This window comes from Runella zeae DSM 19591 (genome assembly GCF_000423565.1).
Classification (GTDB): domain Bacteria; phylum Bacteroidota; class Bacteroidia; order Cytophagales; family Spirosomataceae; genus Runella; species Runella zeae.
In genome coordinates this window covers 1-57,671 of sequence record NZ_AUIF01000031.1, presented here as the reverse complement: position 1 = coordinate 57,671, position 57,671 = coordinate 1, and the positions used below count along the sequence as shown (strand labels likewise).

At 42.4% G+C, this 57,671-nt stretch carries 54 protein-coding genes; 37 read left to right on the top strand and 17 right to left on the bottom strand.

Features of this window, described 5'->3' with window-relative positions; translation table 11 throughout:
• Nucleotides 1-189 precede the first annotated feature (189 nt).
• From G563_RS0107885 to G563_RS38620, 5 genes are all read left to right on the top strand, one after another.
• A complete protein-coding gene (locus G563_RS0107885; RefSeq protein WP_037326144.1) occupies nucleotides 190-519 on the top strand; it encodes a type II toxin-antitoxin system RelE/ParE family toxin in 330 nt (109 codons plus the stop codon).
• Nucleotides 509-811: a helix-turn-helix domain-containing protein gene (locus tag G563_RS0107880; RefSeq protein ID WP_028664844.1), complete on the top strand. Its 303-nt coding sequence runs from the start codon at nucleotides 509-511 to the stop codon at nucleotides 809-811. The genes G563_RS0107885 and G563_RS0107880 overlap by 11 nt, the downstream gene beginning before the upstream one ends.
• 319 nt (nucleotides 812-1,130) lie before the next feature.
• Complete coding sequence (locus tag G563_RS37945) at nucleotides 1,131-1,298, top strand: hypothetical protein (protein ID WP_157585152.1); 168 nt, start codon at nucleotides 1,131-1,133, stop codon at nucleotides 1,296-1,298.
• Complete coding sequence (locus tag G563_RS38625) at nucleotides 1,285-1,494, top strand: PIN domain-containing protein (RefSeq protein ID WP_211235261.1); 210 nt, start codon at nucleotides 1,285-1,287, stop codon at nucleotides 1,492-1,494. The genes G563_RS37945 and G563_RS38625 overlap by 14 nt, the downstream gene beginning before the upstream one ends.
• Nucleotides 1,481-1,666, top strand: a complete 186-nt coding sequence (locus G563_RS38620) for a PIN domain-containing protein (protein ID WP_211235260.1) — start codon at nucleotides 1,481-1,483, stop codon at nucleotides 1,664-1,666. The genes G563_RS38625 and G563_RS38620 overlap by 14 nt, the downstream gene beginning before the upstream one ends.
• 106 nt (nucleotides 1,667-1,772) lie before the next feature.
• Here G563_RS38620 and G563_RS33975 read toward each other — a convergent pair whose 3' ends face one another.
• Together G563_RS33975 and G563_RS0107850 are read right to left on the bottom strand one after the other, a co-directional pair.
• Nucleotides 1,773-2,684, bottom strand: a complete 912-nt coding sequence (locus G563_RS33975; protein ID WP_084650798.1) for a cysteine desulfurase family protein — start codon at nucleotides 2,682-2,684, stop codon at nucleotides 1,773-1,775.
• A 123-nt stretch (nucleotides 2,685-2,807) separates the two neighbouring features.
• Nucleotides 2,808-3,485, bottom strand: a complete 678-nt coding sequence (locus G563_RS0107850; protein ID WP_028664843.1) for a hypothetical protein — start codon at nucleotides 3,483-3,485, stop codon at nucleotides 2,808-2,810.
• A gap of 113 nt (nucleotides 3,486-3,598) precedes the next feature.
• Between G563_RS0107850 and G563_RS0107845 the strand changes: the two genes are divergently transcribed.
• From G563_RS0107845 to G563_RS0107805, 9 genes are all read left to right on the top strand, one after another.
• The gene (locus G563_RS0107845; protein WP_229598457.1) at nucleotides 3,599-4,045 is read left to right on the top strand and encodes a ribosomal maturation YjgA family protein; all 447 of its coding nucleotides are present in this window, start codon (nucleotides 3,599-3,601) and stop codon (nucleotides 4,043-4,045) included.
• Complete coding sequence (locus G563_RS0107840; protein ID WP_028664841.1) at nucleotides 4,030-4,788, top strand: oxygenase MpaB family protein; 759 nt, start codon at nucleotides 4,030-4,032, stop codon at nucleotides 4,786-4,788. Before G563_RS0107845 ends, G563_RS0107840 begins: the two co-directional genes overlap by 16 nt.
• A gap of 144 nt (nucleotides 4,789-4,932) precedes the next feature.
• A complete protein-coding gene (locus G563_RS0107835; protein ID WP_028664840.1) occupies nucleotides 4,933-5,628 on the top strand; it encodes a 3-keto-disaccharide hydrolase in 696 nt (231 codons plus the stop codon).
• Between the two features lie 14 nt (nucleotides 5,629-5,642).
• A complete protein-coding gene (locus G563_RS0107830) occupies nucleotides 5,643-7,046 on the top strand; it encodes a Gfo/Idh/MocA family oxidoreductase (RefSeq protein WP_028664839.1) in 1,404 nt (467 codons plus the stop codon).
• Between the two features lie 218 nt (nucleotides 7,047-7,264).
• Nucleotides 7,265-7,699, top strand: coding sequence for a hypothetical protein (locus tag G563_RS0107825; RefSeq protein ID WP_028664838.1), 435 nt, complete (start codon nucleotides 7,265-7,267; stop codon nucleotides 7,697-7,699).
• 85 nt (nucleotides 7,700-7,784) lie between these two features.
• On the top strand, nucleotides 7,785-8,975 hold the full coding sequence (locus tag G563_RS0107820; protein ID WP_028664837.1) for a TolC family protein: 1,191 nt from the start codon (nucleotides 7,785-7,787) through the stop codon (nucleotides 8,973-8,975).
• Nucleotides 8,972-10,726 carry an efflux RND transporter periplasmic adaptor subunit gene (locus G563_RS0107815; protein WP_028664836.1) on the top strand — a complete coding sequence of 585 codons (1,755 nt, stop codon included), beginning with the start codon at nucleotides 8,972-8,974 and terminating at the stop codon, nucleotides 10,724-10,726. The genes G563_RS0107820 and G563_RS0107815 overlap by 4 nt, the downstream gene beginning before the upstream one ends.
• A 46-nt stretch (nucleotides 10,727-10,772) precedes the next feature.
• Nucleotides 10,773-13,928, top strand: coding sequence for an efflux RND transporter permease subunit (locus tag G563_RS33970; protein WP_037326139.1), 3,156 nt, complete (start codon nucleotides 10,773-10,775; stop codon nucleotides 13,926-13,928).
• Between the two features lie 182 nt (nucleotides 13,929-14,110).
• Complete coding sequence (locus tag G563_RS0107805; protein WP_028664835.1) at nucleotides 14,111-16,159, top strand: heavy metal translocating P-type ATPase; 2,049 nt, start codon at nucleotides 14,111-14,113, stop codon at nucleotides 16,157-16,159.
• Between the two features lie 19 nt (nucleotides 16,160-16,178).
• Here G563_RS0107805 and G563_RS0107800 read toward each other — a convergent pair whose 3' ends face one another.
• The 4 genes from G563_RS0107800 to G563_RS0107785 all read right to left on the bottom strand — a co-directional run bounded on the left by G563_RS0107800 (nucleotide 16,179) and on the right by G563_RS0107785 (nucleotide 22,598).
• Nucleotides 16,179-16,772 (bottom strand): hypothetical protein, encoded by a 594-nt coding sequence (locus G563_RS0107800; RefSeq protein WP_028664834.1) that lies wholly within the window; start codon nucleotides 16,770-16,772, stop codon nucleotides 16,179-16,181.
• A 14-nt stretch (nucleotides 16,773-16,786) separates the two neighbouring features.
• Entirely contained in the window at nucleotides 16,787-17,896 is a 1,110-nt protein-coding gene (locus G563_RS33965) for an efflux RND transporter periplasmic adaptor subunit (protein ID WP_051210819.1), read from the bottom strand.
• 116 nt (nucleotides 17,897-18,012) lie between these two features.
• Complete coding sequence (locus G563_RS0107790) at nucleotides 18,013-21,186, bottom strand: efflux RND transporter permease subunit (protein WP_028664833.1); 3,174 nt, start codon at nucleotides 21,184-21,186, stop codon at nucleotides 18,013-18,015.
• Between the two features lie 38 nt (nucleotides 21,187-21,224).
• Nucleotides 21,225-22,598, bottom strand: a complete 1,374-nt coding sequence (locus tag G563_RS0107785; RefSeq protein WP_028664832.1) for a TolC family protein — start codon at nucleotides 22,596-22,598, stop codon at nucleotides 21,225-21,227.
• A gap of 174 nt (nucleotides 22,599-22,772) precedes the next feature.
• Here G563_RS0107785 and G563_RS0107780 point away from each other — a divergent pair, with 174 nt between their 5' ends.
• The 7 genes from G563_RS0107780 (at nucleotide 22,773) to G563_RS0107745 (ending at nucleotide 28,870) form a co-directional block, all read left to right on the top strand.
• Nucleotides 22,773-23,450 carry a response regulator transcription factor gene (locus tag G563_RS0107780; protein ID WP_028664831.1) on the top strand — a complete coding sequence of 226 codons (678 nt, stop codon included), beginning with the start codon at nucleotides 22,773-22,775 and terminating at the stop codon, nucleotides 23,448-23,450.
• The gene (locus G563_RS0107775; RefSeq protein WP_028664830.1) at nucleotides 23,447-24,823 is read left to right on the top strand and encodes a sensor histidine kinase; all 1,377 of its coding nucleotides are present in this window, start codon (nucleotides 23,447-23,449) and stop codon (nucleotides 24,821-24,823) included. Before G563_RS0107780 ends, G563_RS0107775 begins: the two co-directional genes overlap by 4 nt.
• A gap of 662 nt (nucleotides 24,824-25,485) precedes the next feature.
• Nucleotides 25,486-25,869, top strand: coding sequence for a T9SS type A sorting domain-containing protein (locus G563_RS0107770; RefSeq protein ID WP_028664829.1), 384 nt, complete (start codon nucleotides 25,486-25,488; stop codon nucleotides 25,867-25,869).
• 19 nt (nucleotides 25,870-25,888) lie between these two features.
• Nucleotides 25,889-26,296: a T9SS type A sorting domain-containing protein gene (locus G563_RS0107765; RefSeq protein WP_157585148.1), complete on the top strand. Its 408-nt coding sequence runs from the start codon at nucleotides 25,889-25,891 to the stop codon at nucleotides 26,294-26,296.
• 98 nt (nucleotides 26,297-26,394) lie between these two features.
• Complete coding sequence (locus G563_RS33960) at nucleotides 26,395-26,787, top strand: T9SS type A sorting domain-containing protein (RefSeq protein WP_051210818.1); 393 nt, start codon at nucleotides 26,395-26,397, stop codon at nucleotides 26,785-26,787.
• Nucleotides 26,788-27,110: 323 nt separating this feature from the next.
• A complete protein-coding gene (locus tag G563_RS36800; RefSeq protein WP_051210817.1) occupies nucleotides 27,111-28,106 on the top strand; it encodes a sensor histidine kinase in 996 nt (331 codons plus the stop codon).
• Nucleotides 28,107-28,114: 8 nt separating this feature from the next.
• A complete protein-coding gene (locus tag G563_RS0107745; RefSeq protein WP_028664826.1) occupies nucleotides 28,115-28,870 on the top strand; it encodes a LytR/AlgR family response regulator transcription factor in 756 nt (251 codons plus the stop codon).
• Between the two features lie 106 nt (nucleotides 28,871-28,976).
• Here the strand turns inward: G563_RS0107745 and G563_RS36795 are convergent, their stop codons facing one another.
• From G563_RS36795 to G563_RS0107715, 6 genes are all read right to left on the bottom strand, one after another.
• Nucleotides 28,977-30,059 carry a hypothetical protein gene (locus tag G563_RS36795; RefSeq protein WP_051210816.1) on the bottom strand — a complete coding sequence of 361 codons (1,083 nt, stop codon included), beginning with the start codon at nucleotides 30,057-30,059 and terminating at the stop codon, nucleotides 28,977-28,979.
• 91 nt (nucleotides 30,060-30,150) lie between these two features.
• Nucleotides 30,151-31,230 (bottom strand): class II fructose-bisphosphate aldolase, encoded by a 1,080-nt coding sequence (gene fbaA / locus G563_RS0107735; RefSeq protein ID WP_028664825.1) that lies wholly within the window; start codon nucleotides 31,228-31,230, stop codon nucleotides 30,151-30,153.
• Nucleotides 31,231-31,357: 127 nt separating this feature from the next.
• The gene (locus tag G563_RS0107730) at nucleotides 31,358-32,731 is read right to left on the bottom strand and encodes a dipeptidase (protein ID WP_028664824.1); all 1,374 of its coding nucleotides are present in this window, start codon (nucleotides 32,729-32,731) and stop codon (nucleotides 31,358-31,360) included.
• Between the two features lie 171 nt (nucleotides 32,732-32,902).
• Entirely contained in the window at nucleotides 32,903-33,613 is a 711-nt protein-coding gene (locus G563_RS0107725) for a hypothetical protein (RefSeq protein WP_157585146.1), read from the bottom strand.
• 84 nt (nucleotides 33,614-33,697) lie between these two features.
• On the bottom strand, nucleotides 33,698-34,393 hold the full coding sequence (locus G563_RS0107720; RefSeq protein ID WP_037326135.1) for a TIGR04283 family arsenosugar biosynthesis glycosyltransferase: 696 nt from the start codon (nucleotides 34,391-34,393) through the stop codon (nucleotides 33,698-33,700).
• A gap of 11 nt (nucleotides 34,394-34,404) precedes the next feature.
• Nucleotides 34,405-35,472, bottom strand: a complete 1,068-nt coding sequence (locus tag G563_RS0107715; RefSeq protein WP_028664821.1) for a BamA/TamA family outer membrane protein — start codon at nucleotides 35,470-35,472, stop codon at nucleotides 34,405-34,407.
• 96 nt (nucleotides 35,473-35,568) lie between these two features.
• Between G563_RS0107715 and G563_RS0107710 the strand changes: the two genes are divergently transcribed.
• Nucleotides 35,569-36,576 carry an aminodeoxychorismate synthase component I gene (locus G563_RS0107710; RefSeq protein WP_028664820.1) on the top strand — a complete coding sequence of 336 codons (1,008 nt, stop codon included), beginning with the start codon at nucleotides 35,569-35,571 and terminating at the stop codon, nucleotides 36,574-36,576.
• Nucleotides 36,554-37,159, top strand: a complete 606-nt coding sequence (locus G563_RS0107705; RefSeq protein ID WP_028664819.1) for an aminotransferase class IV — start codon at nucleotides 36,554-36,556, stop codon at nucleotides 37,157-37,159. The genes G563_RS0107710 and G563_RS0107705 overlap by 23 nt, the downstream gene beginning before the upstream one ends.
• Nucleotides 37,160-37,163: 4 nt before the next feature.
• On the opposite strand, the gene G563_RS33945 is transcribed toward G563_RS0107705, so the two are convergent.
• Both G563_RS33945 and G563_RS0107695 read right to left on the bottom strand, forming a co-directional pair.
• Nucleotides 37,164-40,199, bottom strand: coding sequence for an SdrD B-like domain-containing protein (locus G563_RS33945; protein WP_051210815.1), 3,036 nt, complete (start codon nucleotides 40,197-40,199; stop codon nucleotides 37,164-37,166).
• Nucleotides 40,200-40,611: 412 nt separating this feature from the next.
• Nucleotides 40,612-41,064, bottom strand: a complete 453-nt coding sequence (locus G563_RS0107695) for a helix-turn-helix domain-containing protein (protein ID WP_028664818.1) — start codon at nucleotides 41,062-41,064, stop codon at nucleotides 40,612-40,614.
• A 130-nt stretch (nucleotides 41,065-41,194) separates the two neighbouring features.
• On the opposite strand from G563_RS0107695, the gene priA reads away from it, so the two are divergent.
• Together priA and pyk are read left to right on the top strand one after the other, a co-directional pair.
• Nucleotides 41,195-43,711, top strand: coding sequence for a replication restart helicase PriA (gene priA / locus G563_RS0107690; protein ID WP_157585144.1), 2,517 nt, complete (start codon nucleotides 41,195-41,197; stop codon nucleotides 43,709-43,711).
• A gap of 26 nt (nucleotides 43,712-43,737) precedes the next feature.
• On the top strand, nucleotides 43,738-45,198 hold the full coding sequence (gene pyk, locus G563_RS0107685) for a pyruvate kinase (RefSeq protein ID WP_084650803.1): 1,461 nt from the start codon (nucleotides 43,738-43,740) through the stop codon (nucleotides 45,196-45,198).
• Nucleotides 45,199-45,272: 74 nt separating this feature from the next.
• Here the strand turns inward: pyk and G563_RS0107680 are convergent, their stop codons facing one another.
• Nucleotides 45,273-45,539: an SWEET family sugar transporter gene (locus G563_RS0107680; protein ID WP_028664815.1), complete on the bottom strand. Its 267-nt coding sequence runs from the start codon at nucleotides 45,537-45,539 to the stop codon at nucleotides 45,273-45,275.
• A 444-nt stretch (nucleotides 45,540-45,983) separates the two neighbouring features.
• Here G563_RS0107680 and ilvD point away from each other — a divergent pair, with 444 nt between their 5' ends.
• The 12 genes from ilvD (at nucleotide 45,984) to G563_RS0107615 (ending at nucleotide 56,937) form a co-directional block, all read left to right on the top strand.
• Nucleotides 45,984-47,669, top strand: a complete 1,686-nt coding sequence (ilvD, locus tag G563_RS0107675; protein WP_028664814.1) for a dihydroxy-acid dehydratase — start codon at nucleotides 45,984-45,986, stop codon at nucleotides 47,667-47,669.
• A 34-nt stretch (nucleotides 47,670-47,703) separates the two neighbouring features.
• Entirely contained in the window at nucleotides 47,704-49,503 is a 1,800-nt protein-coding gene (gene ilvB, locus G563_RS0107670) for a biosynthetic-type acetolactate synthase large subunit (RefSeq protein WP_028664813.1), read from the top strand.
• 31 nt (nucleotides 49,504-49,534) lie between these two features.
• Complete coding sequence (ilvN, locus tag G563_RS0107665) at nucleotides 49,535-50,071, top strand: acetolactate synthase small subunit (RefSeq protein ID WP_028664812.1); 537 nt, start codon at nucleotides 49,535-49,537, stop codon at nucleotides 50,069-50,071.
• 150 nt (nucleotides 50,072-50,221) lie between these two features.
• A complete protein-coding gene (locus G563_RS0107660; RefSeq protein WP_028664811.1) occupies nucleotides 50,222-51,361 on the top strand; it encodes a hypothetical protein in 1,140 nt (379 codons plus the stop codon).
• 3 nt (nucleotides 51,362-51,364) lie between these two features.
• Nucleotides 51,365-52,123 (top strand): class I SAM-dependent methyltransferase, encoded by a 759-nt coding sequence (locus G563_RS0107655; protein WP_028664810.1) that lies wholly within the window; start codon nucleotides 51,365-51,367, stop codon nucleotides 52,121-52,123.
• A 38-nt stretch (nucleotides 52,124-52,161) separates the two neighbouring features.
• Nucleotides 52,162-53,205 (top strand): ketol-acid reductoisomerase, encoded by a 1,044-nt coding sequence (gene ilvC, locus G563_RS0107650; RefSeq protein ID WP_028664809.1) that lies wholly within the window; start codon nucleotides 52,162-52,164, stop codon nucleotides 53,203-53,205.
• 128 nt (nucleotides 53,206-53,333) lie between these two features.
• The gene (locus G563_RS0107645; protein WP_229598455.1) at nucleotides 53,334-53,621 is read left to right on the top strand and encodes a type II toxin-antitoxin system HigB family toxin; all 288 of its coding nucleotides are present in this window, start codon (nucleotides 53,334-53,336) and stop codon (nucleotides 53,619-53,621) included.
• Entirely contained in the window at nucleotides 53,605-53,964 is a 360-nt protein-coding gene (locus tag G563_RS0107640) for a helix-turn-helix domain-containing protein (RefSeq protein ID WP_028664807.1), read from the top strand. The genes G563_RS0107645 and G563_RS0107640 overlap by 17 nt, the downstream gene beginning before the upstream one ends.
• A 12-nt stretch (nucleotides 53,965-53,976) precedes the next feature.
• Nucleotides 53,977-55,260: a threonine ammonia-lyase gene (gene ilvA, locus G563_RS0107635; RefSeq protein ID WP_028664806.1), complete on the top strand. Its 1,284-nt coding sequence runs from the start codon at nucleotides 53,977-53,979 to the stop codon at nucleotides 55,258-55,260.
• A 13-nt stretch (nucleotides 55,261-55,273) separates the two neighbouring features.
• Nucleotides 55,274-55,486, top strand: coding sequence for a hypothetical protein (locus tag G563_RS0107630; protein WP_028664805.1), 213 nt, complete (start codon nucleotides 55,274-55,276; stop codon nucleotides 55,484-55,486).
• A gap of 116 nt (nucleotides 55,487-55,602) precedes the next feature.
• Complete coding sequence (locus G563_RS0107620; protein ID WP_028664804.1) at nucleotides 55,603-55,821, top strand: hypothetical protein; 219 nt, start codon at nucleotides 55,603-55,605, stop codon at nucleotides 55,819-55,821.
• Between the two features lie 273 nt (nucleotides 55,822-56,094).
• Nucleotides 56,095-56,937, top strand: a complete 843-nt coding sequence (locus G563_RS0107615; protein ID WP_028664803.1) for a helix-turn-helix domain-containing protein — start codon at nucleotides 56,095-56,097, stop codon at nucleotides 56,935-56,937.
• Here the strand turns inward: G563_RS0107615 and G563_RS33940 are convergent, their stop codons facing one another.
• Together G563_RS33940 and G563_RS0107605 are read right to left on the bottom strand one after the other, a co-directional pair.
• Nucleotides 56,938-57,267 carry a Uma2 family endonuclease gene (locus G563_RS33940; protein ID WP_229598454.1) on the bottom strand — a complete coding sequence of 110 codons (330 nt, stop codon included), beginning with the start codon at nucleotides 57,265-57,267 and terminating at the stop codon, nucleotides 56,938-56,940.
• Nucleotides 57,268-57,342: 75 nt separating this feature from the next.
• Nucleotides 57,343-57,671 (bottom strand): transposase (locus G563_RS0107605; RefSeq protein ID WP_028664802.1); only part of this gene is annotated, 329 nt, incomplete at its 5' end.

The following is a 57,671-nucleotide window of genomic DNA, read 5'->3' as shown; positions in this document are numbered from 1 at the left end:
TTTTGTCACTAACCTGTGAAAGATGCGTTTTTAACGTATAATGCTTTCCCAAAATGATTTCAGACGCTTACAGCGTGACAAATAAATCGTGGGTAACGAATACCTACAAAACCCTTCTGTGAATTAAAGACCGATAATATTGGAAAAAGTTGTCTAATTAAGCAACTTTGTGGCGTAAATGAGAGTTGTATGAGAAAAGTTGTCGCCTACAAGAATTACTTTTTAGAGTTTTATCAAGTTCAAACTGCCAAAGTACAGGAAAAAATTGAGTGGACTTTGGCATTGATTCGGGATTTACCTGTTATTCCTGAGAAGTATTTAAAGCACCTTGAAGGCAGCGATGGGCTTTTTGAGATACGAGTACAGGTAAGTAGCAATATTTATCGTATCTTTTGTTTTTTTGATGAAGGGCAGCTTGTAGTGCTGGGGAATGCTTTTCAGAAAAAAACACAACAAACCCCCAAACAGGAATTAGAAAAAGCAGCAAAAATTAAAAAAATGTATTTCGATGAAAAATAATCCTAACATCACTTCTTTAGAAGACATTTTAGACCTAAAATACGGTCCTCTTGGTACAGAAGCTCGAGAAAACTGGGAACAACGCTATGAAGCTTTCAAGATTGGGGTATTAATAGAAGAAGCCCGTAAGAGTAAAAATATGACTCAAGCTGAGTTAGCCGCCAAAATAGGGACTAACAAATCTTACATTTCACGTATTGAGAATGATGCTTCTGATATACGTCTTTCTACGCTTTTCCGTATCATACATGAGGGACTTGGAGGCCATTTAAAACTAAAAGTGGAGTTTTGATATTTATTAACTTTGCGTTTGTAATGTATAATGCTTTCCCAAAAACAATTTCAGACGCTTACAGCGTGACAAATTTGGAGCCTCATGGGTGGGGAATTACCTTTTTTCTCTACCAATATTACGACCCTCTGGGGCTGTTTGAGCTGGTTTTTGTTTAGTCTACAAGCCTTTGTCACTAACCCGTGGAAGATGCGTTTGTAACGTCTGGTGCTTTCTCAAAAACGATTTCAGACGCTTACAGCGTGACAAAAGAAAAAATGCTATGGCTTAGTGGAGTAATGATCTTTTTTGTAACTTCAATCTGCAAACAAAAAAAACGATGACAATCATACTAAAAAAAGGGATTTCACGCGAAGAGATTGATGCTCAGCTCAAAGCGGTTCAAAGTGCAAAGCCTAAGCATGATTTTAAAAAATATGTAGGTGCATTAAAATTGAAGGAAAACCCTTTGAAAATCCAAAAACGGATGCGTGATGAATGGGATTAACCTGTTGCTCGATACCAACGTTGTTCTTTATTTACTAAACGGAGATACCGTTTTAGAGTCTTATCTTCAAGATAAAAACTTTTATTTATCGTTTATTAGTGAACTGGAATTGCTTAGTTACAAGGAAATTACTCCAGAAGAAGAAATGGCGGTTCATTATTTTTTGAATGAATCGGCATTGATTGACATTAATTGACATTAATACGGGAATAAAAGAGATTACCAAGCAAATTCGCCGCAATTATCGGTTAAAACTCCCTGATGCTATTGTTGCTGCTACCGCAATTTTCTTAGGTATTGCCCTCATATCTGCCGACAATCACTTCAAACAAGTTAAAGAATTGACGTTTATTTTATACCAACCTTAATCCAAGCGGGTTCAAAAACCTTCGGGCTGCATCTCTAATGTATGCGTTTGTAATGTATAATGCTTTCCCAAAATGATTTCGGACGCTTGCAGCGTGACAAAAGAGTTTACATACCACTCATCGCCCGTAATTCGCCCACGACCTTCTTTACCATTTCTACCACTTGCGGGATTTCGGCATCAGTATTAAGTTGTTTTTCGAGTGTATCCCGTAGCTTGCCTATGCGTTCAGCATCGGTTTTAAGGTATCTTTGTGCAAGTTCGGCAGCCTTGCCCATGCCTACGATTCCTGCTACATTGAGTGTTCCCGAACGTTTGCCTCCTTCGTGGCCGCCACCGTGCAAGAGTGCTTCGAGTTTGACGCGATTGGGGCGTCGCTGCCGCACAAAAAGAGCCCCCACGCCTTTAGGACCATGAAACTTATGTGCCGACATTGGCATGAGGTCAATGCCCAATTCATCTACATTGAGTGGCAGTTTACCTACGGCTTGCGTAGCATCGGTCATAAAAAGAGCCCCCGCTTGATGGGTTATTTCACTAATCATTTTTAAAGGCTGAATCACCCCAATTTCATTGTTCACGGCCATAATAGACACCAAAATTGTATCTTTTCGTAAAGCAGAGCGAAGTTGATCGACGCTAATAAGCCCGTCAGACTGTACGGGTAGATAGGTGATTTCAAAACCCTTGGTTTCCAAATATTGACATACATCCAACACCGCCGAGTGTTCGGTTTGTACCGTGATGATGTGTTTCCCTTTGGAACTATACTGTTCAGCTACTCCTTTGATTGCCAAGTTGATAGCTTCAGTAGCGCCAGAAGTAAAAACAATTTCGTGAGGCTGCGCTTCTATCAAATCTGCCAACTGTTGACGAGCTGTTTTTACGGCATCGCTAGCACTCAGTCCAAAAGGATGCGTGCTAGCGGCATTGGCAAAATTATCAGTCAAAAACGGCATCATACTTTCCAAAACCTGCGGGTCGAGGCGAGTGGTAGCGTTGTTGTCGAGGTAAATCATTTGAATCAACACATATTAAGCTACAAAGATGGCAGTTTCTTTTGGTTTAATGTTTTTTGCTCATTACACATATTTCTGCCCTAATTGTTTAGCAAAAAACCTTTGCCTTTATCCTTGAGCCTACTACCGATAATGGTTGATGTAGATTTTGCTTACTTTTCCTTCTTTAAAATGCAGTTGTATTTCGTCCATTTGCTTAGGCCCCGTGGGATATGTAAAATACCATTGGGGAGAGCGAGTCATGCCAAGGTCATAGGGGGTGGCTAGGTTTTTGGTAAGGAGCGAAATACGTTCAAATTTATTAGAATAGGAGCTTAATTGTCTGATGTTTGCCAGTTTTTGGTAAAGTGAATTGACGTGGTCGCCTATCCGTACCGATGAATTTTCTTTCAATTTGGCCGGCCATTGGTTGAGTTTTGTACCACTATTGAGATAGATGGCTTTGACGGTTTGGCCTTCTATCGTTATCTGTACGCCCGAATCGGTTCCTTGTTTTTGGTCTAGCAAAATGTATTCATACAAAGGAAGGCGCTCTTGAAGCTGCCCCAAATCTGAATAGGTATTACTAACGATGTTTAAGAACGCCACTCCTTTGAGCGACTGAAGGGCTTGGATTTTGCTATAGGCATCAGCGGCATTTTCGTTAATATTGATTCCTAAATAGCTCCCTGTTTCGACACTATCACGGGTGACTTGATAAGGAATAGGGTCAATGATAATTTCGGGCTGTACCGTCGAGTCCAACTTACAGCTAGCCATCACTACGCTTATCGCCACGATTCCGATAAGATTGTTTTTCATAAAAATAGAAAGGTTGATTTTGATAGACAGACGCAATTGAGGGCACAAGAGGTTGGAAGACTTATATAAAAAAATAAAGGGCAGAAAGAGCCCTAAAAAATATATAAAGCCCTATGAAGCTAATTGTTTTTTATTTTACTTTGTATTTAAAAGTACTTTTTAATTTTTATATGAAATTCAATAAACCTTATCTTATCGTCGCGCTTATCTTGTTGATAACCGAAATAGCGATTGCCCTCTTTGTGGATGATAGCTTCGTTCGGCCCATTGGAGGTGATTTTCTGGTCGTTATTTTACTGTACGCTACCGTTCGGGGAGTGAGTGGGTTTGGCTCTTTCTCTGTATTGATAGGAGTTTTATTGTTTTCGTATTTAATAGAATTCTTGCAGTATCTCGATTTCGTAACAAGACTTGGGCTAGAAGACGTGCAAATCGCGCGAGTGGTGCTAGGAACCTACTTTTCTTGGATTGACGTGATTGCTTATACGGCAGGTGCTTTGTTTGTGTTGATTGTAGAAACGAAATTGAAACCTATTGTATCAAAATGGAATACTTTGTAGCTCCTGATTCTGTTGTAAGAAAAATCTGGGGAAAATCCGATACCATTCTGTTTATTTTTGCGGGTGCTTCTGCCGAATTTGCCCTCAATAAAGCCGTCGATTGGTTGTATTTTACGGGTAAGCTACCTTCCGACCCTCTAGGACGTTTGTTTTCGACGGTGGCTTATGCCCGTCAAATTGTTTTTTCAGAATATCACCAGGCCCTTGCTGCCATTGACAAAATCGCCTCTATCCATCAGGCCGTCGAGCAAAGTCGCGCTGCTCAAATTCCCGATTGGGCTTATCGTGATGTTCTTTTTATGCTGATAGATTATTCCATCAGGTCGTATGAATTGCTAGAACAAAAACTAACTGCTCAAGAAAAAGAAGAAGTCTTTGAGGTATTTTATAGGGTAGGGGCTAGAATGGGAATCAGAGGATTGCCCACCCACTTTGAAAGTTGGGAGCAAATGCGCGCGCAGCATCTTCAAGAAAATTTATTAGCAAGTCATTTTACTACCGACCTTTATCAACAATACAAAAAGCATCTAGGATTGCTTCGGTTTTTGATACTTAAGCAGGCCCAGATTTTGGTAGTGCCTCCCAAGGTGAATGCACTTCTAGGGCTGGGTAAGGTACCTTTGTTTGCGCCCGTTGTGAGGGGCTATCAATTTTTACGTTTGCTAAAAGCCGAAAATTATCTCAAAGACGTGATTTTGCCGGAAGCGTATAAGTCGCAAATTATGGCTTTGGATAAGGTATAACAACAGATTAATTAAGATTTCTCACGGTATATTTGGGTAAGAAATGCACCTATTAGACTTCTTATGAAGTAGTCTCAAAGGCGCATTGCCTTAGTAAGACCCCTCAAGCAGCAAACCAAATTCAATGCTAATTCGATATACTTTATGAAAATTAACTTTTTATTAGTGTCTTTATCGTTTTTGGTGTCAGTGGCTCAGGCTCAGACCGAAGGTGATAACACTTTGTCTAAAAAAGAAAAAGCCGAAGGATGGAAACTCCTCTGGGACGGCAAAACCAGCAACGGCTGGAAAAGCACCAAAGGTGATAATTTTCCCGCTACAGGTTGGAGTGTGGATGGAGGCGTGCTGAAAGTCCTGAAAAGTGCGCGTGGTGGAGATATCATTACGACCACTAAATACAAAAACTTCGTTTTGAAAGTAGATTTCAAACTGACTGAAGGCGCAAATAGCGGTATTAAGTACTTTGTAAGTCCATCAGGTATTGGGTGTGAGTTTCAGGTACTTGACGACGAAAAACACCCCGATGCCAAAGCTGGAGTAGAAGGCAATCGCACTTTGGGCTCCCTCTATGATTTGATTGCGGCGGCTCCCAATAAGCCTTATAAAAATGGTGAGTTCAATACCGCAATGGTTGTAGTCAACAACAATCACGTGGAGCATTGGCTCAATGGCGTCAAAATTGTGGAATATGAGCGTAATACTCAGATGTGGCGCGCTTTGGTCAATTACAGCAAATACAAAAAATACGCTGACTTTGGCAATGCGACCGAAGCCCCTATTTTATTGCAAGACCACGGAGACGAAGTTTGGTTTAAAAACCTCAAAATATTAGCAAAATAACAAATACCTATACTATGGCAACCAGAAGGGATTTTATAAAAAAAACCGGTATAGCGGGCACAGGGCTCGCGTTTTCGCAACTTAGTCCGGGGATTATTACCAACAAAAAAGCCGAAAAAGTAAAATTGGCTTGTATCGGTATTGGATTTCGGGGAGGGGAGATTATCAAGGAGTTGGACAAAACCGGCTTGGCCGAAATTGTCGCTTTGTGCGATATTGATATGGGCGCAAAGCATACGCAGGAGATCGCGGCCAAATTTCCCAATGCAAAACAATTCCAAGATTTTCGGAAGATGTTTGACAGCATGGGCAACCAAATTGAGGCGGTATCCATCGGGATTCCTGATTTTGCGCACTTCGTAGTGGCTATGCACGCGATGGCATTAGGCAAACACGTCTATGTCGAAAAACCAATGGCGCGTACTTTTCATGAGTCAGAATTGATGATGAAAGCGGCCAAAAAATACCCGAAAGTGGTGACCCAAATGGGAAATCAAGGTCACTCTGAGGCCAACTATTTCCAGTTTAAAGCGTGGAAAGAAGCGGGTATCATCAAAGATGTGACCAAAATCACCGCTCACATGAACTCGGCGCGTAGATGGCACGGCTGGGATACCAACATCAGCAGATACCCCGAAGCGCAGCCCATTCCTGCTACCTTAGATTGGAATACTTGGCACATGAATACCATGTATCATGATTTCAACGAAAAATACCACTACGGCAACTGGCGCTGCTGGTATGATTTTGGAATGGGGGCGCTCGGTGACTGGGGTGCGCATATTTTGGATACCGCGCATCAATTCCTCGATTTAGGCTTGCCTACCGAAGTCAACGCGCTCAAATTGGAAGGACATAATGATTATTTTTTCCCGATGTCTTCTACTTTGTTGTTCCGTTTTCCTGAGCGAAAAGGAATGCCGGCGGTGGATGTTACTTGGTATGATGGCGTTAACAATCAGCCTCCATTGCCAGACGGCTATGGTTTGTCGGAGTTAGATCCTAATATTCCGGTGGCAGCGGGTCAAAAAGTAAAAGAGGCCAAATTGAATCCGGGTAAGATTATTTATTCAAAAGATCTTATTTTTAAAGGCGGTTCTCACGGAAGTACTTTGAGTATTATCCCCAAAGAAAAAGCGTTGGAAATGCAATCTAAACTTCCTGTAGTGCCTCAAAGCCCTTCGAATCACTTCAAAAACTTCTTGTTGGCATGTCAAGGTGAAGAAAAAACACGCTCGCCGTTCGAAATTGCGGGGCCATTGTGTCAGGTGTTTTCGCTAGGCGTTCTTGCCCAACGGATGAATACCAAACTGCTCTTTGACCGTAATACCAAGACCATCACCAACAATGCTTTTGCCAATGCATTGCTGACGGGATTGCCTCCGCGTAAAGGATGGGAAGATTATTATAAAGTATAAGCTCTATAGCTGATTTAAGCTTTATCAAAACGAGTAAAGCTTAAATCCATAGCTAAGATTATTTTTGGTTTATCCCTAAAAAACCTTCCGAATTTAGCCTTGTAAGAGGCTAAACGGGAGGTTTTCTTTTTATGAAATTTAGGGTAAGACACAAAAAACTTTCCTGAAACCCTGTTGCACAGGTTTTTATCATATCTTTGGGCATTCTGATAAAAGTGATGCTCAAAAAGTATTTTCAACGGTCTCTTACACTCTTGCTCGCTACTTTTCTATTGGTGATTGGTAGGGGGTATGGCTCGTTGACGCATACATGTGAGCAGCACGGGCGGCATTTGCATCTTTTAGTAAATACCCAAAGTCAGGCTTGTGAGCATGAAGATGAAGAGCATGAACATCAAACGGAAGAAGGCTATGCTCACAATGAACACGAAACGGCTGATGTGCAGTTTGTTTCTATTCATGCAGAAACTATCGCCAAAAACCAACCCGAGTTTTCGGCTCCTTGGATTGGTTTTTTGACGTCTCAATACACTTTTTTAAAACTAGCTTTAAGAGCTACTCTCACTACAGTAGTATCTCCTCTTGAACCTCCTTCCTCTCCACGACCGTCGGGGCGGCAGCTTCTAGCTTGGGTACAGGTATTTTTGATTTAGACCATTGAAATCACGGCAATTGATACAGACCGCAGAAGCTTGCTGTCTGCTATGACTTATCATTTCCTTTCATTTCAATGTTGCTATGAAAAAAATCCTTTTCATGGGCGTGCTATTGAGCTGCTTATCGGCTCATGCACAGCAGCTTCTTACCGAAACTGAAGCTGTAGAAACTGCCCTCAAAAATAGTCCCGCCCTCAAAGCAGGGGCTTTGAATGTTCATCAAAATGAACAATTGGTTCGCTCGGCGCGCAATATTCCCAATCCTGATGTGACTTTCGACAGCCCTACGGGCGATTTCTATACTTTGGGTTTACAACAAACGCTAAGGTTTCCAACAGTTTATAAACATCAAGCACAGCTTCAAAGTCAACAAATCGGCTTAGCTCAAAAAGAACAGGCTATTACCCAAAACGACCTCAAATGGCGGGTAAAGTCGATTTATTTGATGATTCAGGCGGCGCAAGCGAATCGAGCGCAAATCGCCGCCCAAGATAGTGTTTACGACCAGATAAGGCTGGCCGCCAAGCGTCAATTTGAGGCAGGAACTATCGACAAACTAGCTTTGACTTTTGCCGAAATGCAAGCCGCTGAAGTACGCAATGCGCTGACCGAAGCTACTCAACAACTAACGACCGCCAAAGCTCAGTTGGCAGTTTTGATGCACGGAAATACTAAGGCAGAAGGTGGGGCGACAGAATTTAGGGTTTCGCCATTGGCTAGCATTCCAATGACTGCCTCTTTGTCTAGTGATTTTACCCAAAATCCAATTATCAAAGCGGCTGAACAAGTGGAAGTAATCAATCAAAAAACCATTGAGGTGGAGCGAGCCAATGCACTGCCGGGTTTTATGGTGGGGTATTATAACCAAGGTACGAGAGAGAGCAACTTGGGGTTGCGCTGGCGTGCAGGCGTGAGTATTCCGCTGTGGGCGGGGCAGTACAAAAGCCGCATCTCGGCTGCCCAAACAGGCTACGAAATAGCCAAACAGCGTACCGAAGCCCAAAAAGTATCACTTGCTACCGATTTACAAGCCGCCGAAGGCGAATTGATTCGCTATCGAAATACACTCAATTATTTTCAGGCCGTGGCGATTGGGCAGGCAGAAGAATTGATTTCGACGGCTCGTCGCTTATTTGAGAGTGGGCAGACGGATTACATAGGTTTTCTAAGAACTACCAATGATGCCTATAACATAAAACTGCGCTACTTGGATACGCTGCGCTCTTATCACCAAACTCTACTGACGGTCAATTATTTAACAGGAAATCTATGAAAAACATACAAATAAGCCCCCAACCCCAAAAGGGCTTTTTGAAAAAGTTGTTGTTGCTATGCTCCCTTTGGGGAATAGGGGGCTTTGCTTTTGCGCAGCACGTACACGCCGATGGTACTGTGCACGATGACCACGACCACGGGGCACACGAACCCGCTGCTGAACAAATCAAAATGAAGAAGTCGGAGGCCGTTTCTGAGCGTTACGAGCTGGTCTTAAAATATGAACATCTACATGCCAATGAAGACGGGAAACTGACGCTTTATGTGGCTGACCCGCTCACTAATCGGGCCATTAGTAATGCCAAAATTGCTATTACGGCTTCGTTGGATTCGAAGGCTACTTTTGAGGTAAAGCCCAAAGAAGCAGGGATATACGAAATTACGTCGAGGTTTAGCAGAGAGCGGAAATTTGTGCTAACGGTCAAAATAGAGGCAATCAATGGCCCTGATGTGATACTGTTAAAAGAGGTATTGGTAGGGCATGATGAATCCGAGCACGTGCATGGAGAAGCGGATGTAGTAAAAGCTTGGTATCAAAATCCCTATGTATTGGCAATAGGTGGGTTGATTGTAGGAATGGTATTGATGTTTTTTTTGATGCGGATTCGCCACAAAAAACTCTTGATGATTTTATGGGTAAGTGGGTTGCTATTGCCTACGGCGCGTTATCAGCCTAGCCAAGCCCAAGACGATGGCCACGACCACGGAGGAGAAGGCAATAAAACCAGTGCTGTAATGACCGATGAGTTTGAAGTTCCTAAAGAAACACAGTTTTTGTTTGAGGTTTTGACGGCTAAGGTAGAAACGGGCGATTTCCGCGAGACAACGCAGCTCTACGGAACGGTGATTCCGGCCTCGACAGGTATGGCTGTGGTGCAAACACCGCAGGTGGGGCGGATTGTGTCGCTCAATGCGCGTGTAGGGCAGCGCGTCAGTAAGGGGCAGACTTTGGCGGTTTTAGAACAAAATATCGATGCTAGTACGCAAGTAAGCTTGCAAGCCGAGCGCAACAACCTTGAAGCGGAACTTTCGGTAGCTCAAAAAGAGTACGATCGCTTGAAAAAAATCGAGGACATCGCGGCCAAAAGAGAAGTGGCAGAAGCCGAAGCAAGGCTAAAAAAAGCCCAAGAAAACCTCAAGGTTTTCAACAACATCGCTCAAAGTGGAAAAGGCAACAGCCGCTTAATTGCCCTTACTGCTCCCATTACGGGCGTGTTGGCTCCTTTCGTGGTGGCTATCGGCTCTACCGTAGGCTTGGGCGAAACGCTCTTTACCGTTACCAATCTCAGTAAAGTATACGTAGAAGCGCAGGTGTTTGAACAAGACGCCGAAAAGATTCGCGCTAGTGCCGGCTTTGAAGTGGTATGCCAACGAGATTTTGATAAACACCAGACTAGCAGAGTGCGTTTGCTTTCGTCGGCGCAAATGGTCAATGCCAACCAATCACAGAAGGTGTTGTTTGAGGTAGAAAACCCCGACGGTGATTTCAAAATTGGAGAATACGTCACGGTGAGAGTACAGGCCAAGCAAGACTCAAAAACCTTGGCCTTGCCCAATGCAGCACTCAATCAAATCAATGGAAAACCCTGTGTTTTTATCAAAGAAGCACCCGAACGTTTTCGGGTGGCGTATGTGGCTACAGGGCACAACAACGGAACCGCTACGACCATTTTACATGGACTAGATTCAGGAGAAAAAGTGGTAGTATCGTCTGCGTATCAGTTGAAAATGATTTTCTTAAATCAATGAGAAAAGGCCCGTTTATTTCAAAAGTTTCTTATCAGAAAATATAAAAATGCTTGATAAAATCATTCGATTTTCGCTGCACAATCGGCCGATTGTGTTGGCGGCAGCGGCCATTTTACTGGTTGCTGGTACTTACATGGCACTGCGTATTCCGATCGACGTCCTGCCCGACTTGAATCGTACCCGAGTCACCATTTTTTTGGAATCAAACGGCCTTGCACCCGAAGAAATCGAGACCCAAGTAGTACTACCTGTAGAGACAGCCCTCAATGGCGCGCCTGGCGTGGAAGCTGTGCGGAGTAGTTCGGCGATTGGACTGGGCATGGTGTATGTAGAATTTGACTGGAATACCGACATCTATCGTGCTAGGCAATTGGTGGCCGAAAAACTCCAAACCGTTTCGCTGCCGACGGGTATCATGCCTATCATGGGGCCGATTACGTCGGTAATGGGGCAGTTTATGTACATTGGCCTTAGTGCCGATAAAACCACCACTCCGGCTGAATTGCGTACCTTGGCTGATTTTACAATACGCCGTAGATTGCTCACTATCAAGGGTGTATCTCAAGTGATACCCATAGGAGGCGACCGTTTGCAGTACCAAGTACAGGTATCAAGTGCCAAGCTCAAACAATTTGGGGTAGGACTCGACGAAGTCGAAAAAGCCCTCGGGCAAGCCACTCGCAATACCACGGGGAATTTTTATTATGAATACGGCACCGAAGTCTTGATTCGAAATGTAGGAAGAGCCGAGTCGCTAGACGACTTGGGGAATACTGTCATAACAAGCCGCAACGGGCAGCCTATCCTACTTAAACAAGTAGCAGAAGTGAAGTTTGGCGCGGCTTTCAAACGAGGAGATGGCAGTATCAATGGAAAACCTGCTGTAATCATGGCGATAGAAAAGCAGCCGGGTGCCAATACCGTGGCACTTACCAACGAAATAGAAAAAGCCTGTGTCGAATTGCAGCAAGCTTTACCCAAAGATGTAAGACTGAATCCCAAGATTTTTCAGCAAAAAAACTTCATCGAAAACTCCATTAACAATGTTGTCGAGGCGTTACGAGATGGCTTTATATTGGTAGTGGTTATTTTGTTTTTGTTTTTGATGAATCTACGCACCACCGTTATTACCCTTACGGCTATTCCGTTGTCGTTGGTGATTACGGCTATTATTTTTCAATTGCTTCATGTTTCTATCAACACCCTTACACTCGGAGGATTGGCAATTGCGATTGGAGAATTGGTAGATGACGCCATTGTAGATGTCGAAAATGTCTTTCGTCGATTGCGCGAAAACAAAGCTTTAGGCAATCCTAAGTCTACATTACGAGTGGTGTACGAAGCAAGTTCGGAAGTTCGGAATTCGATTGTGTATGCCACTGTTATCGTAGTATTGGTTTTTGTGCCTTTGTTTTTCATGGAAGGTATCGAAGGCCGCATTTTCGCACCTTTGGGCATTGCTTATATTACGTCTATTACGGCGTCGTTGTTTGTGTCGCTCACGGTTACGCCCGTACTGTGTAGCTATTTGTTAAGCAGTAAAAATCAATCAACTCAGCACAAGGGTTTTTGGGGCAATTTTTTGGGTGCCGAAGGGCATCAAGAAGACACAAAAATCGTATGTTGGCTCAAGAAACAAGATACTAGACTTCTAGATTGGGCTTTACAACGCCCCAAGTCTATCATAGGAGCGGCAATTTTGATGATTGTGATTTCAATGGGAGCGATTCCTTTTTTTGGTACAGAATTTTTGCCTCCTTTCAACGAAGGTTCTTTTACGATAAATCTCATTGCTCCACCCGGTACTTCTTTGGAAGAGTCGAATCGGATGGGGACATTGGCCGAAAAACTCATGTTGCAAGTGCCAGAGGTCGAATATGCAAGCCGTCGAACAGGACGAGCCGAGCTAGACGAGCACGTGGAGCCGGTGAGCCGTTCGGAGATCGAAGTAGCCCTCAAAAGTGAAGTCGAGCGGAGTCGGGAGGAAATCATTGCCGATATTAGAAAAAAACTGTTGGTGATCAAGGGTGTAAATATCAGCGTAGGCCAACCGATTTCGCACAGAATTGAGCATTTGCTATCGGGTGTACAGGCACAAATAGCCCTAAAGCTTTACGGCAACGACCTCACCGAACTGAGAAGTAAAGCGGGTGAAATCAAGAATGTGATGCAAGGAGTAGCGGGTGTCACTGACCTCAACATTGAGCGACAAGTGATGGTGCCTCAGCTTTTGATTCGAATCAAGCGTGATGCCCTCCAACGCTATGGGCTACAAGCGGGCAAAGTGGCGGAAGAGTTGGAGGTTTTTTATAACGGTAAAGTAACGGGACAAATCTATGACGGACAAAAATCTTTTGATATTCTGGTTCGGGCCAACGAACAAGAACGTTCTAATCTCGAAGCGATTCGCAATACCCAAATCAGTACTCCCGACGGGAGGCTTGTGCCTCTGGAGCAGATTGCGGACATTGAGCAAACCGTGACTGTCAATCAGGTAATGCACGAAAATACCCAACGCCGTATGGTGATTTCGGCTAATGTCCAAGGGCGAGATTTGGGAAGTGCGGTTGACGAAATCAAGAAAAAAGTGGGTCAGTTGCAGCTGCCCGCTGGTTATTATGTGGTATATTCTGGTTTGATAGAAAGTCAGTCGTCGGCTACTCAGTTGATTGCGCTTTTAAGCATTTTTTCCATTTTGGGAATCTATTTGGTGCTTTTTTCCCACTTCAAATCAAGCCGTATGGTGTTGCAAATCATGCTAAATGTACCTTTAGCGCTTGTGGGTAGCGTGGTAGCGGTAAGTCTTACGGGGGGAGTGTTTTCGGTGGCTACGTTGGTGGGTTTTATTACACTGACGGGGATTGCGAGTCGCAACGGTATCATGATGATTTCGCATTATATCCATCTCGTAGAGCATGAAGGAGAGACTTTTGGAAAGCATATGATTGTGCGTGGATCGTTGGAGCGGCTTGTGCCAGTGTTGATGACGGCCTTGGTGGCGGCATTGGCTTTGATTCCGCTGATGCTAGACCCCCAAGCGGCGGGCAAAGAGATTCTCTATCCTGTGGCTACGGTGATTTTAGGAGGATTGATTTCCAGCACATTGCTAGATATGATTGTGACACCTGTGGTATTTTATGCCTTTGGAAAAAGGGCCTTAGAAACCTACTTTAGCGAAAAACGTAAGGTGAAGGAGTTTTAGCTATGCTCTAAAATAAAGGCGGGATTTTTGTACAAAGCCATTGTTTCCCCAGCCTAAAGGCTGGAGTTAGAATATCAAAATTCTGCGTAACTACTTACTATTTTTCAAAATTTATTTTTGATTTAAGTATGAAAGTAGAATTGGTTTTTTTGTTGTAATGATTTGTAAATCAATGTAGTGTTATGGAGCATCAGCATATTTATGACGCACAAGGCAAGCAGCTTTGTGGTGTTCAGGAAGAACAAATATATACTAAAGCAGGAGCAAAAGAGCTACTCAAAGATGATACTTGCTGCACTACACATCAGCATGATGAACACCATGATGATGATGATGGTCATGACCATGAGCATTCGGCAGGAAACCAAACGACTTTCCAGCTATTTTTACCTTCTGTCATTTCGTTGGTATTGTTGCTAATCGCCATTGCTTTAGATCAATGGATTCCTCAAAACTGGTTTGGAGGATGGATACGTATCGTCTGGTATTTAGTAGCGTATGCGCCGGTTGGACTTCCAGTCATAAAAGAGGCTTTTGAAAGCATAACAAAAGGTGAGATTTTCTCGGAATTTTTCTTGATGACCATCGCTACAGTCGGGGCCTTTGCGATTCAAGAGTATCCAGAAGGGGTGGCAGTAATGCTTTTTTATGCGGTTGGAGAGGTATTCCAAACTTTAGCAGTAAAAAGAGCCAAGGGCAATATCAAAGCCTTGCTAGACCAGCGCCCCGATGAAGTTACGTTGGTGATGGACAATCGTCAAACTCACATTGTAAAGGCCGAATTCGTAGAAATTGGCGCTATTGTTCAGCTCAAAGCTGGCGAAAAACTGGCTTTGGATGGCGTGCTCCTTTCTGACAGTGCATCTTTCAATACGGCTGCTTTGACGGGTGAAAGCAAACCTGATACTAAAACCAAAGGAGAAGGCGTGCTGGCTGGAATGATAAATCTCAACGGAGTAGCTCAAGTAAAAGTCACTACTGCCTACAAGGATAGCAAATTGAGTCGTATCCTTGAGTTGGTACAAAACGCCGCTGCTCAAAAGGCTCCCACTGAGCTTTTTATTCGCAAGTTTGCTAAAATATATACTCCTATGGTGGTGGGGTTGGCGTTAGGTATTTGTTTGTTGCCTTACTTTTTTGTGGATACCTATGACTTCAAAACATGGTTGTATCGTTCCTTGATTTTCTTGGTTATTTCCTGCCCTTGTGCCTTGGTGATTTCTATTCCGTTGGGGTATTTTGGAGGAATAGGCGCTGCATCGCGCAATGGCATTTTGTTTAAAGGGAGTAACTTTTTAGACATAATGGCCAATATTCAGCATGTAGTCATGGACAAAACAGGAACCCTGACCAAAGGGGTCTTTAAAGTGCAGGAAGTTGTTTTTAAAGAAGAATTTGATAAAATCAAAATGCTTCAAATGGTCAATACTTTAGAAAGCAAAAGCACCCATCCAGTAGCTACGGCGATTCATCAATATGTGGGGGCAGCGGATGTCTCTATCCCACTTCAGGAGGTGGAAGAAATAGCGGGACATGGCCTAAAAGCCATCATTGAAGGCAATGAACTGTTGGTTGGTAATTTTAAATTGATGGATAAGTTTGGGATTCAGTATGATGTAAATCCTCAAAGTATTGTTGATACGCTCATTGCAGTGGCTTTCAATAAAGCATTTGTGGGTTATCTGACGATTGCCGACGAAATCAAAGAAGATGCTTCCCAAACGGTGAATGCGCTAAAAAAATGGGGAATAAAAGTAACGATGTTGAGCGGTGATAAAAGTACGGTGGTACAGGCCGTAGCCCAGAAACTCGCTATCCTAAATGCTTTTGGAGATTTGTTGCCCGAAGATAAAGTAAACAAAGTAAAGGTTCTTAAAGCCAAAAACGAGACTGTCGCTTTTGTGGGAGATGGCGTAAACGATGCTCCAGCGATAGCCCTGAGTGATGTGGGCATCGCAATGGGAGGTTTGGGAAGTGATGCTACCATCGAAACCGCCGACATTGTTATTCAGGATGATGCACCCTCCAAAATTCCGATGGCTATTCATATCGGAAAACAAACCAAACGCATTGTGTGGCAAAATATCAGTTTGGCATTTGGAGTGAAAGCGATTGTGTTGATATTAGGGGCAGGTGGCCTCGCTACGATGTGGGAGGCTGTTTTTGCAGATGTAGGAGTAGCCTTATTGGCTATCTTGAATGCTTATCGGATACAAGGACTAAAAGTATAAGAAATGAGCGGAGAGGATGTTAGTAACTGTCAGGCAAAGGCTTTTGATGAGCCGTGGCGTATATGTCTATCAGCAAGGGCTTATGAGTAGTGGTGGAGGTATCCAAAATCCTTTTCCATCGTACTTTTTGTAATAAATTGAGAAAATCAAAATCGTTTTTATAAGCTTCTTTTATTTTCTTTTGGCTCAGCCACACAAGTGTATCTAAATGATTTTTGCTAAAAAAATAGGTGAAATTGGTACTTCCTTCTCCCCAATCATGACGACGATAAAGCCATAATCCATCAGTGGAAGAAGGGGATAGGGCGTAATAGGAAACGATTTCTACGAGCTGATGCTCACGATAACACCAATCGTATCCTTCTTCACGATAGCCAAATATTTCGGTCAGTTTGTAAGTATAAGTAGAGTCAGGAGTGACGAGTTTTAAGCGATTCATTTTGGGTAAGCGTACATGAAACCCTTTGGTTTTATTCATAAACGGATGCGTCAGCCGATGATGTAAATAATCGTCTAAAGTAAGATAAACACCGTTGGTTGGGAGAGAAGTGGGAAGCTGGGCATAGAGAGGCACTACCCACCAAATCACTCCTATGGCGAACCAAATTTTCATGAATGAGCTATTGATTATTGGACTAAGGTTCCTTCTTTGAGGTCATCTCGCGGATTGAGCAGAATCTTATCGTCGGCATTGAGATTTCCAAAAACTTCGGTGAGCTCGCCTGATTGTTGGCCTTTTCTTACATCTACAAACTGGGCACGTCCGTCTGTTACTCGGACAATATACTGTCGTTCGGTAGAGGCAATGACAGCCGATGAAGGTACGGTCAGTGCGTTGGGAGTTCCTTCAGCAGAGAGAATTACTTCTGCAAACATACCAGGCTTGAATTTGCCAGCGTTGTTTGGGACGTCAATTTCGACAGTTTCGGACCTAAACTTTTCATTCATGTTACTAGCTCTTCGGCTGATTTTTTCACGGAAAGTTTGATTGGGCAGAGTATTTACCGAAAACGAAACAGCATCTCCTTTTTTTAGGCTCATGGCGTAAGTTTCGGGTACATCTATGACCAGACGAAGAGGGTTTTGCTGTTGTAACACCATCATAGGGCCTTCCATTTTTGCTCCTAATCCTACCAATGCCCCCGGATGCACATTCCGCTCTGTAATGATACCATCAAAAGGAGCCGTGACAGTGAGATAAGATTTGATTTTGGTCAAGGCACGTAAATTGGCTTCTTCTCCAAGTAGAGAGGCGCTATCGGCCATCATGCGGGCGTGAGCCGTTTCCAAATCTAAGGCCGAAACCGAGCCGGGTACCTTACTGCTAGATTTGAGGCGGCGATAGTGCTCTTTGCTTGCTACGAGCAGGGCATTGGCTTTGAGGGTATTTGAGCGAGCCGCTACGAGTCTTTCTTCGGATTCGGGAGAGTCCAGAATCATCAGCACTTGGCCTTTGCGTACGATGGAGCCCCTATCGACCAGTACTTGCTCCACAAACCCATCGGCTTTTGGATAAATATTCACCTCTTGGAAAGCCTTAAATTCGGCGGGGAGCTGCACCATTTGCCCCACTTTTTGGCGAGAGGGTGTCCCAATTTCGAAATTAATTTTGGGCTTATCTTTTTTCGTAGACTTTTTACGGGCTACCTCGTCCGACTCAGAAGACGTACAATGAATAAGAGTAGGTATCAGCAACATTGCTGTTACTACACTATAAATGCTTTCAGAGATTCTCATGTGATTTAAGTAATTGAGAAAAGTTTTTAGGTATTTTAAGTCGCTAAACATTCTGATTTTGAGTAAATAATCTCAAGAAGTGAAGCGCCATTAACTGTTAAGATATGTTTTAGAGCTTAATGAGCTAATTGATGATTTTGGATGATTTCGTCTTTGGAGTCTTGCGTAGAATCGGGCAACAATGAAGGGTCTTGGAAAGTAGTTTTTCCTTGCAACCATACATATACTTGAGGTACGATATACAACGCAGCTAAGGTAGAAGCTATAAGCCCCCCGATCACCGCCCTACCTAAGGGCGCAACTTGCTCGCCTGCTTCGCCCGTACCTAAGGCCATCGGAATCATGCCAGCAATCATGGCGAAGCTAGTCATCAATACTGGTCGTAGCCGAATCCCTGCGCTATCGATAGCCGCCCGATGAGCATCGCGGTATTCCCAGCGAAGTTGTTCGGCATTGGTAACTATCAAAATGGCATTGGCCACGGAGATACCTACCGACATGATAATGCCCATGTAAGACTGCAAGTTGAGGGTGCTGCCTGTTAATAAAAGAAGTCCAAGCGCCCCCACAATCACCGCCGGAATCGTAGAAAGCACCACCAACGAAAGTTTGAAAGATTGGTAATTGGCCGCTAGTAGCAGGAAAATCACCAAAATAGCGATCCCCAAGCCTGTTTGTAAACTATCGAGGGTTTCGGTCAATAACGAAGACATTCCTTTGATTTGGGTAACTACGCCGGCTGGCAGTTCACCAGCGTTTGCTACTACTTTTTCTACCGCAGTGGTAGCACTACCAAGGTCTTTGTGGTGGACATTGGCGGAGACGGTCAAAAAACGCCGTGGGCCTGTACGAGAATATTCTCCCGGCGACATTTCTAAAGCAAAAGTGGCCACATCCGACAATACGGGTCTGACTTGCCCCGCTACAAGGGGAATTTCTTGTAGCTGAGATAAGCTGCTCATGGCGTGCTCGGGGATTTGGACTTGTACCTGATACGTATAAGAGGAGTTACGGTCGAGCCATTGGTTTTTTTCGGTAAATCGGCTGGAAGAAGTAGAAGCGGTGATAGAGCGAGCTACTTGCTGTAAAGTGAGTCCCATCATGGCCAATTTATAACGATCCAAATTGATTTTAATCACTGGGAAATTGAGGGGTTGTACAATCCTCACATCCCGCAAAAAAGGTACTTCGGATAGTCCCTCCACGAGGTTTTGGGCATAGCCTTCAATTTGTTTCATATTGCGCCCTGCTACTTGAACCTCAATAGGGGTATTAGCGCCTTGGCTCATTAGTTTTTCGGTAAGGTCGGCTGGTTCAAAAGAAAGAGTCAGGTCGGGCATTTTTTCATGGACTGCCGTGCGCAGGCGTTCCTTGAAATCTTGCATATTGGTGTGATATTCTTTGTCAAGGGCTACTTTGATGACCGCGTCGTTGGTACCTGTGGTACTTACATAGAGATTGGTAGTAGCATAGTTGGTCGGAACTACCCCTACATAGGCTGATGATACGGCTAGGTTGCCACCTGATATTTCATCTACGAGCGACAACAATTCTCCTACTTTTTCTTCGGTTCGCTCCAGACGTGTACCGTCGGGAGTTTTCATTCTGATAACAAGCTGTCCAGAGTTGATTTGCGGTAAAATATCTTTCCCAATATACCAAAAGCCTACTCCTGCTAAGCTTACAACAATCACCAAGTAAGCGCTGACAATGAGCTTGTTGGATTTTAGGAGTGTTTTGTTTTGAATAATAAATTTGTGACGCATTTTGTCAAAAAAAGTAGGCTTATCCGTAACTTCTTTTGGCGTATGTTTGTGGTTTGACATAAACCAATTGGCCATGATAGGGACCAAACTTTGGGCCAAAAAGTAGGAGACCGTCATCGCAAATCCGATGGATAAGGATAAAGGCAAAAACATCGCTTTAGGCACTCCCGACATCATAAAAGAAGGGGCGAAAACTGCCAAAATACAAAACAAAATCAGAAGTAAAGGAAGAGCCACTTCTCGACAAGCATCATAAACGGCTTGATTTTTGGGCTTGCCCATTTCGATATGTTGGTGGATATTTTCGATAGTCACCGTAGCTTGATCTACCAAGATTCCAATCGCTAACGATAGCCCCGATAGGGTCATGATATTGATGGTCTGACCTGCTAAATTGAGCAAAAACACGCCAGTGATGATAGAGACCGGAATCGTGATAATCACAATGAGGGAGCTTCGCCAATCGCCCAAAAACAAAAATACCATCAAGCCAGTGAGGATAGCTCCCAATGCTCCCTCAAAAATCAGACTCTTGACGGCATTGATGACAAAGATAGATTGGTCAAACTCATACGAAACCTCAATATCATCGGGTAGTAAACTGCGCATTTCGGGGAGTTTGGCTTTCAAACGGCTCACCACATCCCAAGTAGAGGCATCGGCGGTTTTGACAACGGGGATATAAGAAGAGCGGCTGCCATTTACGAGGGCGTAACCTGTAGTGACATCGGAGCCATCCGACACGGTCGCCACGTCTTTTAAAAAGATATTACGATTGCCTTTTGTACTAATCGAAATACGATTGAAATCTTCTACTTTTTCTTCTAGCGAATTGAGCGTCGTAATATACGTTTTGTTTTCGACCCTGATGTTTCCTGAGGGCGTCATCACGTTGTTGGCAGCAAGGGCTTCCACTACTTCATCAGGCGATACATTTAGACTACGGATTTTGTAAGGGTCGAGATTGATAACTACCGTGCGGGAGTTAGTACCGATAGGCGGCGGGGCAGTAAGGCCCGATATGGTCGAAAACAAGGGTCTAATCCGTGTAACGGCCAACTCATGGATTTCTTTCAAGGGGCGGGTTTTGCTACTAAATACCAAATCGCCAATTGGTACCGATGAGGCATCGTACCGCACTACTTGAGGTGGCAGAGCACCCGGCGGGAAAAATTTCATGGCACGATTGACCTGAATTGCTACTTCGGCGGCAGCTTGTGCCATATCTGAGCCTTCATAAAAAGCCAGTTTGACAATAGTCAGCCCCTGAACGCTTTTGCTTTGAATCTCTTTAATACCCGATATATATAAAAATTGGTCTTGCATTCGGGTAGCAAAAAAACCTTCCATTTGGGCGGGCGACATCCCCCCATACGGCTCAATCACATAAATAACGGGCGAGTTGAGTCTCGGGAAAATATCTATCGGAATGCGAGTCGCCGACAAAATGGAGAAAATAACCACGCCCCCAATCAACACTAAAGATGAAATAGGGCGCTTTAAAGATGTGGACAAAAGCGACATGTTAGCCTTGGATTAAAATTGCGACGGAATACATTCGTTTAGTGCCTAAACAGCGTAAAAAAAGATTCGAAATCATTGGTAGCGTATGCTCTTTGCAAGTGGATTCTGATAGCTCTACTTTGAGTGACGATATAGTCTTTTTCGACACTGCGCAATACTTGTACGGCGTCAGTTAGCCCCAAAATATTTTCTAGCCCATTATTATATCGTGATAAACGCTGATTGTAGGCAGCATTAGCAGCTTGCAAAGCGCGTGGCAACTCTTGCAGTTCGAGTTTCAAAACTGATAAAACAGAATCGGCTGCCATTTGAGCATTTTGGAGGTTTAGGCGTTCGTTGGCCAGTAGGTTTTTGGTTTCTTTGACGCGATATTCTTGTAGCTGTATTCGATGATTAGCACGTCGGAAATCAGTCAAATTGACCGTAAAAGCTGCTCCCACTAGCACATTGGCCTTGCTATATAGGAGGCCTGGCATGAGGGGGCCATAGTTGTTTTCGACGTCGATGCTTGAACCTCGGGTCCAAGCCGCTGTCAGTAGCGATAATCGCGGCAAGGCTGATTTATGTAAAAGAGAGATTTCGGCAGATTGTTTTCGAGCCACAGCTTCATGATAGCGAAGCAGTGGATGCTCTGAAAGTAGCGCAACAGCGGGAGAAGCTGCGAAGTTGGTTAAGCGAAATGTGGTATCTATTTTGATTTTATCAGCAGAATGACCTGTCAATGTTGAAAGTTGAATTAAAGCCTGCTGATAATTTTCATATACTTGCCAATACGACATTTTGGCCTTTGAAACTTGAACCCTCACCAATGAAGAATCTAAGCCTGGCTTGATACCATTGCGTACCAAGTTGGTAATAATACGATTGATAGTATCAATCCGAGCAATATTCATTTGCTCAATCTTGAGATGTTTTTGAAGCCATAGCAGGTCTAAATAAGTATTGATTACGGCCTGACGAAGTCCAAATTTTGCGCGCTCAAGGTCAGACTCGCCTACAGCAATGTCGGTCTGGGCGAGTTGTTGTTCGGCTTCGAATCTCCCAAAATTATAAACCTCCCAATCCATCGAGGCAAGGGCGATATTGCCAGAGGCTAGGTCGGCACGGTTTTCGGAGCGTCTTCCGCCTGACGTAGGTACAATCAACCCCAACGAAAAATAAGAGCCAGAGATGCCATTGGCTGTACCAATGTTGATTTGGTCGTGAAGGCGCACATTGGGCAATCGGTTGTCTCTTACTACGGTTATATTTGCCTTATTGGCTTCTAAAGCCATTTGTTTGGCTTGAAGGGTGGGGTAGTGAGAAAACGAAGCCTCTATTGCATCTTGGATGGTTAATACTTGGGCGATGCTTTTTAATGAATGACAAAAAAGAAAAATAAATAAAAACAAACAACGCGTGTTCAGACCCATAATATATCTAAAAGGTTGGAGCTAATGTGTGGGGAAAATTCGTTGTTCAAAATAACCACGCACCTCATTAAAGGCTTATTAGTAAGTTATTAGAATTTGATTAGAAATCATTGGGAGTACATAAAATGGATTACTTTAGTACGCCATTTAGAAAAAGGAATCATTTAAGTTGCTATGAATGTGTTACTTGTAGAAGATGACGTCGAATTAGCCCAGTTTATCCAAAAAGGTTTGCAATCGGAGGGTATCTCCTTAACAATCGCTTTTGATGGAGTGATTGGGCGGAGCTTGGTCAATGAGCATCGCTTTGATGTGGTTATTTTAGATGTCAATATTCCGGGGTTCAACGGTTATGATTTATGTCGTTTTGTAAAACATAATTGGCCCTCTATTCCAGTTATTTTATTGACAGCCCTTGGAAGTCTTGACAGTAAAGTGCTTGGTTTTGAATCGGGAGCAGATGACTATCTGACCAAACCCTTTGCTTTTAAGGAATTGGTATTTAGGCTTAAAGCTTTGGCACGGCGCTATTCATCCCGACCCTTACTTCCTCAGCGCCTCAAGCTATTAGATTTGGAGCTAGATACACAGTCGCATCAAGTATGGAGAGCGGGGCAGCGTATCAATCTTACCGCTCGTGAGTATGCGTTGTTAGAATATTTACTAGTTAATCAGGGACGAGTAGTAAGCCGAGTAAATATCCAAGAAAATGTGTGGGATGTGCATTTCAATACTAATACAAATGTAGTGGACGTTTATATCAATTATTTACGCAGAAAAATTGATACAGTAGAGCCAAAACTCGTCCATACGATTTTTGGCGTGGGGTATATGCTGGGGGCCGAGCCATGAACATTAAGAAAAAAATTACCATTGGTTTTGGGCTGCTCGTAGCTACTATTTTGCTGCTATTTTCTCTCTTTATCTTTGAAGGTTACGAGTCTTATCGCCGTTCATTGATGCGTATGCGCTTACAAAAACGCGCATTGGCGGCCCAAGCTTATTTTCATAATCGCAATGAGTTTCAGCAGTCCAGTTATCTTTTTTTGCCCGAACAAGAAGAACTCATTTATGATGCTGACTTTAAACTATTATACTCTTCTTTGACCAAGGGCGGCTACCTTCCTTCTAATGAATTACTTAAAGAAGCTTTGCACGAAGAAGTGTATTTTACTTATCCGAGTGGTACATGGGAATACCCCAAAGAGGGCGTAGCGCGGTCGTTTAGTTACCGTCAACAAAAATACGTGGCTGTCGTCATGGCGTATGACATCACAGGACGTCAAACGAGCCGCAATTTGTTCGCGATTTTGATAGGCGGCAACCTCCTGGCTTTGGCGGTGATTGTGGCAGTGGGGTTTTTCTTTTCTCATCGTGCGATGGCTCCTTTTGACCAGCTCATTGCTCAAATCAATACTGCTACGGTCAATGATTTTTCGTTTCGATTGGTTTATAAATCATCCTCTTCTGATGAAGCTACCTATCTTGCCGATTCTTTTAATCAACTCTTGGCTCGTCTCCAAAAACTTGCGCGTAGTCACGAACATTTTATGGGCTATGCTTCGCACGAAATCCGCACTCCTCTTACGGTAGTAAAAGGAATGCTGGAAACAAGCCTTGCTTATGACTCTACTTTAGAAACTACCCGCGAAAGTATCGAAAAAGCCTTGTATCGATTAGAAGGTGCGATTGAGTTGGCCAATTCGTTGTTGCAACTAACCGAAGTCGAAGGCTTGAATTCAAATCAACTCTTGGAAGATATCAATTTAGTAGATACCGTTTTTGATACAGTGGGCTATTTTCAAGAAAAGTATCCCCTCCAAAAAATCAATTTACAATTTACCGATACTTTTACGGAGAGTAGCTCGGCAGTCAAGGTCATCGGAAATACGATATTGTTGCGCACTGCACTTATCAATATCATCGACAATGCTTGCAAATATTCCGACTTTCGGCCTGTACAAGTGGAAGTGAGGTATGAGCCAAAGTGGGTGGTGATTGAGGTCATTGATGATGGGATAGGTATTCCTTCTGAGCAACTATCTCAGGTGTTTTTGCCGATGATGAGAGCCGGCAATGTAGGGACTGTCAAAGGGGCAGGTTTAGGTCTTACTTTGTCCGAAAAAATTGTGGGGATTCATCAAGGGTATCTTCAAATCCATTCAATTGCGGAAAAAGGAACAACCGTTTCTATCGGCTTACCTGCATTATTGTTGGACAGCTAATGGGGCCTGAGAAAAAACATTTAGGGTAATTCTTACAGGAACTAGCTCCATTTCATGACGGCTTGAAAGATATTTACTGCGTTTCATCCCTTAAAAAAGATGATTTAACACTTTTTTGTTTTCTGATGCAACTTCTCAAACTACTTTTGCATCATTAGATTGAATAACAAGCCAAAGTAGTTCTTTCAAATAGATTTGATTCAAGGCCATTGTCCGATATCATTGATCAAAATGTTCGATTTCGGACATTTTTAAAGAAAATAAATTTTCGTAAAATGTTTATTTTCAGTGAGTTAAAGTTTTGTGTGGTACTGGCACAGCATTTGAATTAAATATATTGAAAACGATTTGTAACCTTTTTTGAAAGCAGCAGTATTCACTAACAGCCATCTAAAAACATTTTTCTTACAGCCATGAAAACAATACTTTCTCATACCAATTTCCTTCATCACCCAAGTAGTTAATAGCCCAAACCGTTCATCCCATTTAAGTACCACTCATGTACTTTGTATTGCATAGTACCGTTTAAAACAAGCATCTTTGTAACGTCAATTAAGACACACAGCCATAAACAAATATTTAAAGAAGTACCGATTACCAACAGCCACGAAACAATTTTTAATCAATAATTACAGCCAAACAATTTAAACAGCAAAAAAAACATGAAAACTTTCATCACCACCCTCGCCTGCGCTTTAGCTCTTACTTCATCAGTAGCATTTGCTTCAGATCCTACAGAAGACAAAAAAGCGAAACCCCTTCAAGTAGGAGTATTTGCGACCAAAGAAGCCAAAATCCAGATGGCCGTTCGTAAAGGAACTTCAGAGAAAGCGATTATCACGATTCGCGATGCCAAAAACAATCTATTGCATGAAGAAGTAATCAGCAAAAAAGCCGAAAAATTTGACGGTCGCTTTGATGTAAGTGCTTTAGGTGAAGGAGATTACACGCTCGAAATTACGTCTGGTAACGAAAAAATCCAGAAAAAAGTGAGCATCAAAACACCACAAGAGGAAGCCACTTATCGTACCGTTAAATTAAACTAAAAAAGCAGCTATTACTGTCATGAAAGTGTCAATGAAAATGTTTGTAGGGATGCTGGCACTCGTTTCAAGTAGCGCTTTTGCCAACCCATCCGAAGGGAAAAAGCCTCACGCATCGCCCGTAGAAAATCGCCCAGCTGTTACGTTTGAGACAAGCGCCTATGTTACCAAAGATGCTTCTATCAAATTAGCAGTTAAGAAAAATGCCCCTGAAAGGGTATTTATCACCCTCCGCAACGCCAACAATACGATTATTTATCGTGAAACAATCAACAAAAACGATATGTCGTATGCGGCAAAAATCAACGTAGATGAACTAAGAGATGGAGCTTATAAATTGGAGATTGCCACGAAAAATGATCGTGTAATCAAAAAACTCAATTTATCTTCTCCCAAACCAGAATCAGAAAGAGTAATCACTGTATTGTAAAATACACTCACTAAGCTTTACAACTTATAAAGCCTTAGTCCCATTAATTTCTTTTTTATAACAGCCAATTTAAAACACCGCTACTGCGGACCAAAATCATGAAAACCATCATCAAATCAATCGCTTGCGCTTTAGCGCTTACTACTTCTGTGGCTTTTGCCAGCAATGTTGAAGAAAAAACGACCGACAATCGTCCCGTTCCTACTTTTGAGAGCAGCACTTTTGTCACTGCTGATGCCAATATCAGAGTAGCTATCAAGAAAAATGCCGCCGAAAAAGTATATATTTTGTTGAAAAGCACCGACGGACAAGTGATTTTTAGCGAGACTATTGCTAAAAAATCAATGGCCTACGCCGCAAAAATCAATGTAAATGATTTGGCAGATGGTGTCTATCAACTAGAAATCTCGGCAGGAAAAGAGCGCGTGGTGAAGCAATTGAATCTTGCCTCTAAAAAAATAGAAGTAGAGCGTAAAGTAACGGTTCAATAATCATATAAAAGCTAATTGTCAAAAATTCAGGCTTTTGGGCCTATTTCGTAAGATGATTTCTCCTTGGAAGAGAGCAGCGTCGCTGCTCTCTTTTTTTGCTATTCACTCCTTGGTTTGGAGGTTTCGTCGGTTTCTTATAGTTCGCAAGTCAGTAAAGCACTATTTTTGAATTCAGAAAACAATTTGTCTTTTTTTAACCCCATGCCTTTAGGCTGGGGCATAAACAAAATAGTAACATTTTGGGGCTTTAGCCCTGATTTTTTTCCTGAAACACCGATATATTTCTAAATCATTATTTCTCTTTACGTAGGCTCTTTTGATTGATGAAAATTCAACTAAATCGCACTGACATATGGACGTGGCTTGCTACGTCATTATTGATATTATTGCTCAATACCAACTTCAAAACGGGAGTTATTCGGTGGGATTGGGTGATTAGTATTACACTTTCAGCCTTTGTGATTGGGCAAGTGCAGAGTTTTTTGATTCCTCGCCTCATGCAAAAAGCTATCAATTGGACTGTTCAGAAGACCATTGGGGGTTATGTTGTGATTACGGCCATTGTGTCAATCATAACGAGCGTGGTAGTGATGTTAATAATGCAATGGAGAGAGGAAAAAACATACGGAATAGGTTCTTATATTTCGACTTCGATGATTTATATGCTCATGACTTTTGCGTTTACGTCAGTATACGTAATAGAGCAAATCATCAATCGGTGGCAAACATCCCTTTTGAAGGAGCAGCAGCTCAGTCAGGCGCTTTTAAAAGCGGAGTATGATACCTTGAAAAATCAAGTAAATCCTCATTTTTTGTTTAATTCGTTGAATATCTTGAGTGCACTCATTCCTGAAGACCCCCAAAATGCCGTCAATTTGGTAGAAAGGCTCTCGAAGGTATTTCGCTACAATCTTCAAAACAACGAAAAAGTAACAGTCGAACTAAGCACCGAAATCAAAATCGTAGAGGCTTATTTGTTTATTCATAAAATGAGATTTGGAGACAATCTTTCTTACGAACTGGAGGAACAAGCCAAAGCCACCTCGCGGCATATTGTGACTCAAGGATTACTTACTTTGGTGGAAAATGCGCTCAAACACAACGAATGTTCGAGCGAAAAACCACTGCATATTGTCATAAAACTCACAGAGGAGGGAGTGGCGGTTAGGAATAGTTTTCAGCCCAAAAACAAACAATTTTTGGAATCAACCGGTTTGGGATTAAGCAACCTCAAAAAACGATATGAGCTACTCACCCCTTTAAAACTAAACATAAGTAAAAACGCTGATTTTTTTGAAGTAACAATTCCGTTGATATAAAAATTTATATGAAAATCTTAATTCTTGAAGATGAACCTTTGGCCGCCAAACGTCTCGAATCTTTGGTAAAATCAGTGGAGCCGTCGGGGGAGATTTTGGCAAAAATTGAAAGTGTAAGAGGTGCTGTAAAATGGCTAAGCGAAAATCCTCAGCCTGACTTGATATTGATGGATATTCAATTGGCCGATGGCCTTTCCTTTGAAATATTTACGCAAGTAAATGTAAAAGCTCCCATTATTTTTACGACTGCCTACGACGAATATGCCATTCGAGCTTTTAAGGTCAATAGCGTGGATTATCTATTAAAGCCCATTGATGTAGACGAACTAGAAACGGCTATTGTCAAACTAAAGTCTCAGCAGAGTACGGATTTGCCAACCAACATCGAAAAAGCACTTGAAGCATTCATCAGCCCACGTACAGACTGGAAAACTCGGTTTTTACTCAAATCAGGTACTCGTTTTGAAGTAGTAGAGGTGGCGGATGTAGTTTATCTTTTTGCGGAAGACAAAATAGTATTTTTAGTTAACTCCGAGCAAAAAAAATACTTTGTGGACGAGACACTCGATGACTTAGAGGAAAAACTCAATCCTAAGGATTTTTTTAGAATCAATCGTAAGTACTTAGCAAGTATCAAAGCAATAGAGCGAATTGAACCTCATTTTAACGGTCGCCTTAAAATCAAGCTACGACAACGCGACGACGATGAAATCTACGTAAGTCGAGAAAAGGCAGAGTCTTTTAAGAAATGGCTAGATACTTGATGTACGCTATGATTGATAAAGGGTTTGAAAAGAAGTTTTCTCAAAAGTGTCGTTTATTATCAGGAAATTAGCCTCCTTTTTTGAGATTTGTAAACTACCAGATTATTTAATTAGTAACGTGATTTTTGCTCCACCAATTAAACTCATAGGGCATAGAAATCGTTTTTTTTAGATAGTTTACCATATCAGCAGGATTCGGGGTTTGATATAGTTTCTCCACTACCCGCATAACATCAGTATGGTGCATAGAGGCATCAAAATCAGGGGCAAGTGTCATCTGAATGTCTCTAAAAGGAACATATATTTCCACTTTGTTACAGATATACACCTCATTTTCGGGATCATATGCTACTACTCTACCGTCTGGTAGCATCAGTAGAAGAGGGCAATGAAATAGCTGCTCATAGAGAGAATTGAAATAATGCCATCCAAAAAACAAATAAATCTTACGTTGAAAAACAATGCCTGCTGATTGTAAGTGTGTTTCGAGGATTGCCGTTTGAACTTTGATGTGGTCAGCACAATTAGGCTGGGTATGAGGGTCTATATTGCGAAGCCATCGTTTGGTGTCCCAATCATACACTTCTGACTTTCCCAATCTTAGTTTGTAGTCGTAGATAGAAGGCCGCTCATGCACGTATCCTGGATAGTACCACATACGGTCGGTAGATTTGGCATATTCTATTTCCAAAAGCATAGTGTACATTCCTAGGCTATAAGAAGCATAGCCGGGGTCAAACAACCCCAATAGACTCATAAGGCTGCTTTCACCTTGATCAAAATAACTCACCGCAATCAGACGGTCTTCGTCATAAACGTTGATTTCGTAAGTATCAAAACGGGGGGTAAGTACCAAAAATTCTTCCAGCGAATTGCTCAAAAAACTTCTAAAGCGGCGTTGATGTAAATGGAACAATTCTTCTTTTTCGCGCGTGATTGTCGCCTTGCGAATTTCGTGCCGAAAAATTTTTTTGTTGCGATTGTCTAGTTTTCTTAACCTCTTAGAAAGGGTATGTTCAGATAGTTTTAGGCGGATGTTGATAGGGGAGCAAATGTCATTATCAAAACAAGTCACTTTCGCTCTAAATAGCATATTTACAGTCCGAAACCAACCTGAAGCTAAGTACCTATCAAGTCGTTTAGGGGAAAGATGATGCGGTAAATAATACTGTAGTATAGGGTCGTTCATGCACTAAAAATAAATGAAATTTGGGGAAAGTAAAAAAGCGGTGAAAAATAAATTTCAACCGCTTTTTTAATACAAAAATCACGCCATAAAACTATACCAATCTGTTAAGGCAGTTTAAGTCTTCAAAGGCAACAGTAAGACGTTGTACCATGCTTTCTTCACCTTTTCTGAGCCATACGCGCGGATCATAATATTTTTTGTTGGGAGAATCGTCACCTTCAGGGTTGCCCAATTGGGATTGCAAATATCCCTCTTTGTCCTTGTAGTATTTCAACACCCCTTCCCAAGTAGACCACTGCATATCGGTGTCGATGTTCATCTTGATAGCGCCATATTGGATAGCTTCGCGGATTTCTTCACGGCTACTACCCGAGCCTCCATGAAACACGAAGTTGACGGGAAGAGGACCTGTTCCGAATTTTTCTTGGATATAATCCTGAGAATTTTTCAAGATGATAGGTTGTAGCTTCACGTTGCCAGGCTTATACACACCATGCACGTTTCCAAACGCGGCGGCTATCGTAAAGCGGTCAGAGATTTTGCTAAGCTCTTCATAAGCATAGGCTACCTCGGCGGGTTGGGTATATAATTTTGAGCTATCTACGTCGGAGTTGTCTACGCCATCTTCTTCGCCACCGGTCACGCCTAGTTCGATTTCGAGGGTCATGCCGATTTTGGCCATACGCTCAAAATATTTGGCACAAATTTCGATATTTTCTTCGATAGGTTCTTCCGAAAGATCAAGCATATGTGAGCTGAAGAGAGGCTTGCCATGTTGGTCATAAAATTTTTCGCCTGCCTCAAGCAATCCGTCGATCCAAGGAAGTAATTTTTTGGCGCAGTGGTCGGTATGCAAAATCACCGGAACTCCGTACAAGGCGGCCATTTGATGAACGTGCATTGCACCCGAAATAGAACCGGCAATGGCGGCTTGTTGATTGGCATTAGAGAGGCTTTTGCCAGCATAAAAGATACCACCTCCGTTGGAGAACTGAATGATAACAGGAGAATTAACCTTCTTGGCAGTTTCTAATACTGCATTGACAGAGTTGGTTCCGACGACGTTGACTGCTGGAAGGGCATAGTCATTTTGATTGGCATGACGAAAGATTTCGCTTACGCCTTCTCCAGTTACTACTCCAGCTTTAAATAGAGTGTTGGTCTCGCTCATGATTTAAATAGTCTTTTTTAAAGAAATGTTTGACTTTTACGGTGGGTTTCCGTTTGTCTTTTAATTGACAATGCAAAGTAGAGAAATTTTAGGGAAAATTGTTGATTTTCACCTCAATCAATCTTCACTAAGCACCATGACTTTTTAGATGAGCATAATGCTTGAAAAACAAAGGAATTGTTTCAATGCCTTTATAAAAATTGAACAATCCGTAGCTTTCGTTGGGTGAGTGAAGGGCGTCTATATCAAGCCCAAAGCCCATCAAGATAGATTTGAGACCAAGTTCTTGCTCAAACAACGCCACAATCGGGATACTTCCTCCGCCACGAGTAGGCACAGGCTGCTTGCCATCCCATGCTTCTTTCATTGCCAACTCCGCAGCGCGGTATTCGACCGAATCCACGGGGGTTACGTAGGGAAGCCCTCCGTGGTGGGGTTTTACTACCACTTTGACTGAAGCAGGAGCGATAGACAAAAAGTGTTGGGTGAAAAGTTCCAGAATTTCGTCGTTGTTTTGGTCGGGCACGAGGCGCATACTGATTTTGGCATAGGCTTTTGACGGTAATACTGTTTTGGCACCTTCACCTATGTAGCCGCCCCATATTCCGTTGACATCGAGGGTCGGACGAATACCCGTGCGCTCAATCGTGGTATATCCTGCTTCGCCTTCGATTTCGTTGATGGCCAAGTCGCGTTTGTATTCTTCCAAATCAAAAGGTGCTTCGTTAATAGAGGCGCGTTCTTCGGCGCTCAGTTGTTGTACTTTATCATAAAACCCCGGAATGGTAATATGATTGTTTTCGTCTTTTAGCGATGCAATCATCTCGCAGAGCACATTGATAGGATTGGCGACTGCTCCGCCATATACACCCGAGTGCAAGTCGCGGTTAGCACCTGTCACTTCTACTTCGAGATAAGTGAGTCCGCGTAAACCTACCTCAATGGATGGGGTATCGTTGGCGATGATGCTGGTATCCGAGATCAAAATCACGTCGGCTTTTAGCTTCTCTTTGTTGGCACGAACAAACTCCCCTAAATGGTCGGACCCTACTTCTTCTTCTCCCTCAATCATGACCTTGACATTGCACGGCAACGACCCGGTCGCTACCATCGTTTCGAGGGCTTTGATGTGCATATAAAACTGCCCTTTGTCATCGCAAGAGCCACGAGCATAAATCCGTTCGTTGCGAATGGTAGGCTCAAAAGGCGGTGTTTCCCAAAGTTCATAAGGGTCGGCAGGTTGCACATCATAATGGCCATATACCAATACAGTAGGTAAGGCAGGGTCGATGATTTTTTCGCCATAAACCACAGGATGACCAGGTGTTTCGTGAATTTCGGCCAGGTCAGCGCCTGCTTTTAGAATCGAATCTTTGACAGCTTCAGCGCAGCGGCGTACATCGTCTTTGAATTTGGGGTCGGCACTGACGGAAGGAATGCGCAGTAAATCAAATAGTTCGCTTAAGAATCTATCCTTGTTTTGCTCAATGTATGTTTTCATCTGGTTGGAACAATTAAATACGAAAGATTTGTGTTTTGTTGAATCCGGAGGCCCCAAAGTTAAGGGTGTTCGGGGATTTTAATGCTTTATTTTGAGCAAAAATGTAAGGATTGAAAATTAGAATTAAAACCCCCAATAACGAAGTAGGCCGCAATTTTGCGGCCTACTTCGTTATTGACATTCAAATGTAAATTCATATACATGCTGGGAAAACTCAGCCCAGCGGAGCTTTTCGCCTATTTTTTTGACAAGGCTTGGACAACTCGAATACATCACCTTGATTTCATCTTCATATTCCTTTTTCTTAAGTTTTTTGGCGGGAAAATCGCCTACTTGCACATAGTAAGACTTATCGTCGCCGCCCGCCATTGTAAAGCCTCCTACGCCTACGCGCATGGTCTCGGCAGCAAAAGGGTCATGAAATACCTTGATTTTGCTGTTGAAGCCGGGGTTTAGCAATTGCATCAGGAGCATCTCTTGGTCTTTTTTAATGACGACTTTGGCTTTTTCAAAATAAGCGTAGCCCTTTTTGATGATTTCGCTATCGATGTATTGAGCATCCCATTTTTTGACTTTGGTGCCTACATCCATGTTGGTTGATAATTTTGAAAAGCCACTTGGCATCAAATACATTGATTTGATTTGCTCGGGCTTGAGCTTGATTTTTTTGCCGTTAGCATCTTTGATTGTGATCTCTTGAATGAGCCCTTTACGGCGGTCTAAGTCTTCTAATGTACCTTCTATTTTGGAACCATCTTCCAAATGAATATAGGAAGGTTCTTTACCCGAAAAGCGGTCATAAGCAGGGATAAAGTCTTGGGATATAGCTTTTTGTGCTATCAAAATACCCAACAAAAGTAGGAGTTTAAAAGAGTGATGCATGTTTTTTTTATAGTTTCTGGGGGCAAAAGTAAAATAAAGAAACATGACTAAAATAAATTGCCAGAATTATTGATTTAGCGGGATTTAGTGCAGCAGTTTTTTATAAATGTGTGCTATTTTTAAGGGGGAGGTACCTAGTCGGAAGAGGGTCATGGCTATCAAATTCGCAATTTGGACTCTCAGCCAGCTATTGTTGTCGTATTTGCGGGCTGATATAAGAACATTTTTAGAAATAACTTTGAAGGAAGACCGATTTTGACGCCACAGGCGGCGGAGCAAATCATACTCTTCCATGATTACGTAACGCTCATCAAACCCGTTGAGCTTGTCAAACCATTCACGAGTGATAAACAAAGTTTGGTCTCCACCTCTTACCGCGAGCAGTTTGAAGCGGGTGAAATAATTATTGATTTTGAGTAAAGTCTTAGGAGAATCAAATCTAAATCGATAGCAGCCTGAGTGGTAGCCTTCTTGAGTAGCCAACAAAATATCTTGAGCAAACCCCAAGGGAGGCCGGGCATCGGCGTGTACAAAATACAAGATGCTTCCCTGAGCCATATGTGCACCAAAATTCATCTGGGCGGCGCGACCTTTTTGCGGAGACATCGCTGCCACAGCACCCGCTTTTTGGGCTACAGCAATCGTGTCGTCAACACTTCCCCCATCTACTACTATGATTTCTAAAATACTTGCATCCCCTTCCTTTTGTAGGTGTTGTATTAAGTTTCCAATATTTTTTTCTTCATTCAGGGTTGGAATGATGACGGAAATAGTGTGCATATATTGAGGGATTAAAAAGCTTCTCCAATAGTAAAATAAAAATTGCCGCCATCCTTGCCTAGTGCATAGTCAAGGCGGATGTTGAGGTGGTCGCGGCGATTGGCGGTAAATCTGACACCTGTGCCGTAGGTAAATTTGGGGTCATTCAACCTCAAAATATCTTTTTGATTGCCTAAGACTGCCGATGAGGCAAATACCGCGCCTCCCCACCTTCTGAAAATATTGAAACGAAGCTCGGTTTGGGCTAAAAGTAGATTATCGTCCCGAAAACGCCCTTGATAGTAGCCGCGCATCCGTTTGCCTCCTCCTACTTCCGAAAGCATGTTGAAGGGAGGATGGCCTCGGGTAAAACTGCCAAAAAGGTTACCAACCAAAATCATTTTTCCTGCGGTTTTTCGATAAGCAGCGAGGTCGGCTGTCAACCGCTCAAAGCGGACGCTACTGCCCCAAATAGGAGCATTATGAAAAAAGGCAATGTCGAACAGGGTACCTTTGGAAGGAAAAAAAATAACATCACGAGTATCATACAACAAGCCAAGCCCGACGCCCGAAGTAATGCTGCGGGGAGTCCCGGTTACTTTTCCATTGGCAAAATCGCCGTTGGGTTCTGTTTGGGTGATTTGATAGTCTTCGTACTGATAGCGAAGTCCTGCATAAAGGTGGGAAGATATTTTTTTGAGGGCGTTGATTCTGATACGTGGAAAATCTACGCCGTATGTTTCGCGAGGAATAGCAGATTGCCCGATACCGTAGTAGTAATAGTTGTATTTGTAGAAGCCTAGTTCACCGTAAAAATAATATTGGGCATTTTTGAGAAAGATTTGGAACGGTAAATAGTAAAGAGATTGTTTCAGTTGCGTAAACACCACTCCTACAGTAGCTTGCGAGGGGCGGGCGTTGGCAGAGTCTTTGGGGAAACGAAAAGTAGCAGTCAGTGCGGCTCCGTAAGCCCATTGGGTTTCGGGGGTATAATACACCGCTGGAAAAGGCAAAATACTCAGTTTCTTTTTTTGACTGTACAGGTTTTGAAAACCTAATCCACAGACAAATACAACTGCTATGAGGATAAGCCGAGGCATAGGTAGGTAGGAGAAATGAAAAGCCATGACACAGACTCTCACAACATTTTTGATAATTTTTGACAAGCTAGCGAAAGTTACGATTTTTGCGTTCAAATGATACACACTCTCTCGACGGCGGAGGCCATCCAACGAATGAATGACTACGGACATCGCCGTATTCCTTTCTTGTTTATTATCGACTTTTTGACTCAAAAACCGATTGTTTTAGCTTTACAAGATATTGACCACGCGGATTTGCTGTATGATTTTAATGGAAAAACCAACGCTCCGGCGACAAACGTAAATCTAGAAAAGTCGGTCTTCTTTCATAAACATCCCTTGCCTTTTGAGTCATATCTACCCAAATTTGAATATGTTGTTAATCAATTGAAACGCGGAAATTCATTTTTGGTCAACTTATCCATATGTACGAAAATTGAGACCAATTTAGATTTGAAAGGCATATTTCTGCGCAGTAAGGCAAAATACAAACTTTGGTTGGCTGAAAAATTTGTGTGTTTTTCTCCCGAAATATTTGTGCAAGTCAAGGGTGATCGAATAGCTTCTTTTCCGATGAAGGGTACTATTGATGCAGATATTGTGGGAGCAGAGTCCTTGATTTTGTCAAATTTAAAAGAAGCCGCCGAACATGCCACTATCGTGGACTTGATTCGCAATGACCTGAGCATGGTAGCTCAAAAAGTATGGGTAGAAAGGTATCGATATGTAGACACAATCCCTACCAATCAAAAATCACTTCTTCAGGTTAGTTCTGAAATTGCGGGGCAAATGCCGCTTAATTGGCGCGAAACCCTCGGCGATTGGTTGTTTAGGCTTCTACCGGCAGGTTCTATCAGCGGAGCACCCAAACCCCGCACCCTCGAAATCATTCAAGAAGCCGAAGGATATGAACGGGGCTATTATACCGGAATTGCGGGTATTTTTGACGGCGAAAACTTAGATAGCGGGGTTTTGATTCGGTTTATCGAAAATATAGAAGGGCAACTTACCTTCAAAAGCGGTGGGGGGATTACGGCGCGTAGTGAAGCCCTTCCCGAATACCAAGAAGTATTGGACAAAGTGTATTTACCATTTTTAAATGAACTCACCCCTGTTTATTGAGACGATTCGACTGAGCGATGGCGTTTTGTCTAATCTATTGTATCATGATTTGCGGCTTAACCATACCAGAAAGATGTCCTTAAATCAATCTGATGCGTGGCAACTAGGACGGTTGATACAAGTGCCCAAAGAATATCAGACAGGCCTGTACAAATGCCGGGTGACTTATGGTTTGCACTTGGAAAATATAGAATTTGAAATCTATCAACCCAGAATTGTTCAGCGGCTTAGGCTTGTCAATGATGATAATATTGAATACAATTTTAAGTACAAAAACCGAGCCTCTTTGATAGCCCTTGCCGAACAAAAAGGAGAGGCTGATGATGTGGTTATTGTCAAAAAAGGTCTCATCACAGATGCCTCCTATGCCAACGTAGCTTTTTGGGATGGTAGCCGCTGGGTCACTCCTGATACACCTCTTTTGGCGGGAACTCGCCGCGCCGCTTTGATAGCAGAAGGTATCTTGACCCCTCAAACGATACGAACAGAAGATTTGCCTACGTTTTCTTCTGTTCGCTTAGTAAATGCTATGTTAGATTTTCAATCGACACCCCCTATTGAAATACGCAACATCAGTTATTGAATTTCTATTCTTTAATTTTTTTAGCTTCAATCTTAACACACCGTTCTATACATTCACAGTAATCTTGCACCACTATAGGGCAGCAGTTTTCTGTAGGGCAGATGCCGCCTGCAATTTTGACAGTATATTTGCCTGCTGAATTTACTTCTAAAGTTTGATTGGTAGCCATTTGGATAATCGTGTCGTTTTTATACCATTGATAAGAACTAGAGCCATCGGGTGCCTTAAGAATGGTTTTTTGATTGTTGGCGACACAAATATTGATGGGTACACTGATACATTCTAGCGAAAAATCATCTTCAGTAGTGATGTTGTTGTGGGGAGAAGAATCTATGTCGGTTCCTGCGGCATTGTCTACTTCAACTATATTGCATACAAGGCCACCTTCAAAAGGGCTGTTTTCTGGAATCTCAACTGTAAGGATAAGAGTATCTGATTGACCTGCGTTGAGTTTAAGGTTACCCCAGAGTTGGGTCGCTGCATTGTAAGTACTAGCGGTGGCATCATAGCCCAGCAAGGTAAAGATAGAATTCAGATTAACTTTTACCCTCACACTATCTGCGATAGCTTCAGGGTCGGTTGCGGTGTTGCGTATCACTATTTCAAACTTAATTTCCTCCCCTTTTTGATAGGTACATTTATCGCCCACTACTCTTTGAAAAATAGCCAAATCATAGGCCGGTGCTTCTTTAGACATAAGACCAAAGTCCGCATAGTGGTTGGTGCGGTAATTAGCCGAAGTCAATACCTGAATAAACGCATACGAACCATCTGCGCTAATGTCGGCATCCGAATCACGAACTAAGCTTTCTGGGCCGCTAACGACTTGTTTAGGAGCAACAGTTAAGATGTCTTGGAGTGGAGTTGAATTAGACGTTTGTTTAGCTAAGAGAGCGTTTGACGGCTTAGGTAAGTCGATATTTTGGGTTAAGCTTAGTCTGACTTCATAAGCATGGTTGGCTTTTATGCCACCCGTTACATTAGAATCGTTGAAATAATATTGTCCGCCATTAGAAGTAGTGTCACGGGCTATTTCGGCGCCATTTGCTTGCATATCGTGTAAGGTAACAACAAGGTCATCCAACACAGATTCATTAGGGTCTTGAATTCCATTTCTGTTGACATCAAGCCACAAAAGGTTTCCAATTTCAAGTGGGGGGGGTTGGCACAAGGCTGTCAAATCTCCGACACCTCCAGATTTTCCAAGTGAACCCGGACTTAATGAATAAACTGAGAAACTACGGTTTCTTTTGCCCGTTTTGGTATCGAAGGCCACAAATCCTGTAGAAAGATAAAGTCCATGTATGGGGTCCATCGCAGAAACCAATAGCTCTTGATTACCAGGCATTTTGAGCAATCCTCCATTGGTGATTTCGGCGTGACCTACCCCGCCTTCACCATTGAGCCAGTAGTCTTCGCAGAAAAACTCGCCTCCTCCTGGGCCTGAGTTGGTATTGGGGCCACATCCCAAAAGATCACCTGATTGAGCATTGTTTTCGAGGGTAAAAGTACCGTTTGCATTGCGTTGAGCGCGTACTAAGTCCCCACTCATAAATCCATAATAGTTGAGGGTGTCATTGGGGGCAATACCTGGCTGATTTTGGCCGGTTTGTAAACCAAGCCTATCCAAAAAGGATAAAAGAAGAGAGCCGTCGTCGTCAAATTCTAAATCAGAAAGAATAGGTTGGGGATGAACCGCAAAGGCCGCAATAGGGTCGGGCGCACCCAAAGGATAATTACATTGTTTGGGAAACTGGTTGGTCCACGGATTCCAAGTTGTAATAGTATCACATCCTTGGGTATTGTCGATAGGGCCACGGGGGTAGTCAAGCCCAAATTCAAAGATGTTATTAAATTGTTTGGTGGTTAAATCAAACTTATAAACCGCAGCTTTTAAATCTGATTTTTTCTGGGAAGTTTCGCCTGTACATACTACTCCCACATACAAATCCCCACGATAATATTTGAGTGCCCAAGGTACAAAATCACCATTGGAGCAGCTGGGATGAGGAATATTATAAGATTTTACGTTTGCTTCTGCCGCCGAGGATGGTGCTTTAAACGGGCTTTGTATGGCAAAGCTGTAGAGTTTTTTATCATATAAGTTTACTAAAAATAAAGTGTCTTGCCAAGGAGAGAGTTGGGTTCCTCCGATTCCTATTTTGCCTACCATGTGAAAAGCAAGTGAATCTCGGGAACGGGCAGTTTTGGACGCCGGCAAAATATTTATTTGAGTGATAGGGTCAAGATGAGGGTCAGGCCCTGTGTCGATACCTATCTTTTTTACATCAACAAAATTATTGACTGCTCCTGTATTGAGGTCTACAGTATAGTAGCCACCTGTCCCTAAAGGTCCTAAGCCCACATGTCGGCGCGTAATGGCCCCCACAAGTAAGAGGTTGGTGGCGCGTTGATAGGCGGCAATCCACGTAGAGCCAATTTGGTTAGCTTTGGCAAGTTTTTCCATGGGTGAATCTGGGGTGCCTGCCTCTCCTTTGGCCTGATAATCAAACAAAATCAAAGCAGGGTCTTGGGCGGAGTCTCCATCTTTGAGAGGATCGCCCATGGCATAGCAAGCCGTAACAATTTTTAATTCTTCCGCTGCAGTACAAAGTTCATCATTGTTTATAATTCCTAAATTAACTCCTACCGCCGGGGCTTTGACAAACTGCACGCCACTTTGGTTTTGGCTTCCTGCAAAACTTTCATAAAAAGTCTCAGGAAGATCAGAAAATTCGACTCTAGCGACGCTATCAGGTGGAATTTGAGAGCTACTAAAAGAGAAATTTCCTAAAGAATCGGTGTGGGTTTCAAAGACATTTGATTTTGTACCTACAAAAACTTTGACTTTGATACCCCCAATGCCAGGCTCGAAAGGAGAGGTATTGGTTTTTATTCCATTGCCATTGAAATCAATAAATACATTGCCGCTGATTTGGCCATAAGTGCAGAATGAAAACAAAAGATAAAGAAATAGCAAAGTCCAGTGCCTCCTAAAAAAGAGTTTGTTATAGGGCTGTTTTCGAATGATTATTTTCATCACTAAGTGAACTTTTGGGTGGTGGTCAAATAACAAATAATCAAAGTGGGTAAAGCAAAAAGTCAAAGAGGGTAAAGCAAAAAGTCAAAGTAGGTAAAGTGACAATATTTTATATATAGATATAATATGTTATAAGATTAGTGAAAAAATAGCGCTATTTAAAAGGCATAACAATATTGCATCGTTGTTATTACAACGAGATAGTTTGATAAGATTTTTGGGGATTCTTCTAGATATAAGAAATTTTATATCTGAACAAAACTATAAGCATTTCTTGTTCGTACTTGTCTGCTTATTAGATAGGTTGATGCCATAAAAAAATTTTTCGTAATCGTACGTTGAGTTTTATATTCCAATCAAAATAGAATCAATAATAATGCCATTTTGATTGGATATAAGGCATATTTTTTTTCTAATTTTTTGGGGATATTTTTTTATATCCCAAAGAGGTAGGGAGATAATCGCGTTTTAGTATATTCCGTATTTCTTCTTGTTTGCGCTTAGAAATGACACGAGGCGCAGATTCTAAGACTTGCCCCAGAAGGCGTTCAATCAGAGATAGATACTTACTAGCCTTAGGCTGATCAATCCCAAAACTAAGGGCTAATTCAGCTTGATTTATCTGACCTTTGAGGTAAATAAGGCCAAATAAAAGTGCATCTCTTGAATCAGGAAAAATACTGTTTCGGCGTATAGATGCCTGTCTAAAACGAGGCATACCATCAAGTGTAAATTTGGAAAAATGAGCCTGCCAGAAGTGTTCAAAGTGATAATGTAGGGCTTCAAATTCGGAGGGTTTATAGCCAGTGAGTTTTTTTAAAAGAGCGTCATCATGACGCAATTCTTCATAGCGATAAGTAATCATTGCAGTTAAAAATTTTCTGTAGGGTATATGTCATTTATTTGACATACTGTATATGTCAAATATCTTGCCAGTATAAAGATTATGAAATGAAAACATTATCTTGCGGTTTCATTTATTGGGTCAAAAAAACGTGTTGACGACAGAAAACGAAGATTTTGCTTGGGAAGAAGTGACGCTGTTTGCGGATTTGATTTTGCCAGTACCTGTATCGCAGCTGTTTACTTACAGAGTTCCTAGGGCGATGGCTCCTTTTATCAAAAATGGTGCCAGAGTAGTAGTGCCATTTGGTAAAAATAGAGTCGTGACAGGCGTCGTGGCACATATTCATCATACTCCTCCTAGTCGCTATCAAGCCAAGTATATTGCGGAGCTACTCGACGAAGAGCCTTTGATTACTCCTTACCAAATCGAACTCTTTCATTGGATTGCCGAATATTACTTATGTCATGTAGGTGAAGTACTCAATGTGGCATTACCTTCTGGACTCAAAATCACGAGTCAGTCTAAGATTCAGTTTAATCCTGATTTTGATTATCATGATTTGCTGACCGAGGAGGAGAGCGAACTTTTAGTAGAAATAAAAAAATACCAATCCCTCACTTATGAAGAAGTGAGCAAGCGAGTAGGAATACAAAATATCAATCCTATCATTAAATCTCTCATTGGCAAAAGGGCTATTCTGCTTTTTGAAGAAGTAAAAGAGAAGTATAAGCCAAGGATTGTAAAAAAAGTAAAGCTCAAAGGGATCTACGAGACAAAGGAAAATGTACTAGAGCTAATCAGTCAGCTGGCAAAATCACCCAAACAACAAGAGGTGGTGATGCGCTATATGAGTCAGGTCCCGATTCAAAATGTGCCCTATGCCAATCGTGCGGGTTTAGAAAAAAGTTTTTTTACTCAAGCTGAAGATGTATCAGACTCGGCCCTAAGCACCCTCATCAAGAAGGGAGTCTTTGAAGAATTTGAAGTTACAGTATCTCGATTTGCTGATGTAAAGCCCGACTTTAATGCTGACATCAAGATTGAGCTTACTTCGGCTCAGCAGGGCGCTTTCGATGAGATTATTTCCCAATTTCAAGAAAAAGACACCGTGCTGCTCCACGGAGTCACGGGGAGTGGCAAAACCGAAGTCTATATTCACTTAGCTCAGCAAGTATTGGCAAGTGGCTCACAAGTACTTTTTTTACTGCCCGAAATAGCCCTTACTACCCAAATCGTGGTGCGGCTCAAAAAAGTATTTGGGGATAAGTTGGGTATTTATCATTCCAAATTTTCGGACAACGAACGCGTCGAAGTGTGGAAAGGGGTAGTCTCGGGGCAGTTTCAGTTGGTGGTAGGAGTGAGGTCTGCTATCTTTTTGCCATTTGATAGCCTAGGCCTTATCATCGTAGATGAAGAGCACGAAAGTTCTTATAAACAGTACGACCCTGCTCCTCGCTATCATGCCAGAGATGTGTCGATAGTGGCCGCTCAAAGACAACGTGCGAAGGTATTGCTAGGCTCTGCTACGCCTGCTCTTGAATCTTATTATCAGGCCTTGAATGGGCGTTATGGCTTAGTAAAACTTACCGAACGATACGGAAAAGCAAGTATGCCTTCTTTTGTGCTGATAGATACAAAGCAAGAGCGCAAAAGCAAAAAGATGAAGTACGAGTTTTCGTCGGTGCTTTTAGAGGAGCTGCGCAACACGCTCGACCGCAACGAACAAAGCATTATTTTTCAAAATCGACGTGGGTATTCGTCTTATTTGCAGTGTGAAGAGTGCGCTTGGATTGGTGAGTGCGAAAACTGTGCAGTAAGCCTGACGTATCACCAAAAAGACGCAGAGCTGCGGTGTCATTATTGTGGGCATACCGAAGCAGTTCCTAAATTTTGTCCGTCTTGCGGATCTACCAAAGTGCGTACGGTGGGGTTTGGTACCGAAAAGCTCGAAGACCAATTAAAAATATTTTTTCCGACAGCCCGTGTGGCACGTATGGACTTAGACACGACTCGCGCCAAAAATGCCTACAAAGAGATAATTGAGGATATCGAACAAGGGAATGTAGATATTTTGGTCGGGACTCAGATGATTAGTAAAGGGTTGGATTTTGAGAATGTGAGTGTGGTGGGAGTTTTTGATGCTGATAGGATGATTCATTTTCCAGACCTCAGAGCTACCGAAAGGGCTTTTCAGTTGATAACTCAAGTCAGTGGGAGAGCAGGGCGCCGTGCCGACCGCAAAGGCAAAGTTTTGATTCAGACGGGCAATCCAGGACAAAAGATTTTACAAAAAATTATTACGAACGATTATGACGGGATGTATGAGGAGGAAATCATCGAACGTGAGCAGTTTAAGTATCCTCCTTTTACAAGGCTTATCAAGCTGACAGTGAAGCATTTGGAGCAAGATATGGCTCAACATGCCGCCCAAAAATTGACCCAATTATTGGTTGAAAAAATGGGGCTAGATAGGGTGCTAGGACCCCAGCCGCCGCTAGTCGAACGCATCCGAAATAGGTTTTTGTTTGACATTCTTATTAAACTCGAACGCGAAAAAGTTAATTTTAAGGCCGCAAAGACTTTTATACTCGAAAAAGTAACAGATATATTAACGGATAAAACTTTGAAAGGGGCAGATGTAACCATAGATGTGGATTGCCTCTAAATATAATTATCAAAAACCTAACCACGATGATTAGTAAAAAGACCAAGATTGTTGCTACTGTAGGTCCCACTTCTGAATCTTCAGAGATACTTTATGCTTTAGCGAAAGCAGGTGTGAATGTTTTTAGATTAAATTTTTCGCACGGCTCTCACGCCGATCACTTAGAGCGTATCAAACGTATTCGCGAAAACAACACTAACTACGGCCTCAGCATTGGGATTTTGCAAGACTTACAAGGCCCCAAAATTAGGATTGGTAACGTCGAGCACAAAGACGGCGTAAAAATAGTAGCTGGTCAAGAATTGGTTTTCACCAACGACGATATCGTCGGAACCTCCGAGCGTGTTAGTACTCCTTACAAAGGAATGTACCAAGATGTAAAGGTAGGAGAGCGTATTTTGATGGACGATGGTAAGCTCGAAGTAAAAGTACTACGGGTAGAAGGAACGGATGTAGTCACTGAAGTGGTGTATGATGGCATGTTGAAATCTAAGAAAGGAGTAAATCTTCCAAACACTAAGGTCTCCATGCCGTCTGTTACTGAAAAAGACTACGAAGATTTAGATTTTGGCCTAGAGCATGATGTAGAGTGGATTGCTCTTTCGTTTGTGCGCTATGCGTCGGATATCCAAGAAGTAAAAGACTACATCAAGGCCAAAGGTAAAAATTGCCGTGTGGTAGCCAAAATCGAAAAACCTGAAGCCGTAGCCAATATAGATGGAATCATCGAAGCTACCGATGCTATCATGGTAGCTCGCGGAGACTTGGGGGTAGAATTGCCCGCCGAAGAAGTACCGATGATTCAAAAGATGATTGTCGAAAAATGTAATCGCGCCGCCAAGCCCGTCATTGTAGCTACTCAAATGCTCGAAAGTATGATTGAGGCGCCACGCCCTACACGTGCCGAAATCAACGACATCGCCAACTCGGTATTGGACGGAGCCGACGCCGTGATGCTAAGTGCCGAAACAGCCTCAGGGAGGTATCCGATAGAGTCGGTCACAAGCATGGCCAATACCATTTATCAAGTAGAAATCACCGAAGCCGCCAAAAAGGCAGATGATACGCAAATCTATTTTAAATATCATGCTGCGGTCAATGACAACCCTGGCCCTAGTGTTCTGAACGACAATGTAGTAATGAGCGCTTGCCGATTGGCACGCGATACCCAAGCCAAAGCGATCATAGGCGTGACACGCTCAGGCTATACTGCTATACGTCTCTCGCATCACCGTCCAGAGGCTGATTTGTATATATTTACCCCCAATCGTCAGTTGATGTGTACATTGGCGTTGTATTGGGGAGTAAAAGCGATTTATTATGATCGTGAGGATCTCTCGTCGGACGATTTAATAGAAGACATCAAGCAAGTACTTATCGAAAGAGGAGCTCTGCATACAGGGGATATCTTTGTGAATACCCTAAGTATGCCTATCAGTAAGCATCGTAAGACCAATGCGGTGAAGCTGAGTGTAGTAGGAGGATAAGTTTTTAGAAGAGTAATATACCACGCCCTTTCTTAAGTCATTTTAGGCTTAGAAAGGGCGTTTTTTCGTGGGTTTTATTTTGACAAATTTGCTTCATTGTATTTCCATTTGAAATAGAGAATCACAAAAGACAAAATCAACGTAACGGCATTGGCCGCCACCACTGGCAGAGAATGAGTCATAATGCCATACCCCAGCCATAAAGCCACACCCAAGGTAAATATTAAAAACATCGCAAGCGATACATCCTTTACAGATTTAGTACGGTATATCTGTAATACTTGGGGAACAAAAGCGAGAGTGGTCAAACTTCCGGCTACATAGCCAATAATCTCAAGCATAGCTGTATTTAGTTGTATTATATATTTTTATTAGCGGAAAAGTTATATAAAAAGTTTCAATTAATGGTGATATTGTTTGTTTAGTACAATAAGTCGTTGTTCTTTTACAATATTTTTTTGATAATGGCCTTAAGGATAGGAAAATTATAATCTCACAACAGTTTTATGCCTATATGAATCAGAAACGCACTGTTAGATTAATAAAATACAAAAAAGTAAGATTTTGTTTGGAAAATAGAAAGTGACTCTCTTTATTTGTAACGCAAATACGCAATTAGCGTAATTTCGCTAAAAGAAAAATTTTGCTAAAAATGTTTAACGTAATACTAGTCGTCGTGGTCGTCATTATCAGCACCCAAATGGTGTGAGTGGCTCCTAATTGCTAGACCAAAAGCCTCACTCACACCTCCAATGAGTGAGGCTTTTTTTAACATAACCTCCTATATGTCAGAACAACTCAACAAATTTAGTCGCACGCTTACACAAGAAGTAACCAACCCCGCCGCCAAAGCGATGTTGTATGGGGTAGGGTTGACGCAGGAAGACATGCAAAAAGCCCAGATAGGTATCGCTAGTACGGGCTATGAAGGCAATACTTGCAATATGCACCTCAACGGTCTATCGGTGCATGTCAAAAAAGGTATTCAAGAAAATGGCATGGTGGGCCTTATTTTTCATACCATTGGAGTTTCGGACGGAATGACCAACGGCAACAATGGTATGAGCTATTCTTTACCAAGCCGTGATTTGATCGCTGACTCTATCGAAAATGTAGTAGGTGCTCAGTGGTACGACGGGGTGATTGCCGTAGTAGGTTGTGATAAAAATATGCCCGGTGCCATGATGGCTATTGCTAGGCTCAATCGCCCCGCCATGCTTGTGTACGGAGGAACCATCCGCACGGGTGAGTACAAAGGCCAAAAATTAGATATTATCTCGGCATTTGAGGCACTTGGTAAGAAGTTTGCGGGTACTATTTCGGACGAAGATTACGAAGGGGTTATTCAAAATGCGATTCCGGGGGCAGGAGCTTGCGGCGGAATGTACACCGCCAATACCATGGCAAGCTCGATGGAAGCAATGGGACTCACTCTCCCCAACTCATCGACTTACCCAGCTACTCATGAAGGCAAAAAAGCCGAGTGTATCGCTATTGGTGCCGCTATGAAGCAGTTATTAGAAAAAAATATTTGCCCACGTGACATCATGACGCGCAAAGCATTTGAAAATGCAATGACCGTAGTGATGGCCTTGGGTGGTTCTACCAATGCGGTTTTGCACTACTTGGCTATTGCGCGAGCAGCAGAAGTAGATTTTACGTTGAAAGATATCCAAGATATATCTGACCGTACACCGCTCATTGCTGACCTCAAGCCTTCAGGCAAATATTACATGGAAGATGTACTTGCGATTGGGGGAATCCCAGCGGTGATGAAATACCTCTATCAAAAAGGATTTTTGCACGGAGATTGTCTCACTGTCACGGGCAAAACGGTAGCCGAAAACTTGGCAGATGCTCCCGACCTTAGCTTTGATACCCAAAAAATCATATTTCCTGTTGAGCAGGCACTCAAGTCTACTGGACACTTGCAAGTCTTATACGGAAATCTTGCTACCGAAGGAGCCGTTGCCAAAATTACGGGTAAAGAAGGGGAGCGTTTTGAAGGAATTGCTAAAGTTTGCGAACGTGAAGAAGAAGTCATAGAATATATCTCTAAAGGCGAAATCAAAGCGGGCCATGTAATAGTAATCCGCAATGAAGGCCCTAAAGGTGGCCCAGGAATGCCCGAAATGCTTAAACCTACGTCGGCTGTAATGGGAGCAGGATTGGGAGATAAAATTGCGATGATTACGGATGGCCGCTTTTCAGGCGGAACGCACGGATTTGTGGTAGGGCACGTTACGCCAGAAGCGTATTTAGGAGGCAACATCGCTCTAGTAAAAGACGGTGACAAAATTACCATTGATGCGGTCAATAATGTACTGCAACTACATGTATCGGACGAAGAACTCGCCGAACGCCGTAAAGAATGGAAACAGCCAGAGCCTAGTTTCAAAAAAGGAACCCTTGGTAAGTACATTCGTAATGTAAAAACAGCAAGTGAAGGCTGTGTGACCGACGAAGCATAACGCAAAAAATAAAACAAATTAAAACCAAACTGTCATGGAAAACCACTCAACCATGATTGCACAGCAAGACACTGTTGCTATCGACACTCCTGTAGCGCAGGAAACCCCCGCTACCAATGGCAAAGCTGTAGCAGATACTCCTCGTATTCTTTCGGGTGCTCAGGCACTGATGGAATCCCTGATTGCAGAAGGAACGGAGGTGATTTTTGGGTATCCTGGCGGGGCTATTATGCCTACTTACGATGCCCTTTATGACTACACCGACCGCCTTGATCATATTTTGGTGCGTCATGAGCAAGGAGCAGGACATGCGGCTCAGGGGTATGCGCGTACGAGCGGAAAGCCGGGGGTATGTTTGGTCACATCGGGGCCGGGTGGTACAAACCTCGTGACTCCTATCGCTGATGCTATCATCGATTGTACACCTTTGGTGTGTATCATAGGTCAGGTAAAATCTACACTTTTGGGAACGGACGCTTTTCAGGAAACAGACATCATCGGCGTAACTACGCCCGTTTGTAAATGGAATTATCAAATTACCCATGCTGACGAAGTGCCAGAAGTTTTAGCAAAGGCTTTTTATATCGCCACTTCAGGTAAGCCAGGCCCCGTGGTGATTGATTTTGCGCGCGATGCGCAAGTAGGTGCCATGACCAAAGCCTTTGAATATAAAAAAGTAGAGTCTTTGGTAAGCTATAAGCCACGGGTAGTTCCTAAGGATGAGCATGTAGAGAGAGCCGCTGATTTGATTAATAACGCCAAAAAACCTTATATTTTGTTTGGACATGGCGTACTTATATCAGGCGCGATGGAAGAATTTAAAGCTTTTGTCGAAAAAACAGACATCCCTTGTGCGAGTACTTTGTTGGGGCTTTCTGCCATGCCTATTGACCATCCCAATTATATGGGTTGGCTTGGAATGCACGGCAACTACGGCACCAATGTACTCACTACACAAGCAGATGTAATCATTGCCATTGGAATGCGTTTTGACGACCGTGTGACGGGCGATGCTACCAAATATATTCGCCAAGCCAAAGTGATTCATATCGAAATAGACCCTTCCGAAATTGATAAAATCATCAAGGCTGATGCGCCCGTAGTAGGGGATGCCAAAGAAGTATTGAAGAAGCTTTTGCCTCTAGTGAAGGAAAACAATCATGCGGCTTGGAAAAGCGAATTTAAAAAGTACGATGTGATTGAGGATGAGAAAATTACGCAGCGAGAATTGAAGCCAGAAGGAGAAATCAAAATGGCCGAAGTCGTACGTATGCTTTCCGACAAAACCAAAGGAGAGGCTTGTATCATAGCCGACGTAGGGCAGCATCAGATGATTGCGGCGCGGTATTATCAATTCAAAAAACCCCATTCATACATTGCTTCTGGCGGTTTGGGCACGATGGGCTTTGCAATTCCTGCGGCATTTGGCGCTAAAAAAGGAGCGACTGAGCGTGAGGTAGTGGCTTTTATCGGTGACGGCTGCTTCCAAATGACCATCCAAGAATTAGGAACGATTGCGCAGAGTGGTTTGGCTGTAAAGCTCATCATTCTCAACAACAATTACCTCGGCATGGTGCGTCAGTGGCAGCAGTTGTTTTTTGAGAAACGGTATTCGTATGTTGAATTACAAAATCCAGATTTCATTACGATTGCAAAAGGATTTGGAATTCAGGGACATACCTGCTCCGACCGCGAAAATCTTAGTGACTCTTTGGATACTTTACTGAAATCTGATAAGCCGTATTTGCTCGAAGTAATGGTCGAAAAAGAAGAGAACGTATTTCCGATGGTACCCGCAGGAGCAGCAGTAGCCGATATCAAACTTGAGTGCTAGAAGTATTTGTAGTTTTTATTATTGAAATTTTATGACAACATACACCATATGCATATTCACCGAAAATACGTTCGGTTTGCTCAATAAGATTACAATATTGTTTACACGCCGTCGCATCAATATTGAGAGTCTGACGGTGTCGGAAACAGAACGTAAGGGAGTCTCGCGCTATACGATTACTATCAAACATGAAAAACGTGAAGAAGTAGAGAAACTCGTCAAACAGATTCGGAAAGTGGTGGAAGTGCTAGCGGTGTTTGGCTATCTAGACAATGAAGTCGTTTATAACGAAATCGCTCTCTTTAAAATCGCTACCCCTATCGGTACACGCCCTCTTGACATTGAGACTATCAATAAAATTTACAAAGCGTGGGTGGTCTATTGGGGATTAGATTATGTAGTGATAGAAAAAGCCGGAGATGAAGCCGAAATCTTAGACTTTTTCCGCTACATCAAGCCTTATGGTATCCTAGAATTTGTGAAATCGGGTCGTGTAGCCGTAGGTAAAACCCCCAATGGCTTAGTTGAGTTTTTGCCCGAAGAAGCGCATTGGGAGTATTATTTGTAGTACAAAAGGTTGATAATGAATCTTTGAAAGGAAAAGTCCCGCCGAAAATTCGTGAGTAATACTCAAAAAGTGCGTTATTTGCAGTGCCTTTATCTGGTAACTTTTCAAGAATATTAAAAACCCTTGAAAAGCGCACGTAAATGTTATTCCATGAAACCTCTGCAATCGCTTGCTACTCCTTTCAATGAGTTAGAATCAAAATTAAAACCGTTCTTTGACAATAAATTTTGGAAAGTTAGGCTTTTGTTTTTGGCATTGGCTATATCGACAACCACGCTTTTGGCATTTAATTTTATTTTGGTCGATAAGGGCCTGCGAAATTTGTACCAAGAGATGAGGCATCCGGGTTCGATTGGTGGTTTTTTTTGGGATGACATTATTAAGCAAGGCGCAGATCCTTTCACTCCCCAAGACTATGAAGCGGGCTCGCACGAAGCCAATCAGACTTTTCGTATTACTATTCCGCTCATCGCTAGAGTACTACATCTTAATGTGGCTGGTCTTTATGTGCTACATGTGTTGATGGGGCTTTTATTCTTGTGGTTTGTGATAGAGGTAGTGTACGGAATCCTAAAAGACAAAATACTGACTTTTTATTTCATTACGGGTTTTACGGCTATTTATGCAGGGGCCAATTTTTACATCAATTTTTTGGGACATTGCGACATTTTTCCCTTTTGTTTCATGATTTTGATGTGGTATTACCGAAACCCCCTGTTGATTCTGCTTTTTTCACAATTGGCATTTTGGTGCGATGAGCGTGCCATTATCAATTCTACTTACATTGGCTTATTATATTTAATGCCATTGGTGCAAAATTGGATTAAACAAGGGAAATTAAATTTAAAACTGATTCCGTTGTCTGCCATTGTATTAGTGATAAGTGCAGGCTTGTATATAGTTGTGAGAAGTTGGCTAGCTTCTAATTATGGTCTTAAAGTGGGGCACGACAATGATCTCTCTCGTAAGACCATCACTTGGAGCTTGAGTATTATTGGAGATAAGTTTACGAGAGGTTTAGAAGGTTTTTGGTTATTGATATTTGCTGGTATTACCGTGCTTGTATTGAGGCGGGATTGGTGGATGTTGGTATTGCTTGGAGGATGTATGTTGGCCACAGGGGCGATTGCAATCATGGTTGCCGATGGTACACGTTCTTTGTCGTTTGGGTTTTGTATGTTCTTTTTCTTACTTATGATTTTAAAAGAACATATTGCTCAAAAAGAACTAAGGTATCTGTTAATAGTAAGTACGCTATTATCCCTGATGTTGCCAATGTCCTTTCCATAAAATATGCAATCATCTTATTATCAGGAGTACTATGCTATCGAGCGCGAGCATTGGTGGTTTTTGGTTCGTAACCAGATATTGATGAATCATCTCCGCCAAAATTTACCATTCAAAAGACCTCTCCAAATTTTGAATATTGGGGTAGCTACTGGTCGAACGTCGGAGCTATTAATGGAGTTTGGTAACGTCAAGTCTGTAGAATACGACCAAGAGTGTTATGAATTTACGAAGGCAAATGTCCCTATCGATATCGTTCAAGGGTCGATTTTGGAATTACCTTTCGAATCAGAAAAGTATGATTTAGTGTGCGCTTTTGATGTAATTGAACATGTGGAAGACCATACTTTGGCTGTTTCAGAGATGAAACGAGTCTGCAAACCTGAAGGACTAGTAAGCGTGACAGTACCGGCGTTTATGTTTTTATGGAACCAACACGATGAGGTGAATCACCATGTCAGAAGGTATGATATGAGAATGTTGAAGAAGATTTTTGAAGGAGACGGTAAGATTGTTTTCAATACATATTTCAACTTTTGGCTGTTTTTTCCAATTGCATTTTTTCGTCTTTTGTCCAAAATATTGCCCTTACATCAGCGAAAAATAGAAGAAGCAGGTTCGGATTTTACGATAATGAATGGCCCTATTTTCCAGAAAATATTTAAAACTATTTTCAAAACCGAAGATTGGCTCATTCAGAGAAAAATAAGATTATTTGTGGGCGTGTCGGCCTTGCTTACGTGGCAAAAGACAAAAAAAGTTTAACATATTCAGTTGTATTACCCAAACAAACCAATCAATCAATGGCACAGATTAATTTCGGCGGGACAGTAGAAGAAGTAGTAACCCGCGAAGAATTTCCTCTTGAAAAAGCACGTGAAGTATTAGCAAATGAAACTATCGCCGTTATTGGATACGGTGTACAAGGTCCAGGTCAGAGTCTTAACATGCGCGACAACGGCTTCAATGTCATCGTTGGGCAGCGTAAAGGAAAAACATACGACAAAGCCGTGGCTGACGGCTGGGTGCCTGGCGAAACGCTATTTGAAATTGAGGAAGCTCTCGAAAAAGGTACTATTATTTGTTTCTTGTTGTCGGATGCAGCCCAAATCGAATTGTGGCCAACCGTTAAAAAATATTTGACTGCTGGTAAGTCGTTGTATTTCTCACACGGATTCGGTGTTACGTACAAAGACCAAACGGGCATCGTTCCTCCTGCTGATGTAGATGTATTTTTGGTAGCTCCTAAGGGCTCAGGTACTTCTCTTCGTCGTTTGTTTGTAGAAGGAAAAGGTCTTAACTCATCGTTTGCGGTGTTCCAAAATGCCACTGGCGAAGCGCGTACGAAATGTATCGCTATGGGTATCGGCGTAGGCTCTGGCTATTTGTTTGAAACCGATTTCTACCGTGAAGTAACGTCTGACCTTACCGGTGAGCGTGGTACATTGATGGGGGCTATCCAAGGTATTTTCGCGGCTCAGTACGAAGTATTGCGCGAAAACGGCCACTCTCCATCTGAAGCTTTCAACGAAACGGTAGAAGAATTGACACAATCATTGATGCCACTCGTAGCCGAAAACGGAATGGACTGGATGTATGCTAACTGCTCAACAACCGCTCAACGTGGTGCGCTTGACTGGTGGAAGCCTTTCAAAGAAGCTACTAAGCCTGTGTTCCAACAGTTGTACAACTCAGTAAAATCAGGTGAGCAAGCCAACATCTCTATCACTCGTAACTCACAACCAGACTATCGCGAGAAACTCGAAGTAGAATTGGCCGAGCTTCGCGACTCTGAAATGTGGCAGGCAGGTGCTGCCGTTCGCAGCTTGCGTCCTGAGCGCAATTAAAATACATAATTAAACTTTTAATATCTGTAGACGAGTAAGTTAGCTTACTCGTCTTTTTTATAAAAACGCAACCAAAATGGTTACAATTTTGTATATTTGTTGATATGAGAGTGGTTGCCATAAAAACATTGAAGTCATATTGGGAAAAAGAACTATTGGCCGAACACCCCTTGAAAGCATGGTTTGCTGAAGCAGAAAAGGCCGTTTGGCTATCGCCCAACGAGCTTAAACAGCAGTATCGGAGTGCTTCTATCGTAACGAATAAGCGAGTTGTTTTTAATATTCATGGAAACAGATACCGTTTATTGGTAGATATAGAATATCGTCTCCAAACCGTTTTCATTGTTTGGGTAGATACGCACCAAGAGTACGATAAAATTGATGCTAAAACTATAAGATATGTTAAAGCCGATTAAAACAGAAGCTCAATACGAAATAGTATTAGAGCGTCTTTACGAACTTATACAAACTGATATTTCAGCAGAATCAGAAGAAGAAGCTGAGTTTGAGATATTGACATTGTTAGTAAAAGAATATGAACGGCAAAGGCACCCTATTGGACCGCCGCATCCCATTGAAGCAATCAAGTTCCGTTTAGACCAATTGGGGATGAAGGAGAGTGATTTAAACAAAATTTTAGGTAACAGAAGTCGTAAATCTGATATTTTAAGCGGGAGACGCAAACTTAGTCTTTCAATGATAAGAAAGCTTCATAATTCCTTAAACATTCCTGCCGAAGCTTTGATTTCATCTTATTAAAACTACAATGTCATGAGCCTTGCACCCGAAAAACATAAAGCCAAAAATGCCGATTTTCCGACGTTCGACAATATATTACAAGCTGCCGAACGCATTCGTAAAGTCGCCAAACACACCGACTTAGAGCTTAATCTCAACTTTTCGGAGCGTTACGAAGCCAATATCTATTTCAAGCGAGAAGACTTGCAAGTGGTTCGTTCGTACAAAATCAGGGGAGCGTACAACAAAATGGCCAGTTTATCGGCCGAAGCCCTCGAAAAAGGAGTCGTATGTGCCAGTGCAGGAAACCACGCGCAAGGAGTGGCGTATGCTTGCAATAAGATGCAAGTCCGTGGCACTATTTTTATGCCCAGCACGACCCCTGCTCAAAAAGTAAAACAGGTGAAGTTGTTTGGAAAAAACCAGATTGAAGTAGTCCTCCACGGCGATACCTACGATGACGCCTATCACGCTGCGAAGCATTTTTGCGAAGCCCACGCCGCTACATTCATTCACCCTTTTGACGACGTGCAGGTGATGGAAGGACAAGGAACCGTAGGTTTGGAAATTTTCCGCGATGCCGACTTCAAAATAGACTACTTACTTTTTGCTATCGGTGGCGGTGGACTAGCTTCTGGCGTGACCACCGTTTTTAAACAACTTAGTCCCGCCACTAAGCTGATTGGCGTAGAACCCGTAGGTTCTCCCACGATGCACACCGCTATTAAAGAGGGACACGTCGTTACGCTCGACAACATTGATAAGTTTGTGGACGGTGCCGCCGTCAAACGCGCAGGAGAACATACATTCGAGGTGTGTCGCAAAAATTTGGACGATATTTTGCTAATTCCCGAAGGGAAAGTCTGCTCCACGATTTTGCAACTGTACAACGAAGAGGCCATTGTGGTTGAGCCCGCAGGAGCACTTACCGTAGCCGCCCTTGACCAAATCAAAGACGAAATCAAAGGCAAAGATGTGGTGTTATTGATTGGAGGTGGCAATAACGACATCACGCGCACCGAAGAAATCAAAGAGCGTTCGCTCCTGTACGAAGGACTAAAACATTACTTTATCATTCGCTTTCCGCAGCGTTCGGGCGCGTTTAAAGAGTTTTTAAACCACGTACTTGGCCCCAACGATGACATTGCCCACTTTGAATATTCTAAAAAAACCGCGCGTGAACGTGGGCCTGCTTTGGTAGGTATCGAACTACGTCACAAAGAAGATTTCGAGCCGCTTTTAGCCCGCATGAAAGAGCACAATATTCAGTTTGAATACATCAATAATAAACCTGATTTGTTTGAGTTTTTGATATAAACTTTAAAAGAGCATGAAACTCCATTTAAAAGAAATAGATACTTCTCAAGGAAGAGTTGTTCAGATGCCAGTTGAAGAATGGGAGCGATACAGTCGTCAGTATGAGCAAATGAAAGTAAGACTATATTGGAAAAAACGTTTGAAATCTTCTATCAATCAGGTCAAGAAAATGGAGGCTGGCAAACTCCCATCCAAAACCATCGAAGATTTCCTCAATGAGCTTTGAGATAACAGTAGTAGTTTTTCTAAATAATCGAGTGTATCTAGCTGATATTTATGATAAATCAGAACAAAGTACACTTACTGATAAAGAATTAAAAAAATTGATTGAAGAGATAGAAAATGAACTTTGATTTCAGAAAATACCACGTACGCGCCATCAATGCCCGCGACGAAGCCGAGAAAGCTGCTATCAACCAAGAGTTGAAAGATTTGTACGACACATTGTCTGATGACGATAAAAAAGTGTTTAATGAAGAGTTACAGAAGTTTTTGGTATCCCAATACAAAGCCATCGGCAATGAATACGAGTCTCTGAAAAAAGGCGGTGCGTTTAACTGATAAACGTCGGCAGGGTTTGTAATTATTGCCGGCTGAACCCACTAATAAACGTCGGCAGGGTTTTTGTAATCATTGCCAGCTGAACCCACTAATAAACGTCGGCAGGGTTTTTGTAATCATTGCCAGCTGAACCCTGCCGACGTTACAATTCGGTAGGGTTTATAATCACTGCCGGCTAAACCCTGCCGACGTTTCAATTCGGCAGGGTTTATAATCACTGCCGGCTGAACCCTGCCGACGTTACAATTAACTAATAACGATTAACTTTCCCCCATGCTTCGCGTCCCTTCTTCCATCAGCGCCCAACAGTTTCAGTCTCTGAAAATTCAGGACACGACTTTTGTGGCCTACCGAAGCGACGTGTATCCCGAGCGTAACGAGATTTTCTTTGAAGAACACGCCGTCGTTGTAGTGCTGGAAGGAGAAAAGAAATTTATCTCCCCCAACCAAGACCTGCACGTGCGCAAAGGACAAATTTTATTTTTCCAACGGGGCTGCTATTCCATGAACGAATCCATCGGAAGCGATTACCGCAGCCTTGTTTTTTTCTTTCATGAAAAACTACTGAAAGAGTTTGTAAGCCAAAACCAATCGTTGTTCGACAAAGCCGACGTCGAAAACCCTCAGCCTATTTTGGCGTTACAGTCCTCTTCGGCCTTTGAAAAGTTCATTGATTCCCTTTTTCCCTATTTCAACTCACAAACGCCCTACTTGAATCAGTTTTTACGACTCAAGTTTCAGGAATTACTGCTTCATTTATTGGAAATCGACGGCTCCAATCAACTCAAAACCATCTTGTTTAATATTTACAAAGGGCAAAAAACAGACTTAGAATACCTGCTCAATAACTATTATCTGAAACCGCTCACAATAAGCGAATTAGCCCATCTCTCAGGACGAAGTTTGTCCGCGTTTAAACGCGAATTTGAAGCCCAATTTCACACCTCTCCAGCGCATTGGATTAAACAAAAACGCCTCGAACAAGCGGCCTTTTTACTCAAAAACGCCAATAAAAACGTATCAGAAGTTAGTATGGAAATTGGCTATGAGAGTGTTTCCCATTTTATTAAAGCTTACAAAGAGAAATACGGGGAAACCCCAAAGAGAAATAAGTGATTAAACCACGTTTTCAAAAACATCTTCCAAGTCAACCTCCAACTCAGGCAGTGTACGAACTTGCAATGGCCCAGGTTGTTGAAGGTGTCCAAAATGCCCCAGAAGGACGTATTTTTGGTCCTCAAGTAAATAAATACTAACGGTTTTTGCCTCAGGAAATACAATCCAATATTCGCTTATGCCTACTTCTTCGTAAAGGTTAAATTTCTCGTTCAGGTCTTTTTTTGCCGTTGAAGGAGACAACACTTCAATTACCATATCAGGAACCCCGTTACAACCTCGTTCATCAATTTTAGTAGGATCACAAATCACACAAATATCTGGCTGCACAACAGTCTTAGTGCATTGTAATTTAAGTAATTTTATATTTTAAGTTGCTCTGATTGACAGATTGATACTTTGAATTCATGGCACTTCGGGCATTTTAATAGTAAACTGCCATTTTATTTTAATTTGTTTATCATTACGTTCTTTGACAATAGCCTCAATTTCGGATTCAAGTTTATCTTGCGTTGGAATTCTACGATTAAGGCACTGCTTTGATAAGGCTGAAAATTCGATTTCTATCATATTCAGCCAACTGGCGGATTTAGGAGTATAATGGATTTCAAACCTTTGGGCTAATTCATAGGCTTCATCAGCGGGTAAAGTCTCATAAAAGGAACTGAAATTATGCGTGTTTAAATTATCTTGAACCAGCCTGATTTTGATAGCCTGAGGATATAATTTAACCA

Excerpts from the sequence above, each read along its gene's own strand:
- G563_RS0107885 (WP_037326144.1), top strand. The coding sequence starts at position 190 with ATGAGAAAAGTTGTCGCCTACAAGAATTACTTTTTAGAGTTTTATCAA.
- G563_RS0107880 (WP_028664844.1), top strand. The coding sequence starts at position 509 with ATGAAAAATAATCCTAACATCACTTCTTTAGAAGACATTTTAGACCTA.
- G563_RS37945 (WP_157585152.1), top strand. The coding sequence starts at position 1,131 with ATGACAATCATACTAAAAAAAGGGATTTCACGCGAAGAGATTGATGCT.
- G563_RS38625 (WP_211235261.1), top strand. The coding sequence starts at position 1,285 with ATGAATGGGATTAACCTGTTGCTCGATACCAACGTTGTTCTTTATTTA.
- G563_RS33975 (WP_084650798.1), bottom strand. The coding sequence starts at position 2,684 with ATGATTTACCTCGACAACAACGCTACCACTCGCCTCGACCCGCAGGTT.
- G563_RS0107850 (WP_028664843.1), bottom strand. The coding sequence starts at position 3,485 with ATGAAAAACAATCTTATCGGAATCGTGGCGATAAGCGTAGTGATGGCT.
- G563_RS0107845 (WP_229598457.1), top strand. The coding sequence starts at position 3,599 with ATGAAGCTAATTGTTTTTTATTTTACTTTGTATTTAAAAGTACTTTTT.
- G563_RS0107840 (WP_028664841.1), top strand. The coding sequence starts at position 4,030 with ATGGAATACTTTGTAGCTCCTGATTCTGTTGTAAGAAAAATCTGGGGA.
- G563_RS0107835 (WP_028664840.1), top strand. The coding sequence starts at position 4,933 with ATGAAAATTAACTTTTTATTAGTGTCTTTATCGTTTTTGGTGTCAGTG.
- G563_RS0107830 (WP_028664839.1), top strand. The coding sequence starts at position 5,643 with ATGGCAACCAGAAGGGATTTTATAAAAAAAACCGGTATAGCGGGCACA.
- G563_RS0107825 (WP_028664838.1), top strand. The coding sequence starts at position 7,265 with ATGCTCAAAAAGTATTTTCAACGGTCTCTTACACTCTTGCTCGCTACT.
- G563_RS0107820 (WP_028664837.1), top strand. The coding sequence starts at position 7,785 with ATGAAAAAAATCCTTTTCATGGGCGTGCTATTGAGCTGCTTATCGGCT.
- G563_RS0107815 (WP_028664836.1), top strand. The coding sequence starts at position 8,972 with ATGAAAAACATACAAATAAGCCCCCAACCCCAAAAGGGCTTTTTGAAA.
- G563_RS33970 (WP_037326139.1), top strand. The coding sequence starts at position 10,773 with ATGCTTGATAAAATCATTCGATTTTCGCTGCACAATCGGCCGATTGTG.
- G563_RS0107805 (WP_028664835.1), top strand. The coding sequence starts at position 14,111 with ATGGAGCATCAGCATATTTATGACGCACAAGGCAAGCAGCTTTGTGGT.
- G563_RS0107800 (WP_028664834.1), bottom strand. The coding sequence starts at position 16,772 with ATGAAAATTTGGTTCGCCATAGGAGTGATTTGGTGGGTAGTGCCTCTC.
- G563_RS33965 (WP_051210819.1), bottom strand. The coding sequence starts at position 17,896 with ATGAGAATCTCTGAAAGCATTTATAGTGTAGTAACAGCAATGTTGCTG.
- G563_RS0107790 (WP_028664833.1), bottom strand. The coding sequence starts at position 21,186 with ATGTCGCTTTTGTCCACATCTTTAAAGCGCCCTATTTCATCTTTAGTG.
- G563_RS0107785 (WP_028664832.1), bottom strand. The coding sequence starts at position 22,598 with ATGGGTCTGAACACGCGTTGTTTGTTTTTATTTATTTTTCTTTTTTGT.
- G563_RS0107780 (WP_028664831.1), top strand. The coding sequence starts at position 22,773 with ATGAATGTGTTACTTGTAGAAGATGACGTCGAATTAGCCCAGTTTATC.
- G563_RS0107775 (WP_028664830.1), top strand. The coding sequence starts at position 23,447 with ATGAACATTAAGAAAAAAATTACCATTGGTTTTGGGCTGCTCGTAGCT.
- G563_RS0107770 (WP_028664829.1), top strand. The coding sequence starts at position 25,486 with ATGAAAACTTTCATCACCACCCTCGCCTGCGCTTTAGCTCTTACTTCA.
- G563_RS0107765 (WP_157585148.1), top strand. The coding sequence starts at position 25,889 with ATGAAAGTGTCAATGAAAATGTTTGTAGGGATGCTGGCACTCGTTTCA.
- G563_RS33960 (WP_051210818.1), top strand. The coding sequence starts at position 26,395 with ATGAAAACCATCATCAAATCAATCGCTTGCGCTTTAGCGCTTACTACT.
- G563_RS36800 (WP_051210817.1), top strand. The coding sequence starts at position 27,111 with ATGAAAATTCAACTAAATCGCACTGACATATGGACGTGGCTTGCTACG.
- G563_RS0107745 (WP_028664826.1), top strand. The coding sequence starts at position 28,115 with ATGAAAATCTTAATTCTTGAAGATGAACCTTTGGCCGCCAAACGTCTC.
- G563_RS36795 (WP_051210816.1), bottom strand. The coding sequence starts at position 30,059 with ATGAACGACCCTATACTACAGTATTATTTACCGCATCATCTTTCCCCT.
- fbaA (WP_028664825.1), bottom strand. The coding sequence starts at position 31,230 with ATGAGCGAGACCAACACTCTATTTAAAGCTGGAGTAGTAACTGGAGAA.
- G563_RS0107730 (WP_028664824.1), bottom strand. The coding sequence starts at position 32,731 with ATGAAAACATACATTGAGCAAAACAAGGATAGATTCTTAAGCGAACTA.
- G563_RS0107725 (WP_157585146.1), bottom strand. The coding sequence starts at position 33,613 with ATGCATCACTCTTTTAAACTCCTACTTTTGTTGGGTATTTTGATAGCA.
- G563_RS0107720 (WP_037326135.1), bottom strand. The coding sequence starts at position 34,393 with ATGCACACTATTTCCGTCATCATTCCAACCCTGAATGAAGAAAAAAAT.
- G563_RS0107715 (WP_028664821.1), bottom strand. The coding sequence starts at position 35,472 with ATGCCTCGGCTTATCCTCATAGCAGTTGTATTTGTCTGTGGATTAGGT.
- G563_RS0107710 (WP_028664820.1), top strand. The coding sequence starts at position 35,569 with ATGATACACACTCTCTCGACGGCGGAGGCCATCCAACGAATGAATGAC.
- G563_RS0107705 (WP_028664819.1), top strand. The coding sequence starts at position 36,554 with ATGAACTCACCCCTGTTTATTGAGACGATTCGACTGAGCGATGGCGTT.
- G563_RS33945 (WP_051210815.1), bottom strand. The coding sequence starts at position 40,199 with ATGAAAATAATCATTCGAAAACAGCCCTATAACAAACTCTTTTTTAGG.
- G563_RS0107695 (WP_028664818.1), bottom strand. The coding sequence starts at position 41,064 with ATGATTACTTATCGCTATGAAGAATTGCGTCATGATGACGCTCTTTTA.
- pyk (WP_084650803.1), top strand. The coding sequence starts at position 43,738 with ATGATTAGTAAAAAGACCAAGATTGTTGCTACTGTAGGTCCCACTTCT.
- G563_RS0107680 (WP_028664815.1), bottom strand. The coding sequence starts at position 45,539 with ATGCTTGAGATTATTGGCTATGTAGCCGGAAGTTTGACCACTCTCGCT.
- ilvD (WP_028664814.1), top strand. The coding sequence starts at position 45,984 with ATGTCAGAACAACTCAACAAATTTAGTCGCACGCTTACACAAGAAGTA.
- ilvB (WP_028664813.1), top strand. The coding sequence starts at position 47,704 with ATGGAAAACCACTCAACCATGATTGCACAGCAAGACACTGTTGCTATC.
- ilvN (WP_028664812.1), top strand. The coding sequence starts at position 49,535 with ATGACAACATACACCATATGCATATTCACCGAAAATACGTTCGGTTTG.
- G563_RS0107660 (WP_028664811.1), top strand. The coding sequence starts at position 50,222 with ATGAAACCTCTGCAATCGCTTGCTACTCCTTTCAATGAGTTAGAATCA.
- G563_RS0107655 (WP_028664810.1), top strand. The coding sequence starts at position 51,365 with ATGCAATCATCTTATTATCAGGAGTACTATGCTATCGAGCGCGAGCAT.
- ilvC (WP_028664809.1), top strand. The coding sequence starts at position 52,162 with ATGGCACAGATTAATTTCGGCGGGACAGTAGAAGAAGTAGTAACCCGC.
- G563_RS0107640 (WP_028664807.1), top strand. The coding sequence starts at position 53,605 with ATGTTAAAGCCGATTAAAACAGAAGCTCAATACGAAATAGTATTAGAG.
- ilvA (WP_028664806.1), top strand. The coding sequence starts at position 53,977 with ATGAGCCTTGCACCCGAAAAACATAAAGCCAAAAATGCCGATTTTCCG.
- G563_RS0107630 (WP_028664805.1), top strand. The coding sequence starts at position 55,274 with ATGAAACTCCATTTAAAAGAAATAGATACTTCTCAAGGAAGAGTTGTT.
- G563_RS0107620 (WP_028664804.1), top strand. The coding sequence starts at position 55,603 with ATGAACTTTGATTTCAGAAAATACCACGTACGCGCCATCAATGCCCGC.
- G563_RS0107615 (WP_028664803.1), top strand. The coding sequence starts at position 56,095 with ATGCTTCGCGTCCCTTCTTCCATCAGCGCCCAACAGTTTCAGTCTCTG.